Source organism: Halomonas sp. I5-271120 (assembly GCF_030553075.1).
GTDB lineage: Bacteria > Pseudomonadota > Gammaproteobacteria > Pseudomonadales > Halomonadaceae > Onishia > Onishia taeanensis_A.
Genome location: NZ_CP130701.1, coordinates 743,320 through 800,990 on the forward strand (window position 1 = coordinate 743,320; position 57,671 = coordinate 800,990).

The following is a 57,671-nucleotide window of genomic DNA, read 5'->3' on the forward strand; positions in this document are numbered from 1 at the left end:
TGATGCTCGTAGAGGTGGGTGAGCGTCTCGCGCTCTCCCTTGATCTGTTTCCATTCGCGTTGCGGATGGGCCATCAAGCCCCAGACATGCGTCAGCATCCGGATACCTCCATCTATCAGCAGGAGAGATCGTCATGAACCGACCTCAAGCACACACATGAAGCGTGCCTTATCAGCAGTATAGTCAGAAGGAAGGAGGAAGCGTCGACGACGGTTATCACCGTCGTCTCAACGCTTTGGATTGTTCGGGGAGAGCTCTGAAAGAGATCAGGGTGAGATCAGCGCAGCGAAGTCCATAAAAGCGGCGCATTAGGGAGGGCGGCATCCAATGACATCATCAGACTCAGTGCCGTGATGGTGAGAATGGAAAATCCGAACACGCTCTTGGCCCAGCGCTCCTCGTCTTGGGCACGATAGCCCTTACACGCCAGGTACAGCCAATAGACTCCCATACCCAGAGCGACGATGAAGTAGCCGGGGCCGGCATAGCCCGCAATGCTCAGCGCCAGGGTCGCCGGAATGAACGCCAGGATATAGCCGAGGATGTGATGCTTGGCACGGTGAATGCCACGCACCACCGGCAATACCGGAATCGATGCAGCGCGATAGTCTTCCAGGCGGAAGATGGCAATCGCATAGGAATGCGGCATCTGCCACAGGCAGAAGATGGTCAGCAGCGTCATGGCACCGGTATCGAAGGTGCCGCTGACGGCACAGTAGCCCACTACCGGCGGTATGGCCCCAGAGAGGCTACCGACCAGGGTGCCGTATTCGGAATGACGCTTCATCCACAGGCTGTAGACGACGACATAGATAACGAAGCCAAACGTGGCCAGCCCAACCGTCAAGGCGTTGGTGCCCAGAGCCAGCAGGGCAAAGCCTGCCAGCCCCAGCGCCGTGGCGAACCACAGCGTAGCACCCGCGGTGACGCGCCCCTGTACCAGCGGACGATTCTGGGTGCGCCGCATCACGCGATCGATATCTTGGTCGATGACGTTGTTGAAGGCACATCCAGAGGCAATCACCAGCGCCAGACCCACCACGGCAGAGAGAAACAGCGGCAGGTCGAACCCGCCCTGGGCGGCTAGAAAGTAGCCGCCCAGAACGGAGATCAAGTTACCGCCGATGATCCCCGGCTTGGTGAGTGTCAGGTAGTCCTTGAGCATGGAGGGCTGCGTTATCCGATCATCATGTTGAGGTTTAGATGATGCATGATCCACAGGGAACCTCCGATGACTAGAACCAGGATCGCCACGGCGAAGACGAACGACGTCAAGTTCCAGCCTTCGTCAGTCTTGGCGCTCATGTGCATGAACAGCACCAGCTGAACCAGCACCTGCAGCACCGCTGTCACAGTGATGACGCCGACCATCGCCAAGGGGCTGAAGTCGCCGCTCATCACTACCCCGAAGGGAATGATGGTCAGGACGATGGACAGAACCAAGCCCGTCACATAGGACTTGACGCTGCCATGACTGTTGTCGTGAGACGTGTGTGAGCCACTCATATCACAGGACTCCCATCAGATAAACGAAGGAGAATACGCAGATCCAGACAATGTCCAGGAAGTGCCAGAACAAGCTCAGGCACATGATCCGCGGACGGGTAACGTCGTTCAGCCCCTTTTTCTTGAGCTGAACCAGCATCACCAGGATCCAGATCAAGCCGAAGGTCACGTGCAGGCCGTGGGTGCCGACCAAGGTAAAGAAGGCCGACAGGAAGGCACTGCGATCCGGACCGAAACCTTCATGGATCAGGTGCTGGAATTCGTAGACCTCCATCGCCACGAACGAAGCGCCCAGGACGAAGGTGATCCACAGCCAACGGCTGACCTTGGCCGTCTGATTGGCGTTCATCGCCAGCACGGCCATGCCGTAGGTAAAGCTCGAGAACAGCAGCAGGAAGGTCTCGACCAGCACGAACGGCAGCTCAAAGATCTCGCCCGGTGTCGGCCCACCTGCCGTGCCCTTCAGGAGCACAGCGAAGGTGGCGAACAGGGACCCGAAGATCACCAGGTCGCTCATCAGGTAGACCCAGAAACCGAACAGCTTGGTGCCTGCGGTATCGTGGTGATCGTCGTGATGATCCTGGTCATGCCCGTGGGCATGACCTTGGTTGCTAAGAGTATCGGTTGCCATGATTAGCTCTGCATCTCCAGCCGAGTTGAGTGCGCGAGATCACCCTTCTGCTTCAAGCGCTGACGATGCTCGCGCTCGATGCGCTCCACTTCCGCCGCAGGGACGTAGTAGTCGACGTCATCGTTGAAGATCCGCGCCATGAAGGTCGCAAACATTCCGATGCCCCCGGCGATTGCCAGCCACCAGATATGCCACACAAGTGCAAAACCAAAGATGGTGGCGAAGAGTGCGATAACCGGACCTTCCCAGGTGTTCTTCGGCATGTGGATATCCTGGTAGGGCGGCTCGGAAATCGGCGGCACGCCACCGTTGGCCTTCTTGGCTTCCCAGAACCCATCCACACTGCTCACTTCAGGCAGGTGTGCGAAGTTGTAGAACGGCGCCGGCGAAGAGGTCGCCCACTCGAGGGTACGTGCGTCCCACGGATCGCCAGACACATCTTCGTTCTGCTTGCGATCACGGATGCTGACGTAGAACTGGATCAAGGTGCAGGCAATACCGGCCGCAATGATCAGCGCACCCACCCAGGCAACGATCATCAGCGGCTGCCACTCGGGGTTGTTATAGGACTGCATGCGGCGCACGGCACCGAAGAAGCTCAGCACATACAGGGGCATGAAGGCCACATAGAAGCCGGTGATCCAGCACCAGAAGGAACGCTTGCCCCACTTTTCGTTCAGGGTGAAGCCGAAGGCCTTCGGGAACCAGTAGGTCAGACCCGCCATCATGCCGAACACCACGCCGCCGATGATGACGTTGTGGAAGTGGGCGATGACGAACAGGCTGTTGTGCAGCACGAAGTTCGCCGCCGGCACCGACAGCATCACGCCGGTCATGCCGCCAATGGTGAAGGTAATGATGAAGCCCAGGGTCCACAGCACCGGGGACGTGATCTCCAGACGGCCGCGGTACATGGTGAACAGCCAGTTGAAGATCTTAACACCGGTGGGGATGGCGATGATCATCGTCATGATGCCAAAGAAGGCATTGACGTTGGCGCCGGCGCCCATGGTGAAGAAGTGGTGCAGCCAGACCACGAACGACAGGATGGTGATCGCCACCGTGGCCCAGACCATGGTGTTGTAGCCGAACAGGCGCTTCTTGGCGAAGGTCGCGATGACCTCTGAGAAGACACCGAATGCCGGCAGGATCAGGATGTACACCTCAGGATGGCCCCAGGCCCAGATGAGGTTGACGTACATCATCATGTTGCCACCGAGGTCGGTGGTGAAGAAGTGCATGCCCAGGTAACGATCGAGGGTCAGCAACGCGATGGTCGCGGTCAGGATCGGGAAGGAGGCGATGATCAACACGTTGGCGCACAGCGACGTCCAAGTAAAGATCGGCAGACGGAACATCGTCATGCCCTTGGTACGCATCTTGATGATCGTGACGAAGAAGTTGATCCCCGTCATGGTCGTACCTATCCCCGATATCTGTAACGCCCATATCCAGTAGTCCACGCCGACCCCGGGACTGTAGTCGAGTCCCGATAGTGGCGCGTAGGCTAACCAGCCGGTCTTGGCGAACTCACCGACGAAAAGTGACACGTTGACCAGGATCACACCCGCCGCGAACAACCAGAAGCTCAGGTTGTTGAGGAACGGGAAGGCCACGTCACGCGCACCGATCTGCAACGGCACCACCAAGTTCATCAGGCCGATGACCATGGGCATGGCAACGAAGAAGATCATGATCACGCCGTGGGCGGTGAAGATCTGGTCGTAGTGCGAAGGCGGCAAGAAGCCCTCCGCCCCGGCCGACGCCATGGCCAGCTGGGAGCGCATCATAAGGGCGTCCGCGAAGCCGCGAATCAGCATCACCAAGGCAACGATGAAGTACATGATGCCAAGCTTCTTGTGGTCAATGGAGGTGATCCATTCCTTCCACAAGTAGCCCCACTTCTTGAAGTACGTGATGGCGCCCGTCATCCCGAGCCCGCCCAACACGATGGCCGCAACGGTCACCATGATGATCGGCTGGTCGTACGGGACCGCCTCTAGACTGAGTTTTCCGAACATAATTTACTCCGCTGCCTCCGCGCTCATGGGCTCGCCATGAGACTCGTCCGATTCGCCATGACTTTCGTCGCTGTGACCATGGCCAAAGCCATCGGCATAGCTGTCGGCATATTTTGCCACACGCTCTTCGTGGTCACCGCCGGCATGGAAGCTCTTGATGATGCTCTCGTAGAGAGCCGGGGATACCTCAGAAAAGTACTGGATCTCGTTGACCTCGGTGGGCGCAGCGAGGTCGTAATACTCATCAGGGAAGGTCAGTGACTCAGACGACTCACGTACCTTGGACACCCAAGCCTCGAAGTCTTGCTGGGAGCCGACGTGAGCATCGAACGTCATATCCGAGAAGCCAGCACCACTGTAGTTTGTGGAGCGACCGGGATAGACGCCCTGCTCATCCGCAACAAGATGAACGTCATTATCCATGCCGGCCATGGCGTAGATCTGGCTGCCCAGGCGAGGAATGAAGAAAGAGTTCATCACCGAGCCAGAGGTGACGCGGAAGCGCACCGGAGTATCCTCTGGGAAGGCCAGCTCGTTGACCGTGGCAATGCCCTGTTCCGGATAAATGAACAGCCACTTCCAGTCCAGAGAGACCGCCTCGATGACAATCGGATCTTTGGCGTTGTCACCTTCGGCCTGAATGGGCTTGTGAGGATCCAGGCTGTGTGAGGTGTACCACGTCAGCACCGCCAGGAAGGCAATGATTACGCAGGGCACAAACCACACCACCGCTTCGACCTTATTGGAATGGTGCCAGTCGGGGCTGTAAGTGGCATTCCGATTGCTGCGACGGTAGCGCCAAGCGAAGGCGATAGTCATCACGATTACCGGAATGACAACGATCTGCATCAGACCGAACGCAGTCAGTATCAGGGTTCGCTGCTCTTCCCCGACCTGCCCCTTAGGATCCATCAGCGCCGAGTCGCACCCCGTCAGTAACAGGGCAAGCGACACGAGCACCAGCGGACTCAGCACACGTAAGTACTTCTTTCTTCTCATCCTACGACCTCGTCAGGGCACGAAATCAGGCTAACCTTAGTACTGGTTGAAAATTAGTACTGGTTGAAAATTAGCCGGCTAATGTATGCGCACAACAAATGCCACAACCGCCACGGCTTGAGTCCTGATCCATGACGTCAAGCCATATCCGCTGCAGCAAAGAGCTGTCACGCATCGCAACGAGACCTTATGAGCAAATGCTCAGCTTCCACAAAGGTCTGGCTACACTGACCGCGTATCGTCGGAGAAATACCCCCCACGCAACAGTGACGATTTGTCGCAGGGGTGTCGCAGATAGCGCACAGGTGAGGCGATGCGAGGCGCCAGGAAAGCCTAACACGAGGCGACGTAGGGAGGGGTGAGAAGAAAGGATCGGCGAAATGCACGCCGATTTTAATCCCACGAGTGCGACAACATGCCCTGCTGCCCCGGCTTATTCATCAGCAATATCGGCTCGTCCCGCTGTATCACTGAGCTAGCAGCTGATCATGGGAGCATGAGAAAGCGCAACCGAGCGTTGGTGCAAAAAATTGTTAGATGCGTCATACCATTTGGTATTATTTCCACTAGCAGGTTCCTGCTTCCCCGGGGCTCTAACGCTCCTGCAACACGCGTTCCCGAAACACGCACTTCCAAACACGCACTTCCAAAACAATAGACAAACCAAGGCAATTGCTATCATGTCCTCCCCCTCCCTGCGTCGAGCGTCCACTCTGCTCGGCACCAGCGCCCTTATGGCATTTTGCAGTGCACCGCTCCAGGCCGCAGACATGGACCCGATCTGGTCCTTCGCCAACGTCTCGGTGAACTACCTCGACTGGTCCGCCGGCACAGAGGAGCGCACCTCGACCAACGCCGCCAAGAGCGACTTCACCTTTCTCGAACTCGAGGGCGGCGCCGGCTTCGCCTGGGGTGAGTTCTACGGCTTCTTCGACCTAGAGAATCCGGGCAACGATCAATTCGACGAAAAGAGCGGCGGCAAGGACAACTTCCGTACCGCCGGCAAGCTCACCTCCCATATCTACCTGGGTGACTCGCCCTTCACGATCTACGCTCACCTCTATGATTTCCGCGACTATGGCTACAACGGTCGCGAACAGGACCAGGTCCTGGGTGTGGGCTATATCCAGACCTTCGACAACGGCCTGTGGTTCAAGCCCTTCCTGGGTGCGGCGCGCGTGCAGAGTGATGGCTACACCGGCATGAACGGTTACATGGCCGGCTGGGTTCTGGGCTATGGCTTCGAGGCACTCGGCCAGCAGTTCAGCGTCACCAACTGGCATGAACAGACCTTCGCGCGCGACGATGACTACCTCGCGCAGAATTATGTCGGCGACAAGGCGGAAAGCGTTGGCACCAATGGAGCGGTTTCATTATGGTGGCACCCGATTTCAAGCGTGACCACCGGCGTTCAGTACCGTTACTCGGACAATAAGCTGGGCACCCCCGAGGACTATCAGAACGCCGTCATCTACACGCTCAAGTACAACTTCCTGTAATGCCCAGGGCCCGGGTCGCCTCGCCGCCCGGGCAGCATTCGCTCCCATGAAGGACTTCCCATGACCATAATCATGAGCTTGGTGGGGATGGCGACGCTCATCCTGATCGCCCTCGTGTTTTCCTCCAACCGGCGCGCTATTCGCCTGCGCACCGTGGGTGGCGCCTTCGCTATCCAGGCCGGCATCGGCGCCTTCGTGCTGTACGTGCCTTTCGGCCAGTCAGTCCTCAAGACCATCTCGGATGCCGTCAGTCAGGTGGTGAGCTATGCCAACGACGGCATCGACTTCCTGTTCGGCGGGCTGGCCGACCCCTCCGGCGTGGGCTTCATCTTTGCCATCAAGGTCCTGCCGGTCATCATCTTTTTCTCGTCGCTGATCGCGGTGCTCTACTACCTGGGCATCATGCAGTGGGTGATCCGCCTGCTTGGCGGCGCGCTGCAGAAGGTGCTCGGCACCTCGCGCACCGAGTCGCTATCGGCCACCGCCAACATCTTCGTTGGCCAGACCGAAGCACCGCTAGTGGTGCGCCCCTTCATCAACAACATGACCTCCTCGCAGCTGTTTGCGGTGATGTGTGGTGGCCTTGCCTCGGTGGCGGGCTCGGTGCTGGCGGGCTATGCGGCGCTGGGCATTCCCATGGAATATCTGGTCGCGGCCTCTTTCATGGCGGCGCCGGGTGGCCTGCTATTCGCCAAGCTGCTGATGCCAGAGACCGAGACGCCCAAGGATGACGATGCCGACTCCATCCAGCACGTCCAGGATGACGACCAGCCAGCCAACGTGCTTGATGCGGCCGCCTCCGGCGCCAGCTCCGGTATGCGCCTGGCCGCCAACGTCGGCGCCATGCTGCTGGCCTTCATCGGCCTGATCGCACTGATCAACGGCATTCTCGGCGGCGTCGGCGGCTGGTTCGGTCTGGAGTCGCTGAGCCTTGAGCAGCTGCTAGGCTGGCTTTTCTCGCCACTGGCCTTCCTGCTCGGCACTCCCTGGGAGGAAGCCAACCTGGCAGGCTCCTTCATCGGCCAGAAGCTGGTGGTCAACGAGTTCGTCGCCTACATCAACCTGGCGCCCTACATCGAAGGCGAGCAGATGGTTGCCGCCACCGGTGCGGCCATGTCGGCGCACACCGTGGCCATCCTTTCCTTTGCCCTGTGCGGCTTCGCCAACCTGTCCTCGATCGCCATCCTGCTCGGCGGCCTGGGCAGCCTGGCACCGGGGCGTCGCCACGAGATTGCCCGCTTCGGCGTCAAGGCCGTATTGGCGGGCACCTTGTCCAACCTGATGTCGGCCACCATCGCGGGCTTCTTCATCGCACTGGCCGCCGGCTGACGCAGCGCCTTTCACCCCTCCTGCCGCCCCGAGCCCCTGGCCGGGGCGGTACTGGTTGAGCGCCCGCCAGCAGCCATGCTTTTTTGGCGATATGCTGGAAAAAGCTCGCCCTGCCGACGCGCCCTAACCTGAAGAGTACGGCCCAACGAGTACTGCCCAAACAAGTACAGCCAAATAAGTACTATGAAATTAAGTACTACCAAATAAGTACTGCCAAGAGAGCCGCTCCCATGCCCGACGCTTCCGCTACCCTCGATGCCTCGCTGCGTGCGCAGTTGATCGCCACCCGCAACCGCGCCTATGTGCCCTATTCACAGCACCCGGTGGGTGCGGCGTTGCAAACGCCCGAAGGAGAATGGTTTCTCGGTTGCAACGTCGAGATTGCCAACTACAAGGGGCTTTGCGCCGAGGCTTCGGCGATCGCCGCCATGGTCTCTTCAGGCACCCAACAGATCGCCACGCTTTACGTGATCGGCCCGGGCGAGCACTTGTGCACGCCCTGCGGCGACTGTCGCCAGCGCATTCGCGAATTTGCCTCCCCGGCCACGCGCATTCATGTGCTTAACGCCGAGGGCCAGGTACTCAAGAGCTACGATATGGAGACCCTGCTGCCTGATTCTTTCGGCCCGGAAAACATCGGCAAGTCCTCGCCGATGAGTACCTGACCCCAGACCCTAGACTGGAAAGCGCCACCCCCTCGACGTAGCATGCCGACGGGGCCGTGGGACGGATTAAAGCCCTGACGCCTGACGCCGATACTCTTTGGATACGTATTTGTCGATAGGATCTGTCACTCTTGATCGGCATACGTATTTCTTGACCGGCATAAGTAGTAACCGGCTGTCGACGCCTCACGGCTGCAGATGCCGCATCATGACAATAATTGTCCCGTGAGACACTTCGGAGCCAGAATGCCCAGCGGTCGCTTCAACCCCTTCGAGACCCTATTGCTGACCAGTCGAAGCCAGGCCGATACCGCCGGGCTGCTGCTGCTTGCTTGGGTGATGGCCTGTCGGGGGCCTCTCAATGAAGCACAGCGCCGTCACCTCACGGAATTGGCCAGCGAATGCCGCCACGGCCATGACCTGGAACCGATCTTCGCCCTGGCCGACCGTCAGGACTTCGATGCCATCCAGCTTGCCGCCGAGGTGATGCAAAAGGACCGTGGCGGCGAACAGGCCTATCCCTTTCTGCGCCAGGCGATCGCCGTGTCCGTCGTCGACGGCGAGCCCAGCATTTCCCAACATCATGTGCTGCGCTTTCTTGCCGACCTGCTGGGCGTCATCCCTTCCTTGTTCGCCACTCTCTATGCCGAACAGGCAGGGCGACCCTACGCCGTGCCCGAGGACCCCAGTCGCCGCGATTACTGGCTGGCCAAGGAACACCAGCGCCAGCAGGAAGAGGCACGACAACACGAGCAAGATGAGAGACGCCGCGAGCAGGAAGCACGAGAACGACAGGAACAGGAGCTTCGCCGGCAGCGTGAGCGACGCGAACAGGAAGCCCGCGAGCGCGAAAGACAGCGCCAGGAGAATGCTCGCCAAGAAAGGGCTCATCGGGAAAGAGCGCAGCAGGAAAGAGCGAGGCAGGACCAGGCTCGAGAGGAACGGGCTCGGCAAGAACGGCAACGCCAGGAAAAAGCTCGCCAGGAGCGTAGCAACGCGGGCCAGAACCAACGCTGGCAGCAGGCGCCACCCAACGATGCGCGCGCCCATCGCGCCCTGGCGGTGCTTGGCTTGCCTCCCGGGGCTAGCCGCGGCGAGATTCGCAAGGCCTATCGCCGCATGGCCCAGACCCACCATCCCGACCGTTTCTTCGCCGAGGGCGAGGCACGCATGGCAACGGCCTCTCAGCGTTTCCAGCGGATCAAGAACGCCTATGAATATCTAATGCGAGCTAGCTGAGCATGCGGGATCTCTATCAGCGACTGGGACTGCCCAATGATGCCAACGATAAGGACATCCAGCGGGCTATCGAGGCCTGCCATCACAACGCCCTCAAGGCCGATGCCAGAATAGTGCTGGGCGAACCCGAGCGCCGTGAAGAATACGATGCCCTGCACGGCACCCTGCGCGATATCGGCCTGCTGCGCGCAAGACTCGGTCTGACCCACGGCCCCTTCTGGCAGGACAATACCGCCAACGACTTCTCGCTGCCGCCGGATAACACCGGCGCCCGTCACGACCTGCTGATAGCACGGGTCGAGCGCGCCGTCGGCTTGCACGACGGTTGGCGGAAGTGGCGCGCCCCCTGGCTGTTGGCGATGCTGCTGATCGGGGCCACGGTGCTCGGCGCGGCAGCAGGCGCGGCGCTCTACCATTACTGGCTGGTCTGAACGCACACTACCGCCAACCGTTCACCTCGCCAGTAGCCTCTGAACTGCCCCCGCTATTTTCGCACTCCCCTCATTGAGCCGTTTTAGCCTACTCCGGGTGTCCCCTGATCACGCCTGGCCCCCGGCGGTGCGGCACGCCCAGCCTCGCCCGGCGAACGACCCAACACATCACGCCCTGAGTCTTCGCTCGCTGTCTCCGTTTCGGCTTCCGGTTCCGGCGCCTGCTCATCCAGCGCCTCGCCACCGCGACCTTCCATCTGCACGCTCAAACGCGGCATCGCAAGATCCAGGCCATCCTCTTCCAGGCGCTGCTTGAACCGCAGGTTGAAGGCGCGCGCCACGTCCCATTGCATGACCGGCGCCGTGCGCATGCGCATGCGCAGCACCGCAGCACCCTCCTCGAAGCGCTCGATGCCCTGCATCTCAAGCGCCGACCAGATGTGATGGCGCATCAGGGGGTCATGGCGCAGATCGTCGGCGACTTCCCGCACCAGCGTAATGCCATCATCGATCTTCATCTCATGGGGAATGCGCAAGCGCATCAAGGCGATACCGAATTGGCGCGACATGTTGTGGATCGATTTGATCTGGCTGAAGGTGATGGTGTGGACAATGCCATCGAGATCGCGCAGCCGCACGGTGCGCAGGGTCAGCCCCTCGACGGTGCCCAGGTGACCGCCCAGATCGACGAAGTCATCGATGGCCAACGAATCCTCAATCAGGATAAAGATACCCGTGATCAGGTCCTGCACCAGCGTCTGGGCGCCGAAGCCGATCGCCAGGCCGATCACACCGGCACCGGCCAGCAGCGGCGTGACGTTGACCCCCAGGTTGGCCAGGGCAACGATCGAAGCGATCACCACGATGGTCGCGAAGACCACGTTGCGGATCAGCGGAGTGATGGTCTGAGCCCGGGCACTGTTGACGCGCCGCCCTCGGGAGCGGGCCGAGCTCGCCAACGCCCGCTGGATAGCGGTATCGGCAAAGATCCAGGCCAGCCAGGCGATCAGCAAGGTAAAACCGATGCTGATCAACGCCTGGCCAATACGCGCGCCGGCCGCCTCCTGGCCGACACCCAGCAGCGAACCGCCCCATACGCGCATCGATAGCTCGGCAAAGGTCGCCCAGCACAGCATGTGCGCCAGGGCATACCCGAAGCGCTCAAGGCGGCGTCGATACTGGGAAACCCGCCTGCGCCCTTCGAGTGTCGCGCCGTAACGGCGCAGCAGGCCATTGATCACCAACGTCAGGATCAGCAGCGCCGCGGTGCCGATGGCCCGGGGCAAGGCACCGCCAGCATCGCCCACGGTGACCACCAGCGCCACCAGCGAGACCCCCACCAGCAGCAGGGCGGGGACATGCCACAGACCGCCGAGTACCCGCACCACGTAATTGATCGTGCTTTGCGCCTTACGCTGCGAATACGGGCGGTTGCGGATCAGGTGCTTGATCGGCTGCTTGAAGCGCAGAATGAAGATACCGCTCATCATCGCCGCCAGCAGGTTAGTGACGATCGACAGGAAACCCGCCAGATCGCTGCCCAACTGGGCGATCAGCTGCGGGGAGTCCAGTGCGTCACCCAGCGCCATCAATGCACCGATCAGGAACAGTCGCCGCAAGGCCCGAGTCCGCAGGAAGCGCACGGCGATATAACGATGCCCGCGGGTAAAGGCCGAGAACACCACCTCGCAGGCCGACGCCAGCAGCCGTCCGCACAGCGACACATAGGCGGTGACCAGCGCCAGGCTGACCGCGGCATTGGGTTCCACGAACTGTGACAGTGCCAGCATGATGGCAAAGGCCACCGCCCAGGGCAGCAGGCGGCGCAGGAAATGCACGCCAAGCAGCCATGCCTTAGGTTCGCGCGGCAGTTCCAGCGGCACGCCGACGCGGCGCACCACCAGACGGGCAAGCGCCATCAGTAGTAGCAGCAGCCCGACCCACACCGACAGCATCACTGTGGCTTCAACGGCCAGGCGCAGCAACGCCGCATTGCCGGCGTTACTGGCAAGCTCTCCAACATCCTGCCAGGCCTGAATCAGTCGCTGCTGCCACAGGTCAAGCGGCGACTGTCCATCATCGGCCTGCTCCCCCAGTTCGTTGAAGGTATCCGCTAGAGCGCCCAGCAACCCCTGAGGCCCGGCATCAGGACTGCCACCGTCGACCTGAGCGGTGCTGTCGCGCAGCGCCTTCAGCTCTTCCAACAGCGCGCCCCGCCGCTCCGCGTTGTCGAGCGTCGCGATCACAGTATCCAAGGACTCCACCACCGCCTTGGGATTCGGCTGGCTGCTGGATGAGTCACCAGCAAGTCCCGTGAGCCCCAGGCCCGGCGCCTGTGCCTGCGCCATCGATGGCAACAGCAGCATGGTCAACAGGGTCAGCAGCCCCCAGATCAACCGATGGCTGACAAGCGAAGAGCATGGAGCAGGCTCGCTCATGAAGACTCCCTACGTGACTGAAAGTGAAAAGAAAGCGAGAAAAGAAAGCAGGTCTGTCATCAATAAGACCCGTGACGCCCGGACCTCAGGGTAAAGGAATGCCCGCGCCGAGGCACCCTGTCACTGCCTACCGACAAGCACCTGCGCCCCTGGTGGGTCGCCGGCCGAGGTATGATAGTCTTGCGGTGCCAATTCAGGCTTACGGGAGTGTGGCATGGATCCGCAATCGCCCCCTGTTACCACTACCGGGGAAGGCAACCTCCGCCGTGTCGGCGTCGAGATAGAATTTGCCTGCGTCTCGCCAGCTGCGGCAGCGAGTCTGGTGGCCGAGCAGTTTGGCGGTCAGGTCATCGCACTCAGCCCACATCGCTGGCGAGTGGAAGGCACCCGTTGGGGAGAGTTCACCATCGAGCTCGATGCCAAGATGGTGCATCCGGACGACAAGGTAACCGCCGCCCAACCGAGCAGTGACGACGAATGGGCCCGCCAGCGGCATCAGTGGCATATCGAGCTTCACACGCGCTCTCGTGAGCTGCTGGGGGACGTAGTGGCCGGCCTGGTGCCCACCGAGATCGTCTGTCCACCGGTGCCCTGGAATGAACTCGGCGAGCTCGATGCGCTTTTCGGCGCATTGCGCCGCCATGGCGCCAAGGGCACCGACGATAGCCTGCTCTACGGCTTCGGGCTGCACCTCAACCCCGAGGTGCCGGGCACCGATATCGACAGCCTGCTCGCTCACCTGCGTGCCTACCTGCTACTGGCGCCCTGGCTGCGCGACCAGATCGACATCGACATCACCCGCGAAGTGCTGCCCCACGCCAACCCCTTCCCCAAGGCCTATGCCCTCAAGGTGCTCGACCCCAACTATGCGCCGGATCTCGACACCCTGATTGCTGACTACCTGCACGACAACCCGACCCGCAACCGCGAGCTCGATTTTTTGCCGCTGTTCGCCTGGCTGCGACCGGACCACCCCAATGCCCTGCTCAAGAACGAGCTGGTCAAGCCGCGGCCGACCTTCCACTACCGCCTGCCCAACGCCCACCTCTCGGCCAGGGACTGGGGCTCGGTGGTGGAGTGGAACCGCTGGCTGACGGTGGAGCGCCTCGCCGCCGACCCCGAGCGGCTCGCCGAGCGCGCTAATGACTTTCTCACCCATCATGCCCGCTCGCCCATGTCACGCTGGCTCGATAAGCTCAGGCACTGGATGAAGGACGAATGACCCGACCACTGATCGGTATCACCACCTCGGACCGCAAGAGCCGCCTCGCCTGGTTCTTCGACTGGCTGGCGGTCTGGCGCCACGGCGGTCGCCCGCTGAGGCTATCGCCGTCTCGCCCGGTGCCGGAAACACTCGACGGCCTGATCATCGGCGGCGGCGATGATATTGAAGCGCACCTGTACGGCGGCGAAGTACGGTTCGACGTCCGCGTCGACCCCGAACGTGACGCCCTGGAGCTCGACCTGCTGGAGCGCTTCATCCCCAGCCGCTGCCCGGTGCTCGGCATCTGCCGCGGCGCCCAGCTGATCAACGTCTATATGGGCGGCACACTGGACAGCGACATCTACACCACCTACGAGGGGCTCAAACGCCGGCGTACCGTGCTGCCGCGCAAGACCGTCGACATCGTCGCCGACAGCAAGCTGCATCGTATTCTCGGCGTCAGTTGGTGTCGCATCAACAGCCTCCACCACCAGGCGGTACAGGATGCCGGTCGCGGCATCGAAATCGTCGCAAGGGATAGAGACGGTCTGGTGCAGGGTATCGAATCCCGGGAGCACGATTTCCTGATGGGCGTGCAGTGGCATCCCGAATGGTTGATTTTCAATCGCCCACAGCAGCGACTGATCCGAGCACTGGTCGACGCTGCCGCCTGAACGCTCGCCGGGCAACTTCCAAGGTTGCTGACGGGGCGTTCTTTCGACCCATTCTTGCTGCACACGCTTTCCGCCAGGTCTGACAAGAAGCCCTGCAGAAACGACGACGGCCATTCCGGTGTCACCGGAATGGCCGTCGTTTGATTGAGCGCTAGCAGACGCTCATGATTCACCGGCCAAGGCTAGCGCTTGGGCGAGCCAGGCTGGTCGCTGATCTAGGCGTTAGCTTTCCAGGCGCGCATCCAGCGTGATCTCGGCATTGAACAGCTTCGAGACCGGGCACCCTTCCTTGGCCTTGTTCGCGGCATCATCGAAGGTGGCCTGATCGGCACCGGGAATCTTCGCCACGCAGCTCAAGTGTATGGCAGAGATGGTGAAACCGCTGTCGTCCTGATCGAGGCTAACGGTAGCCTCCGTCTTGATGCTTTCAGGCTCGAGGCCGGCCTCGCCCAGCATCATCGAGAACGCCATGGAGAAACAGCTGGCATGGGCGGCGCCGATCAGCTCTTCAGGGTTGGTACCGGCCTGCCCCTCGAAGCGCTGCTTGAAGCCGTAGGGATTAGAGGAGAGTGCACCGCTTTCTGTCGAAACCGTGCCCTTGCCATCTTTCAGGCTGCCTTGCCATTCTGCAGAACCTTTCTTCTTGATGCTCATACTGTCTCCTTAGTACTTATCATGAGTACGTATCGTGGGCACGGATCTTGAGTACTGACCGTGCGACTCGTGAAGGGACTGATTTACCATTTGAAGGTACTGACTGAAGCGACTACTCAAGCGACATTACTCAAGGTACTCGCTCCGCGTACTTACTCAAAGCATTCGCTTAGAGTGCTTGCTCGAGGCGCTCGATCAGGGGGCGTAATACGTCACTCCACCAGGCGCCAAGGTGAGTGCCTTTACCCCAGGGCATCCATGGCCGCCTGATAGTCAGGCTCCTCTTTCAGCTCGCCGACCAGTTGGCTATGGATCACCTGGTCCTGCTCATCGACAACCACTACCGCACGCGCGGTCAGCCCGGTCATCGGCCCGGATGACAGCGCCACGCCATAGGCTTTATGGAAGTCGGGGTGACGAAACGTCGAGAGCGTTTCGACGTTGTCCAGGCCCTCGGCGCCACAGAAACGCTTGGCAGCGAACGGCAGGTCCGCCGAGACCACCAGCACCACGGTATTATCGAGCTGGGAGGCGTACTCATTGAACTTGCGCGTCGAGGTGGCGCAGGTCGGCGTATCGACGCTCGGAATGATGTTCAGCACCTTGCGCTTGCCGGCGTAGTTGGCAAGGGTCACGTCCTCAAGGGCCTGATTAGTCAGAGTAAAAGCCGGGGCCGACTGGCCGCTCTGGGGAAGGTCACCATCGACCTCGACGGGAGTACCGGCACGGGTGATCTGCGTCATGTCACCTCCTGTGGAGTAAGGCCCTCGGGATGAAGGCCCGTAAAACGTCATCTACTATCATCAATGGCGATGATGGCGCCGCTAATCAAGTGCCGTCTCTCAGGCACCGTCTCTTAAGTACTGTCTTTCAAGTGCGTGGCTCACCCGTCTTCATCAATGTCGCCAGCTTGCTTGCCAGCGCCTCGCCCCCCAGCGCCGTCATGGCAGCGGCATTGCGCTCAGGAATGGCTTCAGGGTCGGGGTAGTGGGCCAAGGCTTCGGCGATGGCGTCTTCGCGCAGCAGATGCAGCATCGGCCAGGGCGAGCGATTGGTGTAATTGGCGGGATCGTCTTCCTCGACGCCATCGAAGCAATAGTCCGGGTGAAAACTCGCCAACTGGTAGACGCCCTCGTAGCCCTGTTCCTCGAATAGCGCCTCGGCAACGCCTAGCAGATCCAGATAGTCGTCGAAGTCGTTTACCCCATCGCTCAATACCAGCAGCGTGGTGGCAAGGGTGGCGTCCTCGTCGAGTCGCTGGCACTCAGCCAGCAGCGCACCCAGGGTCTCGTTCCAATCATGGGCCGACACCGCCACGTAGCGAATGGTATCGCGCTTCACCTCGCGGCCGGCGAAAGGGCATAGGTTGTGGCCTACTACCATGGCTTCGACCCAAGCACGGGAGGCAGCGATGGCCTGATCGGCAAGGGCACGGTTGGCAAGCGCATGCTCACCGATAACGGTAGTGGACGATAAAGAAGCAGAGGACATCGGCGGCTCGGCGGCAGGAAAATGTGAAGAACCCACATTGTAGCCGATAGCCCCTCTTCAAGCGTGACACATCATGAATGACGCCTGTCGCAATGCCGCGATACAAAGCGCCTGTTCAAGCTCAAGCCTGACCGTTGCCCGCCCTGCGGCCACGCCGCGACGCCAGGCGATCCGCCAGCCGCGTTGGTTCGGGAAGCTTGGTGCGCCCCAAGCAAGCCACCGTCCACTCGACGGCAGATGCCAGCGACAGCCGATGCCCCGGCGACACGTACACCGGTTTGACACCCAAGCGCGAGCGCAGCACCGCGCCGATGACCTCATCGTCATCGAGCAGCGGCGTCCAGTCACCGCGCGTGTCGGGCACCTCGCCATGGCGGCCACAGAGTCGCTTCTTGGCGATACCCAGGGTGGGCAGGTCGAGCCATAGGCCCAGATGGGCGGCGATACCGAGCCGCCGCGGGTGAGCAATCCCCTGGCCGTCTACCATCACCAGATCGGGACGCCTTAAAAGCTGGGAGAAAGCAGCCAACGCCGCCGGCAATTCACGAAAGGCCAGCAGCCCCGGCACATAGGGAAAGCGCGTGGGCTCGCGATGCACGACCTCTTCGAGCACCGCAAGCCCCGGCCAGGCCAACACGACGACGGCGGCGCGAGTGATCGCACCGCCGTCCTCGAAACCGATGTCCACACCGGCAATACGCTCTACCTCTGGCCGATGGCCCTCTCGGGGTAACCGGTCCGCTGTTTCAAGTTGAGACGCCAGGCGCTTCTGCAGCGCGATGGCCTCACGAGGTTCCAGCGCCCAATCGTGGAGGTCCGCCGTCAGAGGCCAGCGCCGTGTAGAAACATCATCTGAATTAATCGCAGAAACCCCAGCCCTCGAGCAGCATGCGCAGCTTCTCGACCCGCGCACGGTTTTTGCCGAGGTCGGTCACACCAAGACGCGAGGCACTCCGCACATGGCAGACGCCCTCTTCATCCGACCAGAAGAATTCCAAATCGTCGATGAACCCCAGCGGTGAATGGCATTCGGCATGCAGATAAGTGTCGGTAACCGTGATGACCTCGGCCTGTTCACAGCCGGCAAGAGCCGTCTGCAGGCGCTTCATCAACTGTGCCGTCGTACGGTCACCCGGCTCCAATGGCGCGATGTAGTGGGCATCATCTTCAGCCTGGCTTGAAACGCTGCTGTGGCGCTCATCACAGTTGGCGAGACGACCCTCATGGATACCCAAGTTGGCGGGCCGCTTGCTGGTTAGCGGATTGGTCATCATAGGCTGCATCCTTCGGTTCTGTTCGCGTGTTATGCGGTTGTTATTCGCTTGTGGCTAATGCCCAGCGGATTAGGCCAGTGCGGATTAATCCCGTTCTTGCATGAGACGCCATGTGGGTGAAACGGCATGGCCCTGTAGTGTCAGCGTCCGAAAACCATGCCACGGCCCCTAAGAACCATGATCTGTGGCTTGATAGCTGCCATGCACAGGCTTCGCTAGCAAAATATGCATTCTTAGCAACTAGCCTTTAGTCAAGTTCACATTCCCGGCCTTTGCAAGTCGCCACAGAGGCCCATTGCCCCAGGCGATGAACGCTTAATCCACGTACACCAATCTGCGATGGCCCCTGCAGCGGGTTGCTCATTGGCAGTATGATGGTGACCTGCTATTCATGGACGCGGAGCCCGCCTTGAAGCTGATTCACACCTCGGACTGGCACCTCGGCCAGACCTTTCACGGCCAGGAGCGCCACGTTGAGCACCGGGCTTTTCTCACCTGGCTGCTCGATACCCTGGACGCCCGCCAGGCCGACGCCCTGCTGGTCGCCGGCGACCTGTTCGATGTGGTCAATCCCTCGCTGAAAGCTCAGGAGCTGCTTTACGACTTCATCGTCGAGGCACATCGGCGTCTGCCGTCGCTGGACATCGTGCTGATCGCCGGCAACCACGACAGCGGTAATCGAGTCGAGCTGCCCGCCCCGCTGATGCGCCGCCTCAACACCCATGCCCTGGGCCGCGTTCACTGGCGAGACGACGGCCAGCTCGACGCCGAGCGTCTGCTAGTGCCCCTCACCGATGCCGCCGGCGAGACCCGCGCTTGGTGCCTGGCGCTGCCCTTCCTGCGCCCTGCCGAGGTCACCGGTCGCACGGGCCTGACGGCGAACGACGGCGAGCGAAAGGGCTCCAATGGCCGCGATGATGCTGCTCTCAATAGCGGTGGCCGTAATGACGGTGTTCGTAATGACTACGTGGCCGGTATAAGCGCCGTCCATGAACAGCTGATCGCTGCTGCACGTGACAAGCGCCAGCCGGATCAGGCATTGGTCGCCATGAGCCATGCCCACCTGCGTGGCGCCGCCGTGTCCGAGGGCAGCGAGCGGCCGATCGTGATCGGTGGCGAAGAATCGCTTTCAGCGAGCCTCTTTCCCGACGATATCGCCTACGTGGCACTGGGCCATCTACATCGGCCCCAGCAGGTCGGCGAAGCGCGCATCCGCTACAGCGGCAGCCCCATCCCGCTCGACTTCAGCGAAGTCGACTACCCCCACCAGGTGGTCGAAGTGGTGCTCGAAGGCGAGACCCTCGCCGCTACCGAAACGCTGCTGATTCCCCGTAGCGTTGAGCTCAAGCGCCTGGGCCCCGCCGATCTCGACAGCGTGCTCACCGAGCTCGATGCCCTCGATGACGACCCCGATCTCGCCACTGAGCGCTGGCCGTGGCTCGAGCTGCGCATCGATCTCGATGGTCCGCAGCCTGACCTGCGCGGCCGGGTCGATGCCGCCCTCGAAGGCCGAGCGCTGCGGCTGCTGCGCATCCACACCCGCTACCCCAAGGCAGGCGGCGAGGCGCCTGGCTCGCGCCGCGTCACGCTGGATAGCCTGGGGCCCCAGGCGCTGTTCGCCCGCGCCTGGGAAGAGGAGTACGGCGAACCCGCCGATGACCAGGTAAAACGCGACTTCGCGCTACTGATGCAGGACGTGATGGACGCGGAGGCTGACGTATGAAGATTCTCGCCATCCGCCTCGAAAATCTCACCTCGCTGGCTGGCAGTCAGGAACTCGACTTCACCGCCGCGCCCCTCAGAGACGCCGGCCTGTTCGCCATCACCGGCTCCACCGGCGCGGGCAAGAGCACCCTGCTCGACGCCCTGTGTCTGGCCCTTTATGGCAACACCCCGCGGCTGCGCGGCGCCCGCCAGGATCAGGCCCGGGTGCCGGACAGCGGCGACACCGATGTGACCAGCTTCGACCCTCGCACCCTGCTGCGGCGCGGCACCAGCCAGGGCCATGCCGAGGTCGACTTTCTGGGCCGCGATGGTCGACGCTACCGCGCCCGCTGGGCGGTCCGCCGTGCTCGCGGCAAGCCCAATGGCCGCCTTCAGGGCGCGGAGCAATCGCTCACTGACCTCGACGACGACCGCCTGCTGACCGCTCAGAAAAATGAATTCAAGGACCTGCTGCCGGAACGCCTGGGGCTCAATTTCGACCAGTTCACTCGCGCCGTCATGCTCGCCCAAAGCGAGTTCGCCGCCTTCCTCAAGGCCGACGACAATGCCAGAAGCGAGCTACTCGAAAAGCTCACCGATACCGCCGAGTACTCACAGCTTTCCATCGCCGCCTTCCAGCGCGCCAAGGCCGCTAATCAGGCCGTTGCCGAACTCAATACCCACCTCGCCGACGACCTGCCCGCCGAGCCCGAGGCCCGCGCCGAGCTGGAACGCAGTGTTGATGCCGCCGAGCGCGAACTGGATGCCAGACTGCAAGAAGCCAAACGCCTGGAGGCCCGCCAGCAATGGCATAGTGCCGATGAACGGCTGAACGCGGCCTACCAGGAAGGTCGCCAGCAGCAGCAAGAGGCCGAAAGCCGCTGGCAGGCGCTCGACCCCGCTCGTGCCGACCAGGAGTGGCGACGCCTGATCGCCCCGAAGCGCCATCGCCTCGCCCGCCAGGCCGAGCTGCCCAGCGAGATCAACAGGCTCGAAAAGGCCCTTGCCAACACCCGGAAAGCACGGGAAGACGCCCAGGCGGCGCAACAAAGCGCTGCTCAGGAACACGCCAAGGCCCAGCAAGCACTGACGGCGGCCAGCCAGGCACGAAAGGACGCCGAGCCGGCACTGCGCCAGGCCCGGGAACAGGCACAGCGGCGCGACAGCCTGGCTCAGCGGCTGGCGGATATTGAGACGAGCCACGAGCAGTACCAGCGTCAGGCCAACCAGATCGATGAGGCCCAGCGAAAGGCCGAGGCCCAGCAGCAGGAACACCGGCGCCGCCGCGACGAATGGCAGGCAAAGCTTCGAGAGCTGATGGGTGAGCACAGCCAGTTAAGCGACGCCCGCCAGGCGGCCCAGCAGGCCCACGATCGGGCCTCAAAGCGCCAGCTTTCATTGAGCACCTTGCACAGCCGCTGGCAGGAACACCTGCAGGCCGTTGATACCCAGCAATCGCTGGTAAAGCGCTTGGAGAGTGACGAGGCGCGCAAGGCCCAGCTCATGGAAAAGGGCAAGGCCGCTCGGCAACGGCTCGATGAACGACACCAGCATTACACAAGCGTGCAGGCCTTTATCGAACGCAGCCGCGCCGTGCGCAGCGAGAGCGTGATCAAGCTGCGCGAGCAGCTTCAGGAGGATGAACCCTGCCCGGTATGCGGCGGCCAGGATCATCCCTGGCGTCACCAGCCGCCGGAAACCCCCGAAGCCGCGCAGCTTGCCGCCCAGCAGGCCGACGAGGACCGCCAGCTCAGTGAGGCACAGAGCGACTGGGAACAAGCCCAGCAGGCCCGCGATGAATTGCTGGGCCAGTATCGTGCCCTGGAAAGCTCGCTCGAGCAGCAGCGCCGCGACCTTCAGGCCGCCGAGCAGCGCCTGACCAGTGCACAAAAGGCCCTAGCCGAACAGCCGCTAAGCGCCGAACTCGACGCCATTGATGCCGCCGAGCGCGAGGCCTGGCTAAGCCAGCAGCGCCAGCAAAACGACAGCGACCGCCAACACCATGAGCAGGCACTCGAGGCACTGACGCGCGCCGAAACCGAACTGGCACCGCTGCAGGAAGCCTTACGACAGGACGAGCTAACCCTGACGCAGTTGGACACCCAGCGGAAAAGCGTCGAAACAGAGCTTCAGGCACTCTCCGAGCGACTGCCGCCCCTCAAACAAGAGCGCGACGAGGTTGCCCGCGAACTCAACCAACGGCTCGGCGAACATGACAGCGCCGATGCCTGGCAGCAGCAGCTCGATAACCGCCAAGCCAACGCCCAGCAGGCACTGAATAGCGCCCTGGCAGCCCTGCATGAGGCAGAGCGCCGCCAGGGAGAGCTCACTCAGCAAGAGCGCCACGAAGCCGCCCAGCTAAAACGCCTTGAAGAGGAACGCGCCCCCCTGGAGCGAGAGCTTCAAGAATGGCGCCAGGCAAATCCGGCACTGGATGATGACACCCTCGCCCGCCTGCTGGCGCAGCCCGAGGACGAAGCCCACCGCCAGGAGCGGGACATCCGCGAGGCAGAGCAAGCCCTTCAGCGCAGCGATGCCAGCCTGAACGAGCGCCGCCAGGCGCTGCTTGCGCACCGCCGCGGGCAAGCGCTGGTCGACGAAACAGGCGCCGAAGACAATGACTCTGTGAGCGATGACCGTCTAAGCGATGGGCTTTTGAATAATGCCCTGCTGAGTGACGACACGGAGACGGAAATTCAGCAGCGTAAGGCAAAGCTTGCGGATGAGCTCACCGAGCTAGCGCCCAAGCGAGAGTCCGCGCAGCAGCACCGGGATGACGCCGTTCATGCCCTGCGCGACGACGACCGCCGCCGCGCCCGCCAGCAGGCCGCTCAGGCCGAACTCGATGCCGCCCGGGCCGAGCAGCAACGCTGGGGCCGCATCAGCGCCCTGATCGGCTCCGCCGACGGCAAGGCCTTCCGGCGCATTGCCCAGGCCTACAATCTCGAACTGCTGCTCGACCACGCCAATGCCCACCTCCACAACCTCGCGCCCCGCTATCGGCTGCGCCGGGGTGGCAGCCCGCTCGGGCTGCTGGTCGAGGATCACGACATGGCCGACGAACAGCGCTCGGTGCATTCACTCTCCGGCGGCGAGACCTTCCTGGTGTCGCTGGCCCTGGCCCTCGGACTCGCCTCGATGGCCTCCGGCGAACTCGCCATCGAATCGCTGTTCATCGACGAAGGTTTCGGTAGCCTCGACCCTCAGTCCCTGGCGCTGGCCATGGAAGCGCTGGATGGCCTACAGGCGCAGGGGCGTCGAGTCGGCGTGATCTCGCATATTCAGGAAATGCACGAACGCATCCCGGTACAGATCCAGGTCAATCCGCTGGGCAACGGCGCCAGCAGACTGACGCTGGTGGGAGACTGAGCAAACCCAAGAGTGAGCTATCACATACGGGTTACGCTCCCATATTGCCACGAGAGCGCGGAACACAAGCGTGCGCATGGCGAGCCGACCAACAACGTTGACAGGCACCGCAAGCCAGCCGCCACAAACAAAAAAGCTATCAGGAGCAACGGATGTCACAGGCCCCAGACACGACGACAAAGAGCATACTGATCACCGGGTGCTCGAGCGGCATCGGCCACGCCGCGGCGCATGCCCTGACGGCCCGCAGCTGGCGGGTGTTCGCCACGGCGCGGGCCGAAGCGGATGTCGAGCGGCTCAAGGAGGAAGGCCTGGAAACCCTGCCGCTGGACCTTGCCAGCAGCGCCTCGATCGAGGCCGCGGTGGAGGCGATAAAAGAGCGCACCGGCGGGCAACTGACGGCCTTATTCAATAACGGCGCCTACGGCCAGCCCGGCGCGGTGGAGGATCTGTCCCGTGACGTTCTGCGGGCCCAACTGGAAACCAACCTGCTGGGCACCCATGAACTCACCACCCTGGTGCTGCCGATGATGCGCGCCCAGGGGCACGGCCGCATCGTGCAGAACAGCTCGGTACTCGGCATTGCCGCGCTGCCCTATCGTGGCGCCTACGTGTGTTCCAAGTTCGCCCTCGAAGGCCTCACCGACACCCTGCGCATGGAGCTCAAGGGCAGCGGCATTCATGTCAGCCTGATCGAGCCCGGCCCCATCACCAGCCGGTTTCGCGAGAATGCGCATCGCGCCTTCCAGGCACATATCGATACCGCCCACAGCGCCCATGCCAACACTTACCAGAAGGTCGAGGCACGGCTAGCCGGCAGCGACAGTGGCGGCGCCTTCACCCTCGGCCCCGAGGCCGTGGTGAAAAAGCTGATCCACGCGCTAGAAAGCCCACGTCCGCGACCCCGATATGCGGTAACGGTGCCCACTCATCTGTTCGCAGCGCTCAAGCGGATACTGAGCACCCGCGGCATGGACCGGGTGCTACTGCGTTCCACTAAGGACGAGCGGGAGTGAGCCGATACGCGTCGGCACCCCGCTCGGGTCGTGCATCGCCGCTTACCCGGAGAAGGCCTCGTTCAGCCACTTGATGAAGTTGCGCTTGGGCTTGAATTCGCTACGCAGCTGCGCCAGCGCCGCCTCGAACGCATCGCGCTGAGGCGCAGTTTCGAGCCGGCCCTGCAGCTCCCGCAACAGGGCGATGCCATCCCGGTAGCCCTGGTTGTTGGTCTGTTGCACCTCATGACGCACCAGGCGCAGGTAGAGCGGCAGGCTCTCGTCGGGCGCCTTCAGCGCCTGGGCCAGCTGATGCAGCAGCGTGGGCGACACCGCCCGCTCGGCGCACAAGGCCTGGGCCTCGTCCCAGCGCCCCTCGAACAGATAGATCTCCAGCAGGCTGTCGACCATCCGCGGGCCCCAGCCAAAGGGTAACTGAGGCGTCTTGTCCAGCCCGTCCACCAGCCAGTCGTGGGCACGCCGACGATAATCGACGGCCAGGTTATGCTCGGTAGCCAGGTTCACCAGCTGGCGATAATCCCCCAGCTTCCGGGTGCTCTGGTAGATCTCCCATTGCAGCGCTGCGGCGGCCTCTTCCTCACCACGCTGCAGGTACAAGCGCACCTCGAGCCGCTGGCGTTCCACCTGCTGATGCGGAAACTCGCGGGATGCCGCCTGCTTCGCTCGCGCCAGCCACGTCTCCAGCTCATCCCAGGCCTCATGGGCGATACACCGCTGGGCAGCGTCCAGGCAATCCCGCTCATCGCTGGCCGTCTTCTGGTAGAGCGCCAGCATGGCGGGCAGGTCGCCGGCGGCCTCGGCGCGCTTGAGCAGGGGATCACGCAGACGAATATAGCGATACTTCGTCATCCAGCCAGCCTTTGTCGGCAGGGCCGGCAGGTCATCCCAGGCGCGCTGCAGGCAGGCATGATAGGCCGCCATGCCCGCGTCACCCAGCGCCTCGGCATAGGCATCGGGTATCGACGGATAGCTATCCTCGCTGCCGCCGAACGCCTTGTCATAGAGATAGGTCGCCAGCTTAGCGGGGGACCAATCGAGGCGCCTGACGGTCCTGACATGCGTGTCTTGCAGGGTCTGCTCGCAGTGAAAGCGAAAGCCGCCAGAGTCATCGATGGTCTCCAGCGCCCTAGCCATGCGCGACAGCGCATGGTCCACCAGCGCCAGACACTTGTCCGCCGGCAGCTGCGGGGCCTGCTCGGCAAGCTGCTCGACGATGACCTCGGCCCTGGCGAAGTAGGCGCTGACCTGGCCGTAACGGTACAGGTCACGGTTGAGGGGGAAGGCCGCCGTGATGCGCTTCTTCAGCGCCTTGTGATCCAGCACTCCGAGCACCGCATCGGCCCGCAACGACCACTGTTGGCGCAGCATCGGGTCCTGTGCGATCAGCGACTGCAGCGCCTCGATCAACGACGGCTTGTCCATCTGCTGCAGGTAGGCCTGTATCCGGTCCGTAGCATCGCCTTCCGTCAGGCGAGCCTCCTCGGCCTGATTCGTCCGGTACGCCAGGGCTACCGCCACGCAGTGCTTGCAGAAATCGATGCCCTCGGAGGCCGGGCAGTCGCAGCCGCCTTCCAGGCTGCGCTTGCTCAGTTTCAGGATCACGCGGTAGCGCTCGGTGCCCTCCACGTCGGCGTTGATGGTGGTGCCGCTCTGGTTCCAGCCCACCACCATGCCCTCACGGAAATACTCCACGCCGCGACCGAAGGCCGCCTCGCCGGCCAGCTTGCGCAGCTGCCGGTCGGACAGAAGTTCCCGTTCATCCTGCTGTGGCATCAGGCGTCTCCTCTTGCGAGTATGGCGGTGCTGCACCGTATTGTTGCCCGCTTCAGTTGTTCATTACTCGGCCTTGATGCGCCCCAGCAGCGCCTCGGCGGAATGTTCACCGCTGATCAACTCGGGACTAGCGGCGCGCCAGTCGGCGGTCAACTCACCACGGAAGGCCTTGGCGAGGATCGACTGAGTCAGCTTGTTGACGCGGGCCAGGGCATTCTTCATCTGATGTTCGCCTGATCGGCAAAAGCGAAAAGCTCGTCGACGCGGCCATCGGCTAACCCGCAATACGACTAACCCTCTATACGACTAACCCTCTATACGACTAACTCTTAATACTATGCAGGCTCATAAAGCCTCGCCTGAAACCCGATGAAGGCCTCGCGAATATTCTCGACGCTGCCGAGTTCGGCGATAGCATCCGTCGGGGTCTGGTATTTGAGTTCGATCAGTTGAGGCAGCTTGTCTTGGGCAAGCTCACCAACGCCGTCCTGAATATAGTGGTCTATGACGAAGTTCAGAAACTCGCGCTGGCGGTAGTCGTAGTCGGAGAAGAGCCTTTCGCGGTGGGTAGCCACCCGCTGCTCGCGGCTGAGCGGCGGCAGTGCGAAGGCGATGTAGGCCAGCACGTCGAAAAGATCGCTGTTTTCGGCGTTTACCAGGCGGCCAATATCCTTGAGCTGCTCGGCGCCGTAGCCCTTTTCGGCCAAGCTATCTAGTAGGCCCTGGCGGGTATCCGGTCGGCTCCAGAGTTCGCGTAGGGTCTCCTCATCATGGAAGAGTGCCGGCAGGTCACCGTAGAGCTGACGGATGAAGTCGGCAGCGGACATCGGCTTGCCGTCCGGGCTCCAGAAGGTGGTCGCGCTCATGTGCTGCAGCTGACGCACCTTGCCCGGCGCGAGTTCGATCACCAGCACCTGTTGCCCTCCTCCCTCGCACTGGCAGGGCATCTCGCCGCACACCGCGCAAGGCTCCGGCGACTCCTTTTCGCAGGTGCAGGGGCGTTTGCCGCATTGTTCGCAAGGCTCGGGCGGGGTCACCTCGCACACACAGGGGATCTCACCGCAACGGGAACACGGCTCGGGAGCGACGGGCTCGCCGTCCCACTCCGGGTCGCTGAAGTGCTCGTAGGCACGCACGAAATCGAGAATGGTGAAGTAGTCCTTGCCATCGAACAGTCGCGTGCCGCGGCCGATGATCTGCTTGAACTCGATCATCGAGTTCACCGGGCGCATCAGCACGATGTTGCGGATGTTGCGGGCGTCTACGCCGGTGGAAAGTTTCTGCGAGGTGGTCAGGATGGTGGGAATGGTCTTCTCGTTGTCCTGGAAGCGGCGCAGGAACCGCTCGCCCTCGGCGCCGTCATCGGCCGTCACCCGCACGCAGTAGTTGGGATCGGGGCTCGTCTTCATCTGGTTGATCAGATCGCGCACCGCCAGGGCGTGCTCCTGGTTGGCGCAGAACACCAGCGTCTTCTCGCGCGGGTCGATCATCTCCATGAACACCTGCACCCGGTACTGCTCTCGTTCCCTGATCTTGATGAGACGGTTGAAGTCGGCTTCGGTATAGCGCCGGCCCTGCTCGACTTCTCCCTGAACCACCGCGTCGTCGGGCGTATAGACATAGTCGTCCAGGGTGGTGGCGATCTGGCGTACCTTGAACGGCGTCAGGAAGCCGTCGTTGATGCCCTCCTTCAGCGAGTAGACGTAGGCCGGCTCGCCGAAGTAGGCGTAGGTGTCGGTATTGGTGGTGCGCTTGGGCGTGGCGGTCAGGCCCAGCTGCACCGCCGGGGCAAAGTACTCGAGGATGGCCCGCCAGCTGCTCTCGTCGTTGGCACCGCCGCGGTGGCATTCATCGATGATGATCAGATCGAAGAAGTCCGGCGGGTAGTCACCGAAGCTGGGGGCTGGGTTACCTACCGCGTCGCAACCGCTCATGAAGGTCTGGAAGATGGTGAAGAAGAGGTTACCGTTCTTGGGCACCCTGCCCTGCTTGCGGATCGCATCGGGCGCGATGCGCACCAGGGCGTCCTCAGGAAAGGCGGAGAAGCTGTTGTAGGCCTGGTCGGCGAGGATATTGCGGTCGGCGAGGAATAAAATGCGCGGCCGACGGCGAGTACCGTCGTCGCCCTGCCAGGCCGCCAGGTTCCAGCGGCTGTGGAACAGCTTCCAGGCGAGCTGGAAGGCAATGGCCGTCTTGCCGGTGCCGGTGGCCAGGGTCAGCAACACGCGGCGACGGCCGGCGGCGATGGCCTCCAGCGCCTGGTTGATGGCGTTATGCTGGTAGTAACGCGCCTGCCACTGGCTGCCGTTGTCGTGGAAGGCCACCTCGCCGAAGCGTTCGCGCCAGGGATTGGGCTCGGGGAAAGTCTCGGCCCACAGCGCCTCCGGCGTGGGATAGCCGGCTACCGGGCCTTCCTCGCCGGTGTGCAGGTCGACACGGTAGAGGCCCACCCCGTTGGTGGCATAGGCGAAGCGTGTTTGCAGCCGCTCGGCGTAGCGCTTGGCCTGAGCCAGGCCCTCGGTGACGGGAAGATCACGCTTCTTGGCCTCGATCACCGCCAGCTTCTGGCCCTGGTAGAAGAGCACGTAATCGGCGATGTCGCCGCGGGTGCGCTGCCCGCCGCCCTGCAGTCGCCCCAGGGTGATCACCTCACGCCGTACCCGGCTGCCTGCTACCCTGCCCCAGCCGGCTTCCTTGAGGGCGGGGTCGATCAGCTCGGCGCGGGTATCGGCTTCATTCATCGGTCAATCCTTGTCCGGTCGGTGCACGATCGGGAGCCTTCCAGCTCCGTAACCCTTCACAACATATGGGTTTCTGGCGGGCGAAGCCAGCTTTGGCCTTTCCCAACGAGCCATCCCTTCAGTCTTCTACAGGGCTGGCCAGCATGTTCATGACCAGCCGGACCATGGTCGCCTTGTTGGCCGGGTCGGACTCGGCGATCAACAGCGTCAGGGCGGCGAGGCCCACGTCGTTGACCACTACCTCGCCGTGAGCATCGAGCAGGCGATCATTACGGTAGAGGAAGTCCACGAACAGATAGGCCGCACTGCGCTTGTTGCCGTCGGCGAAGGGGTGGTTCTTGACCACGAAGTAAAGGAGGTGCGCCGCCTTGGCCTCCACAGAGGGGTAGGCCGGCTCGCCGAAGACCGTCTGGTCGAGGTTGCCGAGCAGCGCCTCGAGGCCGTCGCCGCGCTCCCGGGCGAACAGGTCGGTGGCCTCACCCTTAGCGATCAGCTCGGCCTTGAGCGTGGTGACCGCCGAGCGGGCTTCCTCAATCGTCGGCAGTCGGCCGCCAGCCTGAGCATGGGGCTCGGTCAGTAGGCCCTCGTCATAGCGTTGCAGCAGCAGGAAGGTCTGGGCATAGCGGGTGACGATATCGACGAGGCCACGGCCGCTTGCCGCATCCAGCGCCGGGCTGCCGGCCGTCTTGCGCACCAGCGCCATGGCGGCCTCCAGCTCGCGGGCGTTCTCCTCGAAGCGCTGGCGGTTCAGCGTCCAGCCCTGTGTCAGGTGCTCGCGCAGGGTGCGCGTCGCCCATATCCGGAAGCGGGTCGCCCGTGTGGAGCTGACCCGGTATCCGACCGAGATCACCGCATCCAGGCTGTAGTGTTTGCGCTTGCGTTTAACCTCTCGCTGCCCCTCCTGCCGAACTTGTAAGAAATCCTTACAGGTTGCCTCCTCCACCAGTTCGCCATCCGCGTAAACGTTCTTCAGGTGCATGGTGATGTTCTGAGGCTTGACGTCGAACAGTTCGGCCATCTGTGCCTGCGTGAGCCAGACCGTCTCATGCTCGGCATCCAGCCGCACCTCGACCGCCTGGTCGGCCCCCTGGTAGATGACGATGGGGGCCTGGCTCTCGGTACTCATGCCGTCGCCTCCTCCACCGACGCTTCGGCCACATTGGCCGTCAGCTCGCCGGAGAAGGCCTTCTGCAGCAGGGACTGCTTGAGCTCGGCCAGGGCGGTGAGTTTTTGCTGGTAGATGACCTCAAGTCGTTGGGTTTCAGAAGAAAACTCTTCGAAAATTTCAACCAGGCTTTGCTGTTCGTCAATAGAGAGTGCCGGCATGGGGTAAGATTTAAGCTTCGTAGCATTGATATTGGCTTGATTTACGCTACTGCTCATTACTGAACGCCCATAGTTCATTGCAAGCGAGCTATTCAAGAAGTAACAGAGAAAATCAGGGTCTAACAACGCCTTATTCCTGTGAATTCGAATCAAGTAGCCGGCAAATATTGCCTCTTTTTCTCCTTTATAAATTGCAGTCTTTCCGACCAACTCTGGACTATTTGTCCGATTGAAAAGCACATCATTGCAATCAAGTTTATACTTTTCAATCTCGCTAGGGTTACTAGAGTATTTGAGGTCAGACCAGGAAAATCTTCCCCTTGCGATATTTCCCATGCGTAGCACGGGAACCAATCCATCGCCTGCAGATTTCGAGGAAGATCCGTACTCCATCCTCTCAGATAGTTCGCCCAATGTAGTCCACTCACGACTATTATCTTTCAAAGAAGAAACCACGAACTCATCGAACAACTCGCGGGCGTTAGCGAGGTTTTTTTCGGTATTAGCAACGACCGTATCGATCCCGGTGAAGGCTTCATTGAGGATGGCGACGATGCGTTCTTGTTCGGGGAGAGGCGGAATTGGGATCGGAATCTCACGCAGCCTTCCCTGATTTAGTTTTGGTACCGTTAATCCGGAAATGAAAGGAGCTAAATCCGTCGTGTTAAGATAATAAATAACCCATGAATCAAGCATCACATTTCGATTGGGACGGATCACGTGAGCGTGATTATTCACCCAGCACTTTCCTTCTACGGCATAGGCCGTATTATCGCCTGCGCCCCACTTTGCGCCATCTTCTCCAATAAGCACTAATAGCTCATCGAAGATATATCCATCTACATAATCCAGAACTCCTGTAGCACCGTAGTACGGGTAAGGGCCCGCGACTCTGTTTCTCTTGGTGATTGGCTTACGCCTGCTATCCAGAATTTCGCAGACTTCACCCAGGCTTTTCCTTGTCCACTCCTCATTCATAACATCCCCCGAATCCCTTCCAGGATCTCCTCGGCCTCGCGGTCTAGCGTCTCGATCTCGTTGATGATCACCTCGGGGTCGCGCAGCGGGGCTTCTTCTGCCTTGTTGGGGTTCTTCACCGACAGATCGAAGGTCTCGCGGTCCAGATCATCGACGCTGACCTTCCAGGAGTTGTCGGAGTCGGCGAAGCTGGCCTGCAGGTCGACGAACTCGGCGAGATCATCGTCGTTGAGCGGATTGGTCTTGCCCAGGCTGGGCCGGGGTCGAGCTGGTAGTACCAGATATCGCGGGTCGGGGCGCCCTTCTCGAAGAACAGCACCACCGTCTTCACGCCGGCGCCGAGGAAGGTGCCGCCGGGGCAGTCGAGCACGGTGTGCAGGTTGCAGCTCTCCAAGAGCTCCTGGCGCAGCGCCTTCGAGGCGTTGTCGGCATTCGAGAGGAAGGTGTTCTTGATCACCACCGCGGCGCGGCCGCCGGCCTTCAAGCGCTTGATGAAGTGCTGCAGGAAGAGGAAGGCCGTCTCGCCGGTCTTGATCGGGAAGTTCTGCTGGACCTCCTTGCGCTCCTTGCCGCCGAAGGGCGGGTTGGCGAGGATCACGTCGAAACGGTCCTTCTCCTGCAGGTCGGCGAGGTTCTCGGTCAGGGTGTTGGTGTGCACCAGGTTGGGCGCCTCGATGCCATGCAGGATCATGTTCATGATGCCGATTACATAGGGCAGGCTCTTCTTCTCCTTGCCGGAGAAGGTGCGGTTCTGCAGGGTGTCGAGCTGCTCGGTGGTGAGCCTTCGCGGCTCGTCGCTGCCGAAGCCGTAGCGCAGGTATTCGTGGGCCTCGCAGAGAAAGCCCGCCGACCCGGCCGCGCCGTCGTAGAGGCGCTCGCCGATCCTGGGATCGATCACCCGGATCATGGCGCGGATCAGCGGGCGCGGGGTGTAGTACTCGCCGCCGTTGCGCCCGGCGTTGCCCATGTTCTTGATCTTGGCTTCATAGAGGTGCGAGAGCTCGTGCTTCTCGGCCTGGGAGCGGAACTGAAGGCTGTCCACCAGCTCCAGGGCATCGCGCAGGCTGTAGCCACTCTGGAACTTGTTGCGCACCTCGCCGAAGATCTCGCCGATCTTGTACTCGATGGTATCGGGGCCGCTGGCGCGCTCGCGAAAGCCCTGCAGGTAGGGGAAGAGCTCGCGATTGACGAAGTCGAGCAGGTCATCGCCGGTCAGGGCTCTGTCATGGTCCAGGGTGCCATCGCGCTTGCGGGGCGCCGCCCAGGTCGACCATTGATAGGCTGTGTCGATGATGAAGTCGAAGGGCTTGCCGGAAAGAGTGGCGTTGACGGCCCGGCGCTGCTCGAGGTCGTCCAGGTACTTGAGGAACAGCAACCAGGAGGTCTGTTCGGTGTAGTCCAGCTCGGTGGCGCAGCCGGCTTCTTTCCACAGCACATCGTCGATGTTCTTGAAGGTCTGCTCGAACATGGGGTTCGCAGGTCCTTATCAAAGGGTGTCATGCAGACGGCCGCCGGACGTAGTGTCGGCAGCCGCAGGAGAATCTTGGCGGCAATGCTACGCTGCAGCGTCTCAGGGCGCCAATCGCCGAGGGCGGCTCATCCGTGCCCCGCTAGGCACCTTATTTTATTTTCCATCCGAACTTAAAATAAGCGGCGGTGGAGTTTTAGTTTCGACGGCTCACGTCGGTAGGCGTCACGGTCCATGCGATTTCCCAATCACGCCGCCACACCAAAGAGCGCCCCTACCCCGGCGGTTAACCCCATCGCCAAGGCGCCCCAAAAGGCGACGCGCACCACCGAAGTAACGATCGGGGCACCACCCGCCCGAGCAGCCAACAGACCCAATAGCGCCAGGAAAACCAGCGAGCTGCCGGACAGCCCCCACATGAGCGTGGCAGCCGGCAGTAACGCGACCATCAATAGCGGCATTGCCGCACCCACCGCAAAGGTGGCCGCCGACGCGAAAGCGGCTTGCACTGGCTTGGCGGCCAAGGTGTCCGATATGCCGAGCTCATCTCGCGCATGGGCGCCAAGCGAGTCGTGTTCCATCAGTTGCGTTGCGACCTGGCCGGCCAGTTGCTCATCGAGACCACGTTCGACATAGATGGCTTTCAGTTCCGCGTGCTCTTGCCTGGGGTTGTCGGCGAGCTCTTGTTTCTCCCGCGCCAGGTCCGCGCTTTCGGTATCGGATTGAGAGCTGACCGACACGTACTCGCCGGCCGCCATCGACATGGCACCGGCGACAAGGCCGGCCACACCCGCCACCAGAATCGTCTGCGTCGTCGCCCCCGATGCCGCCACGCCCAACACCAGGCTCGCCGTGGAGACAATGCCGTCATTCGCGCCGAGCACAGCCGCGCGAAGCCAACCAATGCGGTGCGTTCTATGTCGTTCGGTGTGCTGCATGCAGCCTTCCTCGTGGAGTGTCGTTTTCCAGCTAAACATATCAGGCAGCGCTAGGTGCCGTATAGCAATTGTGACACAGCCGAAGACTATCCATTGCTGGCCATGGCGTCTCGATTGTCGGCACAAAAAAAACGGCCGCCAGAAACATCTGACGGCCGCTTTCCGACGAGGTTAACGACTTAGCGAATCACGAAGACCGAGCAATCGGCATGTCGCACCACCCGTTCGGCTGTGGAACCAATGAAGTAGTCGGTGAGCCCAGGACGGCTGGCCATCATCAGAATGGCGTCGGCACTGATCTCCGAGGCGTACTCGAGAATCTGATCATGAGCGCTGCCTTCTCGGGTAACGACATTCATGGCGACGTTCTCCAGCTGCAGCGACTCGGACAGGCTCTGCAGCTGGGCCTCGGCCTCCCGTTGATGCTCAGCGTATTGGTCTTCCCCCAACTGAGTCATCAGCGCTTCCTTGTGGACCGTGATCGGGTCCACATAAAGCAAGGTGATGCTGCCCGCACCATCGATCAACAAACGGGCGGACTCCTTTAGCCTAGCGAGCTGCTCTTGATGAACGAGATCGACGGGAATCAAGATGTGATTGAACATAGTGTCACCTCAACCCATGACTTTATTAGGTAGCCATAGCACGATTTCCGGGAAGACCATGCACAGGATCAGTACCACTAAGTTCACGGCCACAAAGGGCGTGACTGACCGGTAGATCTCTCCCATCCCGACATCAGGTGGCGCAATGCCTTTCAGGTAGAACAAGGCGAACCCATAGGGCGGCGTCTGCACAGCGATCAATATATTGAGAATCATCAGTACACCGAACCAGATGGGGTCATAGCCCATGGATACGGCGATGGGCGTAAACAGCGGCGCACACATCAGCACGATGATGAACTCGTCAATAATGAAGCCCAGCAGCAGCATGATCACCTGAAACAGGATAATGATCATGATAGGCGGCAGGTCCAGGCTTGCAGCGAGATCGGCCACCATGCTCTGCACCCCCATCAGCAGATGGAAATTGCTGAACACCGAGGCGCCGAAGATGATCCACATGGCCACGCTGACCAGGGTGGCGGTCTGGAGACCGGCAGACTGAAACATGGCCGGCCGGAAGCGCTTGTAGAGAATCGCCAGCAGAATGGCACCGAAGACGCCGATAGCCCCCGACTCGGTCGGCGTGGCAATGCCGGAGATGATGCTGCCCAGCACGACGAAGATCAGCAACAGCGCGGAAAGGCCATCGCGAAGAATGACGAATGTCTGCCGAGGTGTGCGATCCGGTGCGTCGTCATGCTCATCGTCCTTGGGCGCGCGGGACGGGTTAAGCCAGCAGCTGACAACCACATAGGTAATCAGAAGCACGATCGTCAACAAGGCCGGCATCATGGCGCCCAGGAACATGCGCCCGACCGAGTTCTGAGTCGCCGCGGCAAACATGATCATGGGGATGCTGGGGGGAATCAGGATACCCAGACCGCCACCCGCCATGATGACGCCCAGCGCCAGGCGCCGGTTATACCCGCGGTCCAGCATGGGGCGCAGCGCAATGCTGCCGGAGGTCATGATGCCGGCACCGATGATGCCGACCATGGCACCGATCATCGAGCACACCCCGATAACGCTGATGGCCAGGGAACCGCGTACCTTGCCGATCAACAGCTGGCTGGCGTTGAACATGGCATCGCCGATCCCAGACTTGGTCAGCAGCTGCCCCATGTAGATATAGAGCGGGATGGCCAGGAGGATAAAGCTGAAGAAGGTCGATTCCAGGGTGGTGGGAATCACGTTGAAGATGCCCTCGCCCCAGGTCATGTAACCAATGGCCATGGCGATACCGCCCAGCGCAAGGCCCACGGCGGCCCCCAGCGCGAAGAAGATCAGGATGCACAGCAACAGCACCCCAGTCAGCAGTTCAATGTCCATGATGGACCCCCTCTTTTTGTTTTAGCAGCGGGGTACCCGTCGCCAGGTAAAAAATGTCGTTCAGCGCGTCTCGCACAAATTGCGCAATGAATAGCGCACAGGCGATGACCATCATTACCCAGAAGTGATACATGGGCGGTGCCCACTCGCTCTGGCGGCGATAGTCGAACTCGATGGCCTCGAAAAACTTACCCATGCTCACTTTGATGATGATGGCCAGGAAGAAGATGGCCAGGGCGTAACCAAGGAGGTTGAAGACGCTCTTGGCCTTGGGCGAGACCTTCAGATAGAGGATGTCGACATTGATGTGTGCTCGTTTCTGCTGGGCATAAGCACCGCCCAGCGCCGTGATGTAGCCAAACAGAAACAGTGACAGGTCGTAGGCCCAGATCGTGGGACTACCGAGCACATAACGGGCGAACACTTCGAAGACGACGATACCGGCCAGTACCGGCATTAGGTAGGAAGCTGCTTTGCCGGTCAGCATGACGATAAGATCAATACCGTGGCAGAGCCCCCTCAGCAGGGTGAGGAACATAAGGGATCTCCTGAAATCATGTAAAAGGCGGAAAGCACCATGTGCTTTCCGCCTTCTCTTGACTTACTCACCGCTGAGAATCAGCAAGCCAAGATATATGCCAATCTCGATGAGGTGCTGCAGTGCCTCTCGATTGGCTACAAGACCGATACTGACAATTGAAAACATGGGAGCGTCTTAACGTTCTGCCCGTTTTCAAGAGCGATGATACGGCGGGCGATGTGCCTGCCATATCATCAATAACCGGTCTCATTCAGGATTTCGATCAACCGCTCGCTGTACTTGTCCTGCTGAGCGTACTCTTCACGCAGCGTCGCAGCGGCTTCGGCCCAAGCCTCCTTGTCAGCTTCGCTCGGCTCCGGGCTCCACTTCAGCCCATTGGCTTCCATTTCTGCCACCGCCTCGCTTTCCCACTGCTTGGACATGGTCAACTGCTCTTCAGCATGGATCTCGGTGGCCTTGCGCACGGCGTCCTTGAGATCATCGGGCAGCTTGTTCCACGCACTGCGGTTGACGACGATCGGCAGCACCTGAGCGCCGGCCAGCGGCAAGGGGTACATGTATTTGGCGACTTCAACATGGTTACCGTCGCGGTGGTCGATCATGTTGCTACCGATAGAACCGTCGATGACGCCAGTGGCCAGGCTGGTGTAAATCTCGCTCCAGGCCAGCGAAACCGGCGAGGCCCCCAGGTTACGCAGGAACTTGCCGTAAGCGCCGGGGGCGCGGATCTTGAGACCCTCGAAATCTTCCACCGACTCGATCGGTTCCTTGGTCAGGATGTAGACCGGCGGCTGGATGTACGGCTCGAGCCATACCAGTCCCTGGGAGCCATACGCCTCTTCCAGGACGTCTCCCCATCCCTTTTCGTGAAAAAGGCTGTAGAGCTCATCGGTATCGGCGGTGCCACCAGGCAGGCCGATCTCGACGACACCCGCCGGCAGCTCACCCGCGTGCATCGACTGGAACGGAGCGCCCATGGTGATCAGGCCAGATTTGACGGCACCCAGCAGCCCGCTGGTTCCAACCCCTTCGCCTGAATAGAGGACCTGGACCTTGATGCGGCCATCAGAGAGCTCCTCGATGTTCTTGCCCAGATTTTCGTACAGCTCGCCAAAGGCGGTGCCTCGGCTATAAAGGTTGCTGAAACGCCAGTTGTAATCCGCTGCCGCCACGTCAGTGGCCACGACGCTGAGTGCCAGTCCCAACCCCAGCGCCGATGTGGAAAGGTTTTTCTTCAGACTGCTGAATTTATTCAACATATTATTATCCTTCTAAGAACAAATGGAGTAGGGCCCAAGCCGATGATAGTAGGATAAGCAAGCAATAGATCGCAAATCCTTCGTTCAACGCTCAGCGTTCAAAATTAAGAACACTCCAATTGTGCGACCACCTCATCAGTATGCAGCCCCATGATAGACTTTGGTCCGCCCCTTTCTCAGGAGTCAGATCATGACCGCCACCGCCCTGCTCGAGACGCTGGTGGGCTTTGCCACCGTCTCACGCGATTCCAACCTTGAGCTGATTCGCTTCATCGAATCCTATCTCGACGAGTACGGCGTGCCCTACCAGCGGATTGAAAACGACGATGGCAGCAAGGCCAACCTGCTGGCACGCATCGGCCCGGCGGTCGAGGGCGGGGTGGTGCTATCCGGGCACACCGATGTGGTACCGGTCGATGGTCAGCCCTGGACGAGTGATCCGTTCACGCTGCGCGACGGCGACGATGGTCGCCTCTATGGCCGCGGCACCTGTGACATGAAGGGCTTTATTGCCTGCGCGTTGGCCCAGGTGCCGCACTGGGTCGAGCAGACCCTCGAACGGCCGATCTATCTCGCGTTGTCTTACGATGAAGAAATCGGCTGCCTGGGCGCGCCGCGGCTGATCGAACGGCTGATGGCCGACGAGCCTCGCCCGGCGGCAGTGATCGTCGGTGAGCCGACGCTGATGGCGCCGGTAGTGGCCCACAAGGGCATCACCAATCTGCGCACCACTGTCACCGGCCAGGCGGCCCACTCGAGCCAGGTGTATCAGGGCGTCTCGGCGATCCACGTCGCCGCGCGGCTGGTCACCCGCATCGAGGACATCATGGAGGAGCTCAAGGCCGAGGGGCGCATCGATGAGGCCTTCAACGTGGCGCATTCGAGCCTGCATGTGGGCCGTATCCAGGGCGGCACGGCGATCAACATCAAGGCCCGCGACTGTCACTTCGACTGGGAGATTCGCCATCTGCCAAGTGACAGCTTCGAGGCGCTCTATGCGCGCTTCGATGCCTACGCCCGGGAACTCGAGGCTGAGATGCAGGTTCGCTCGCCGGGTACCGGCATCGTCACCGAGCACATTACTCAGACCGTGCCGGCGCTTGCCGATCGCGACAATGCCGAGGCGGTGGCGCTGTGCAAGACACTGCTGGGTGACAAGCCTAATGAAGCGGTCGCCTACACCACCGAGGCCGGCCAGTTCCAGGGGGTGGGACTGCCCACGGTGATCTGCGGGCCGGGCAGCATCGGCCAGGCCCACCAGCCCGATGAGTATGTCGAACGTGATCAGCTCGCGGCCTGCGACCAGTTCATGCAGGCGCTGGGCACGGCAATGCACCAGGACTGAGCTTCCATTGGACGAGCCTTCTGTATGAGCGAGACCACTGTATGAAAAGTCACACGCCACGACTGCTGCTGATCAAGACCGGGGACAGCTTCCCCGACGTTGTCGCCAAGCATGGCGACTTCGAGGCGCTGTTCCAGGCCCGCCTGCCCGACCATGAGCTGACCGTTTGGGATGCGAGAGAGGATGCGCAAAGAGATACGCTGCCGCCTGAGCATGCAGAGTTCGATGGGGTGCTAATTACCGGATCACACGCCATGGTCAGCGACGGCGAGCCCTGGAGCGAGGCGCTGAAGCCCTGGCTGCACGAGGCCTGCGAACGCGACCTGCCAATACTTGGGGTCTGCTACGGGCATCAGTTGCTGGCCGAGGCGCTGGGCGGTAAAAGCGGCTATCACCCGGACGGCCGAGAGGTCGGCACCTTCGAGGTCGCACTCACCGAGGCCGGTCAGGCGGATGCCCTGCTCGGCGCCCTGCCCAACAGGTTCCCGGCTCACCTGACGCATGCCCAATCGGTGCTCACGCCACCAGCAGGTGCGGTGGTGCTGGCGTGCAATGCCCACGATCCCTATCAGGCGCTGCGCCTGGGGCCGCGCCAGTGGAGCGTGCAGTTCCACCCGGAATTCACCTCACCGGTGATGCGTGACTACCTCGAGCACCAGCGCGAGGGGCTGGGTGAAGCCGGCCAGAACGTCGAGGCCCTGTGCGAGGGCATCCACGCGACACCCGAGGCCAACGACCTGCTCGAGCACTTCATCGCCCTGCTAGAGAAATCTCCAGCGGATAGTCGCTAGTTTTTAGTCAGCTTGCTCATATGTTCAACATATGACAACTTGAGCCTACATTTTGCCGGACAGAGCCTACGTGAAGGAAAAGCAGCAAAAGCCCAACCAACGCCCTAGCGTCGCCGAATTTCTGGCCGAGGAGATTTTCTCCGGCCGCTATCAGCCCGGCGACTACGTGCCCAAGGAAGTCGACCTCTGCGAACAGTTCGCCATCAACCGCTCGGCGGTGCGCAGCGACCTAAGGCAACTCGTGGATGTCGGCATCATCGAGCGCATTTCTGGGCATGGCTCCAGGGTTCGCGAGTATTCCGAGTGGAATATTCTCGACCCCACCGTCACCGGATGGATGACGCGCTATGCCGCGCCAAACCCCAAGATCCAGCGCGAGATCCTGTCATTTCGACTGGATGTCGAGCCCTATGTCGCCATGATGGCCGCCCAACGCGCCACGGCGCGCGACCTGGTCGCGATTGAGGAAGCTTTTGAAGGCATGGGCCAGAACATGCACAGCGATGCTGGCCCGGAAACGAAGCGCCTGCACAGCGATTACGATGTGGCCTTTCATGTCGCGATCTACAAGGCCACCCACAATATTGTATGGGCGCAGCTTTCCCATATCCTGCGCCCATCCATCTATCTGCTGATCAAGATGTCCAACGTCAGCGCCACAGACCCCGAGGCGAGCCTGGAGCGCCATCGTAAGATGATGGAGGCCATTCGTACCCGCCGCCCTCACGAGGCCTTCCGCGCCGCTCAATCCGTGCTTGCCGGCACCGCCGATGCGCTCGGCCTCAAGCCCGGCGAATCGGTATTGGGAAGCAGCATGAACCTGACGCCGGACACCTGAACGATAGACACGGCTCAACCGCCTGACGGGCGGCGGCTGTAACATCAGGGTGTCATCGGCATCGCTAAGGCCGCCACTCGATAAACAACCGCTATCCGATAAACAGCCGCTATTCGATAAACGCTTCAACCGCGCGCCGGTGACCCAGCATCATGGCGTCGGCCACATGGCGCAGCGGTGCAATATCGATATCGCTTTCGCCGGTCTTCAGCAGTTCACGAAAATGCGCGTAGACGCCCTGGTACTCGTGTTCGGGCTCGTCGATTACCACCTCGCCATCGATGATCAGGCGCGAACCGCCGCTTTCAAGCTTGAGAACCCCGGCATCGGTGTCGATGCGCATGTCCCAGCGCGGCGGGTCCTGATGACGGAAGTCGAAGTCGGCGTCTACAGCAACGCCGGCCGCGGTGCGAAAGCCGAGCTTGGCGGCAATCGGCGTCTGGCAGTTTTCAGGCACCTCGAGATCTGCGTGCTTGAGAAAGAACGGCACCGACATCAACTGTGTGGCGATGGATAGCGCATTGATGCCAGGATCGAAGACGCCCATACCGCCCGCCTGCCAGATCCAATCCTGGCCTGGGTGCCAGACTCGCACATCCTCATGCCAGTCGATCGTCACCCCGGTCACAGTTCTTGAGGTGAGCCAATCCTGGGCGTGGCTGATGCCTGGTGCAAAACGCGAGTGCCAGGCGGCAAACAGCACGGCGTCATGCTCCTTGGCCAGCGCCTTGAGATCCTCCGTCTCGGCAAGCGTCGCTCCCGGCGGCTTCTCCAGCATCACCGCCTTGCCACGCTCCAGGGCCAGCCGCGCCAGTTCGTGGCGCAGGTGGGTCGGTGTGCAGATCGCGATGGCATCGAGAGCCGGCTCGGCGTCGAGCATGGTGGCAAGGTCTTTGTAGCTCGCGATGCCTTCCAGCTCGGAGAAGGGATCAGCCACAGCGACAAGCTCTATCCCCGGAGTGGACTGGATAGCCGCCAGATGCTGATCGCGCACGATCTTGCCGACCCCGACCAGACCCAGGCGAAATTCGGACATGACACCCTCCTGCAAGCAATGAAAACCGGCCCGCAGTGTAGCGCCACGACACCCTCTACCGCCACGACACCCTGAGCCACCTTGCGACCTCATCACCTAATGGCCCCGGCAGGCTCTCCGGTAAACGGCCGCCCCGGGGTGAGGCGGCCGTTTGCTGCTATGGCGTCAGTGGTTGTCCCGCGGGGGGCTGCGACGGGCGACGTCCTGATACTCAGTCGCACCTCGTAGAATCATGCCACGGTCCAGCGGCTCGACCATCGAGCGCTGAATTTCCTGCCAGGGCGTCTGATGCGCCGGATAGGGGTAACCACCGGCGGACTCGAGTCGCTCGCGGCGCAAAGCCAGTTCGTCTTCATCGACCAGCAGACGCACCTCGCAGCGGCCGAGATCCACTCGCAGCCGATCGCCGCTCTCGAGCAGCGCCAGCGGCCCGCCGGTGGCGGCTTCCGGCGAGGCGTTGAGGATCGACGGCGAGCCGGAAGTGCCCGATTGGCGACCGTCGCCCAGGCAGGGCAGCGAGTCGATGCCGGCGCGGATCAGCGCCTCCGGCGGTTGCATATTGACCACCTCGGCGCCGCCCGGATGGCCAACGGGCCCGGCGCCGCGCATCACCAGGATGGTGCGCTCATCGATACCGAGCGCAGGATCGTCGATGCGCGCGTGATAGTCCTCGGAGCCGTCGAACACCGCCACCTTGCCTTCGAAGGCATTGGGGTCCTCGGGATCGCTGAGGAAGCGCTGGCGGAAGTCCGTCGCGATCACGCTGGTCTTCATCAGCGCCGAGTCGAACAGGTTGCCCTTGAGGTTGAGGAAGCCCGCGTGCTCGACCAGCGGGTTAGCGTAGCGGCGGATCACTTCCTCGTCGACAGTCTCACGACCGGCCAGGTTATCGGCCAGGGTGCGGCCGTTGGCGGTCGGCACCTCGCCATGGAGCCGCCCGGCCTCGAGCAGCTCGTGCATCACCGCCGGCACGCCGCCGGCGCGGTGGAACTCCTCGCCGAGATAGGCGCCGGCCGGCATCACGTTGGCCAGCAGCGGCACCTCGTGGCCGAGCCGCTGCCAGTCGTCGTTGTCGAATTCGACGCCAGCGTGGCGGGCGATGGCGTTGATATGGACCGGGGCATTGGACGAGCCGCCCAGCGCCGAGCAGGTGACCACGGCGTTCTCGAACGCCTCGCGGGTCATGATGTCGCTCGGCCGCAGGTCGTCCCAGACCATGTCGACGATGCGCTCGCCGGTCTTATAGGCCACCGCCCCGCGCTCCTTGTAAGGACCTGGGATCATCGCCGACCCCGGCAGGCTCATGCCCAGCGCCTCGGCTAGCGAATTCATGGTCGAGGCCGTGCCCATGGTGTTGCAATGGCCCACCGAGGGCGCGGAATCGGCGATCCGCGACAGGAACTCGGGGTAGTCGATATCGCCGGCGGCCAGGCGCTTGCGCATCTCCCACACCACGGTGCCGGAGCCGACACGCTCGGCGCCGCGCCAGCCGTTGAGCATCGGCCCGCCGGACAGCACGATGGCCGGAATGTTGACCGTGGCGGCGGCCATCAGACTGGCCGGAGTGGTCTTGTCACAGCCGGTGGTCAGCACCACGCCGTCCAGCGGATAGCCGTGCAGCACCTCGACCAGGCCCAGGTAGGCCAGGTTGCGATCCAGTGCCGCAGTGGGGCGGCGCACGTTCTCGTGGATCGGATGCAGCGGGAACTCGAAGGGCACCCCGCCCGCGGCGCGGATGCCGTCCTTGACCCGCTTCACCAGCTCGATGTGGTGGCGATTGCAGGGCGTGAGGTCCGAGCCCGACTGGCAGATGCCGATGATCGGCTTACCCGAGGTCAGTTCTTCGAGCGTGATGCCGTAATTGAGATAGCGTTCGATGCACAGCGCCGTGGTACCGGGATGATCGGGGTTATCGAACCACCAGCGCGAGCGCAGCTGATCCGAGGTCAGACGGGGCGAGGACATGGTCAAACTCCTAGTCCCTGCGACGCCTGTCTCGGGCGTCGCAGGCATGGGATCGGATGGCGGCAAGACGGGAGGGGAACGCGGCGATTGGCCGGTGTCCGTATTCAGTGCGAGTGCCGGGGCACCTCGGCGCCGCGACAGCCAACCAGGAAGTCGAAATCGCAGCCTTCGTCGGCTTGCAGTACATGCTCGATATAGAGCTGGCGGTAACCGCCGCTGCTGGCAATGCGTGTCGACGCCGCGCGGGGATCGCTTTCGGCCAGCCGTGAGGCGAGTTCGTCTTCGCTGATGTCCAGATGCAGGCGGCCGTCATAGGCATCGAGTTCGATCCAGTCGCCGTTTTGCACGGCGGCAAGCGGCCCACCGGCGGCGGCTTCCGGCGCCACATGCAGCACCACGGTGCCATAGGCGGTGCCGCTCATGCGGGCATCGGAGATGCGCACCATGTCGGTTACCCCCTGCTCCAGCAGCTTCGACGGCAGCCCCATGTTCCCCACCTCGGCCATGCCGTGATAACCGCGTGGACCGCAATGCTTCATCACCAGCACGCTGTCTGCCGACACCTCGAGATCCGGGTCGTTGATGCGTGCCTTGTAGTCGTCGAAATCCTCGAAGACCACGGCCTGGCCGCGGTGGCGCATCAATTCCGGGCTCGCCGCCGAGGGCTTGAGCACCGCCCCTCCCGGGGCGAGGTTGCCGCGCAGCACGCACATGCCGCCGTCGTCTACCAACGGGTTGTCCAACGGGCGAATCACCTGATCATTGTAAAGCGGGGCATCTTTGACGTTGTCCCACAGCGTCTGGCCGTTGACGGTCAGGGCACCCTTGTGGGGCAGCCGGTCGGCCTCGCCGAGGCGGCGCAGCACCGCCGGCAGGCCGCCCGCATAGTAGAACTCTTCCATCAGGAAGCGCCCGGACGGCTGCAGATCGACGATCGTGGGCGTCCCGCGGCCAATGCGGTTCCAGTCATCCAAGGCCAGATCGACGCCCATACGTCCGGCGATCGCCTTCAGGTGGATGACCGCATTGGTGGAGCCACCGATGGCGGCATTGGTGCGAATGGCGTTCTCGAAGGCGCCCTTGGTGAGAACCTTGGAGAGTTTGAGATCCTCGTGGACCATCTCGACGATGCGATTGCCCGACAGGTGGGCCAGTACATAGCGACGCGAATCGACCGCAGGAATGGCCGCGTTGTGCGGCAGCGAGGCGCCCAGCGATTCGGCCATGCAGGCCATGGTCGAGGCCGTTCCCATGGTGTTGCAGGTACCCGCAGAGCGCGACATGCCAGCCTCGGCGGCCATGAAGTCGTGAATCGAGATCTTGCCGGCCTTGACCTCCTCCGAGAGTTTCCAGACCACAGTGCCCGAGCCAATGTCCTTGCCTTCATGCTTGCCGTTGAGCATCGGCCCGCCGGTGACCACCAGCGTCGGCAGGTCACAGCTCGCCGCCCCCATCAGCAGTGCCGGGGTGGTCTTGTCACAGCCCACCAGCAGCACCACCGCATCCATCGGATTGCCGCGGATTGCCTCTTCGACATCCATGCTGGCGAGGTTGCGGGTGAACATCGCAGTGGGACGCAGGTTGGATTCGCCGTTGGAGAACACCGGGAACTCTACCGGGTAACCACCGGCCTCGAGAATGCCCTGCTTGACGTGTTCGGCAAGCTTGCGGAAGTGCGCGTTGCAGGGCGTGAGCTCCGACCAGGTATTGCAGATACCGATGATCGGCTTGCCTTCGAACTCATGATCGGGAATGCCCTGATTCTTCATCCAGCTGCGGTACATGAAACCGTTCTTGTCGGCGGTACCAAACCAGGCAGCACTGCGCAGCGGGCGTTTATTCTGAGACATGGAGGTCACTCCTTATCGAAGGATCGCGGCCTGCGGCTCGATCCTGTATGCGGCGAAGATTGAGCTAGACGTTACCGATAACCGCCATGGTAGTCGATACATACAAAAGTATATGTTGAACAAATACGCTATATGTTCAACATTAAGCCTCCCAGATGGGGATGCTGCCCTGTCAGCTCACGCCACAACAAGAATCTTCCCTCTATGGAGAGTTTCATGCTCAAGCTTAAACACGTCATAGTCCTCACCGGCTCGGCCCTCCTGGTCGGGCTTGGCACCGCCCAGGCCGCCGAATACGACTGGAAGTTCCAAGCGTCGGAGACCTCAGGCGAGCCCAGCTTCAAGATCAAGCAAGCCTGGGCCGACAAGGTCGAAACCATGACCGATGGTCAGGTGCACATCGAAATCATGCCGATCAACTCCATCGTAGGCCCCACCGAGACCCTGCAGGCCGTGTCCTCGGGCATCCTTCAGGGCCACATGACCGATCCCAGCTACTTTTCCGGCCAGGATCCGGCCTTCGGCATGATGGGCAACCTGGTAGGGGCATGGAGCAACCCTTACGACTTCCTTGAATACATGAAGCAAGGCGGTGGCGAAGCGCTCTACAACGAACTGGCCGAACCCTATGGCACGCACTTGATCAGTGCGGCGACCTTCCCGCTGGAGTCAATTCCCTCCTCGGTGCCTATCGAGTCCATCGATGACTTTCAGGGCCTCAAGATCCGCGCTCCGCAGGGCATGGTCTACAACATCTTCGAGCGTATCGGCGCTGCACCGGTTAACTTGCCGGGTTCTGAGGTCTACACGGCCCTCGAGAAGGGCGTGATCGATGCCGCCGACTCTACGGTGCTCTCCAACAACGATGCCCAGGGCATCCACGCCTTCGCGCCCTACCCGCTGTACCCGGGCTTCCACTCCATGCCGATGATCGCCGTATCGATCAACAAGGATATCTGGGACGGGCTGCCCGAGAACCTGCAGGTCACCCTGGAAACGGCCTTCGACGACATGGCCTATGACCTGATTGCCCAGCTCAAGGAACAGGATCTGCAGACGCTGCAAGAGCTCAACGACAACCCGGACGTGCATCCGATCGACCTGTCTCAGGAAGAGCGCAAGAAGTTCCGCCAGGCCGCCGAGCAGGAATGGCAGGTGTGGGCAGGCAAGAACGCGATGACCCAGAAATACTATGACTCTGTCACCGCCTTCCTACGCGCTCGCAACCAGCTGTAAACCGACCGTTCACATCTTCAGGGGGCCGATCTCGATCGGCCCCGTTTCTCCACTTCCTGAGCATCGTGACGCCAAGCGGCGTCACGTGGAGGAACCATGTCTTCCAAGTTTTCCCAACCCGGCGACGATGACGTCGCCGCCGCCAAGGCGGATGAGACGGCAGCGGACGACAAGTCGCGCAACGCCTTCGATCGAGGCGTCGTCTGGTGTGCCCGCGGCGCCGCCTGGCTGGTATTCATCGCCATGGTGATCAGTGTCTTCGAAGTCCTGATGCGCTACGGCTTCAACTCGCCGACCTCCTGGGTCCATGAGAGCGTAGTCATGCTGGTCGCCGTCAGCTTCGCCATCGGCGGCCCCGCGGCCATGGCCGGCAACCACCACATCCGCGTGCGGGTGCTCTACGACAATGCCGGGCCGCGGCTCAAGCTATGGCTCGACCGCTTCAATGATCTGGTCACCCTGGGCTTCTGTCTGGGCATGAGCTACGCCGCCTTCGTGATGTTCTGGGACGCCTCTCACAACCCGCTCGGCGAATGGTCGCTGGAGCGCTCGGGCACCTCCTGGAACCCTCCGTTCCCGGCCCTGGTCAAGGGCATCATCATGGCCTCGCTGGTGCTGATGAGCGTGCAGGCGCTCATTCATAGCGTTCAGTCATTGCGCGCCAGACAGGCTCCGCCGACACCTCCCACCTCCACCGAGGGCAGCGTGTAATGGATATCGCCGACGGAACACTGTTGCTGGTAGGGGCCATCTTCGCCCTGCTGGTGACCGGACTGCCGCTTGCCTTCATCACCGGCCTGGTGGCGCTGGTTTTCACCTTCGGCTGGTTCGGACCTGAGGCCCTGCCACTGGTCACCAGCCGCGTCTTCGGCTTCGTCACCGAGTATTCGCTGGTAGCGGTGCCAATGTTCGTGTTGATGGCCTCGCTACTGGACCGATCAGGGATAGCCAAGGATCTCTTCAACGCCATGCGCGTGTTCGCCGGGCGCCTGCCTGGCGGCGTGGCCATCCAGACCATCGTGGTGGCCTTCTTCCTGGCCGCACTGTCAGGGATCATCGGCGGCGAGATCGTGCTGCTGGGCATTCTGGCGCTACCGCAGATGCTGCGCCTGGGGTATGACAAGCATCTATCGATCGGTGTGGTCTGTGCCGGTGGCTCGCTGGGCACCATGATGCCGCCGTCGATCGTACTGATCATCTATGGCCTGATCGCCAGCCAGTCGATTGCCGATCTGTTCACTGCGGCCATCACCCCGGCCTTGCTGCTGATGGGCTCCTACATCGCTTATGTGCTGATCCGCTGTCTGAAGAATCCCCGGCTCGGCCCACCGATGACCGATGCCGATCGCGAGGAAAGTTTCGCCACCAAGGGTCAGGCGCTCAAGGCCATCATCGTCCCCGGCCTGATCGCCTTCATGGTGCTGGGCTCGATCTACGGCGGCGTGGCCTCGGTCACCGAAGCCGCAGCGATGGGTGTCTTCGGTGTGCTGTTGGCCGTGGTCGCCCGCGGCGAATTCTCCTTGAAGACCCTGCACGGCAGCCTCGGCCAGACCATGACCACCTGCGGCATGATCATCTGGATCGGGATTGGCGCCGCGGCGCTGGTCGGGGTCTACAACCTGATGGGCGGCAACCGATTCATCTCGCAAGTGATTCTCGGCCTCGACGTCGAACCGGTGGTGATCATCCTCGTCATGATGGCAATCCTGTTGGTACTCGGCATGTTCCTCGACTGGATTGGCGTGGCGATGCTGACCCTGCCGATCTTCGTGCCGATCGTTGAGCAGCTGGGCTACAGCCCGGTCTGGTTCGGCATCCTGTTCGCGGTCAACATGCAGGTCTCCTTTCTGTCACCGCCGTTCGGCCCGGCCGCCTTCTACCTCAAGGGCGTCGCTCCCCCCAGCATCAGCCTGAAAGATATCTTCGTGGCACTGCTGCCGTTCATTGCCATCCAGCTGTGCGTGCTGTTCGCCCTGCTGTTCTATCCCAACCTGGCCATGTGGCTGGTGGGCTGATCCAACGGTTAGCTCACCTGGCGGCAAGGGAATGTCGCCGGTGCCTTGTAAAAGCCGACGCCACCTTGGCTCCGCTAAGCAAGGCTATAGAATCAACATATAACCATTAATGTTGTACATACACCGAGATGCGGCGCTATGATGAGGTCACTTCGATGCTCGACCGGCGCCTGACTCTCCTTTTCTCATCTGGATGTCGAGGAATCACGCAATGCGAATCATCCAATGTTTGCACCAGAACCGGCCCTTAGCGGCGCTGGTAGAAAACGAGCAAACGGTCCGCCTGACCGACGCCGATACCTACACCCTGGCACGGCGCGCCATCGCTGATGGCCGCGGTCTCGCTGAGGTGATCGAGGCGTCACTGACCGAGACGTGCCTCGACTATCAGCAGTTGATCGAGGAGGCGCGCCTGCTGCCGCCGCTGACCCACGCCGACCCCGCGCATTGCCTGGTCACCGGCACCGGCCTGACCCATCTGGGCAGCGCCGATACCCGTTCGGCGATGCACGCCCAGTCCTCGAGTCAGCCCCAGGCCGACGAATCCGAGCTGACCGACTCGATGCGCATGTTCAAGCTCGGCGTGGAGGGCGGCAAGCCCGCCGCCGGCGAAACCGGCGCCCAGCCCGAATGGTTCTACAAGGGCGACGGCGACTGCGTCGTGGCTCCCGAGGCGCCGATGCCGGTACCGGCCTTCGCCGAGGACGCCGGCGAGGAGCCGGAGCTCGCTGGGCTCTACGTGATCGGCGACGACGGCCAGCCCTGGCGCATCGGCTACGCCATCGGCAATGAGTTCTCCGACCACGTCACCGAACGCTTCAACTACCTGTGGCTGGCCCACTCCAAGCTGCGCCACTGCAGCTTCGGCCCGGAGCTCTTGATCGGCGAGCTACCCGAGCACCTCGAGGGCGTCAGCCGCATCGTGCGTGACGGCGAGACCTTGTGGGAGAAGCCGTTCCTCACTGGCGAAGCCAATATGGCGCACAGCTTGGCCAATCTCGAGCATCACCACTTCAAGTACCAAGGCTTCCGGCGCCCCGGTGACGTCCACGTGCACTTCTTCGGCACCGCGACGCTGAGCTTCGCCGATGGCATCAAGACCCGCGACGGCGATCGCTTCGAGATCGCCCTGCCGGCCTTCGGCCGCACGCTGCGCAATCCGCTGGCGTTCGTTACCGAAGACACCGAATTTTCGATCCATTCCCTGTAACCCCAGGAGGCTCTATGACTCTGGAAGGAACGCAACTGATCGGCCAGCGTGCCGTGACCGCCAATGGCCAGGCCATTCACGCCATCAATCCCGCCACCGGCGAGACCCTGTCGCCGGGCTATCCCGCCGGCAGCAAGGCCGAGGTCGAGCAAGCCTGTGAGCTGGCCTGGGAAGCCTTCGAGACCTACCGCGAGACCGGCCTGGAGGCGCGGGCGCGCTTCCTCGAGACCATCGCTGACGAGATCGAGGCCATCGGCGATGAGCTGATCGAGCGTGGCGTGGCCGAATCCGGCCTGCCACAGGCCCGCCTGCAGGGCGAACGCGGCCGCACCTGTGGCCAGCTGCGTCTGTTCGCCTCGGTAGTCCGCGCCGGCGAGTGGCTGGACGTGCGCATCGACCCGGCATTGCCCGAACGCGAACCGATGCCGCGGGTCGACCTGCGCCAGCGCCATATTGCCCTGGGCCCGGTCGCCGTCTTCGGCGCCTCCAACTTCCCGCTGGCCTTCTCGGTGGCCGGCGGCGATACCGCCTCGGCACTGGCGGCGGGCTGCCCGGTGGTGGTCAAGGCTCACTCGGCCCACCCCGGCACCTCTGAGCTGGTCGGTCGTGCCATACAGCGGGCGGTGACCAAGTGCGAGCTGCCCGAAGGGGTCTTCTCGCTGATCTACGGCTCCGGCAATGACATCGGTCAGGCGCTGGTTCGCGATGCCCGCATCAAGGCGGTCGGCTTCACGGGCTCACGCAATGGCGGTACGGCGCTGGCCAAGGCCGCCCAGGAGCGCCCGGAGCCGATCCCGGTCTACGCCGAGATGAGCTCGATCAACCCGGTCTTCCTGCTGCCGGAGGCCCTCAAGGCACGCGGCAAGGAACTGGGTGAGGCCTTTATCGGTTCGCTCAACATGGGGGCCGGCCAGTTCTGCACCAACCCCGGCCTGGTGATCGCCGTGAAGGGTGAGTCACTGGATGCCTTCGTGGCATCCGCCGGCGAAGCGGTGAAGGGCGCTGCCGCTCAGACCATGCTGACCCCGGGTATCCATGAGGCCTACACCCAGGGCGTGGATGGCCTGGTGGCCAGCAGCCATGCCCGCGAAGTGGCGCGTGGCCCGGCCGGCGACGGCCCCAACGCCTGTCAGGTCGGGCTGTTCGTGGCCAAGGCGGCCGACTTCCTGAAGGACGAAGCCCTGCAGGCCGAGGTCTTCGGGGCCACCTCACTGGTGGTGGAATGTGCCGACCAGGCCGAGGTGAAGCGCGTAGCCGAACATCTGGAAGGCCAGCTCACCGCCACCCTGCAGATGGATGACGGCGATTTGGACGCGGCCCGCGCGCTGCTGCCGGTGCTCGAGCGTCGTGCCGGCCGGGTGATGGCCAACGGCTGGCCGACCGGCGTCGAGGTCTGCCATGCGATGGTCCACGGTGGGCCTTATCCGGCCACCTCGGACTCGCGCACCACCTCGGTGGGCAGTGCGGCGATCCATCGCTTCCTGCGCCCGGTCTGCTACCAGAACCTGCCCCAGGGGCTGCTGCCCGAAGCGCTACGTGACGGCAACCCGGCGGGCGTCAGCCGCCTGGTCGACGGCAAGCGCGAGGCCTGAGGGCCTCGCCTGGCTGAGAAGCTGGTCACCAGAAGATTCAGGTGAAAGCAAAACGGGACGGCATCCGCCGTCCCGTTGTCATTTGCGGGCGTTCACATCGTCAGGCACAGCAGGGGCTTCGGCCAGGCTACCGACCAGATCGCGCAGATGGTCGATGAGCTCCTGTGCGGCTGGCGACAACGGCTCACCGCGTCGACTGATGATGCCGTAGTAGTCGAGAGGTTTACCAATCACCCGGTCGAGTATCACGTACTGGCCGCTTTCAAGCGGGCGTCGCAGTACCGAACGTGGCAATACCGCTAGCATGTCGGACGTCTGTAGCAGTTGCAGGGTCGCCTGGATCGAGGTGGTCTCGACGACATCGTTTGGCGAGACCACCCCCTCCTCGGCCAGCGCCGCCTCGAACACGCCGCGCATCGGACTAGTCAAAGGATGCAGGATCCATGGCCAGCGGCTGAGTGTGGCCAGATCAGGCGCCTCAGCACCTAGCACCAATGGATGATCGTGTCGCACCACCACCCGCAGAGGCTCATCGAGCAGTGGCTCGAAATCGAATAGGTTGTGCTGACTGACATGCGTCAGCCGGCCGATCACCAGATCAAGCCGCTTATACTCGAGTTCCGCCAACAGCCGGTCACTGGTCTGCTCTTGCAAACTAATCGACAACCGCGGCCGCTGGCGTTTGAGCCGGGCAATCGCCGCCGGCAGAATCTCGGGGGCCGCCGCTGAGATCGCGCCGATCAACAGCTGTCCATAGCCCCCCTCGCGCAGGTCGTTGATGTCACTGACAAGACGATCAGCATCGTTGACCAGTCGCCAGGCATGGCGAATCACCTGCTCACCCAGTTCGGTAGGCTGCATGGCCCGCGGCAGCCGCTCGAAGATGGCGAAACCGAAGTATGCCTCGAGGTCGCGCAGCATCTTGCTCGCCGCCGGCTGGCTCAAGTGCATCGCCCGCGCCGCCGCATGCATATTGCGACTCTGAGCAAGCGTTGTCAGCAATATCAAATGCTTGAAGCGCAGCCAGCCACAGAGACTGACGGATGACAGTCTTTCCATGGTAATGATGACTCCTATTAGTGCCCGCCCCCTAGAGTGACCGCAGCACCGTGATAACTAGATTGAATCACAATGCCACAAACTACGATTGGATTGTGATTAGAAGCAGGTCATAAGCTGGAGAAACTCCTAGTCCCAGCCCGGCCAGCAGATCCCGCCGGTCCTGACAGACAAAACAAAGTGCCCAGCCGGGCGGAGACACTTTAATGACCTCGTTGATCAACTATCTGACCCGCGTCCAATTCGGATGCGGAGCAATCAAGCATCTGGCCGCCGAACTGGAAACTCTCGGCATTAGCACTCCGCTTATCGTCACCGATCGTGGGCTCAGCGAGAGCGGCTTGATCGACACGATTCTAGAAGGCAGCGCGCTAAAAAGTCCGCCGCCGATCTTCGACGCCACCCCGGCCAATCCCACCGAAGTCGCTGTGGAAGATGCCCTGGCGGTATGCCAGAGGCATGGCTGCGACGGTATCGTCGCCATCGGCGGCGGCTCGAGCCTCGACCTAGCCAAGGGGCTCGCGCTGCTGGCGACCCATGCTCCACCGCTGCGTCAGTATGCAGTCATCGAGAATGGTGCAGAGCGAATCACGTCTGACGTGTTGGCAATAGTGGCGGTGCCGACCACGGCAGGGACTGGAAGTGAGGTAGGCCGCGGCGCCCTGATCACCCTGCGCGACCAACGCAAATTAGGCTTCCTCTCTCCTCATCTGATTCCAGCACTGGCCATCTGTGACCCGGAACTCACCCGCTCGCTGCCGCCCTATCTCACCGCAGCCACCGGCATGGATGCCATTGCCCACTGCGTCGAGACCTATCTGAGTCCTCGCCATAATCCACCGGCCGAGGCGATCGCCCTCGACGGTCTGGGCCGCGCCGCGCTTCACCTGCGCACTGCGGTGGCCAACGGTAACGACATGGAGGCTCGAAGCGAGATGATGATGGCGGCACTGGAAGGCGCCATGGCCTTTCAGAAGGGGCTGGGAGCTGTGCACTCACTCTCCCATGCGCTAGGCGGCCTGCAGGAGTTAAAGCTTCACCACGGCACGCTCAACGCTCTGCTGCTGCCGACGGTAATACGCTTCAACGCGCCAGCCTGTGAAGTCAAATATCGACGCCTGCGGGAGGTATTGGGGCTGTCTGCCGACGCCGATCTCGCCGCGTTCTTCGAGACCCTTACCAAGGACCTGGGCCTACCGACCACCCTGCAAGAGCTAGGTGTGACGCCGGAACTCTTCGAACAGACGGCTCAGTGGGCGCTCGAGGACCATTCAACGGCGACCAACCCTCGGACAGCCAGCCGCGAGGATTTCCGGCACATGCTCGAAGCAGCCAGCGCATGACACTCTTCCCCTGACCTGCCACCCACCATCGCAAGGCAGACCCTGACCGTCGACCGCATCGGCGCGTCAGGTTCTGCTGTGCCTAGAAAAAACAAAAACCCTTTTTAAACATGAATTTAAAAATCATTTTATCGACCAAAGTCGACTAATATGGTTATTGCGCACAATGTTCATTAACACTAACTTGAGTACGCAGACCCGCTAATCATCACGCAAGGACGAGACGCACATGAACAAGACAAACAAGCGACACCTGCTGACCGGCACCGCAGCCATGCTGGTACTGGCAATGTCCGGCCCTGTACTAGCCGATTACCCAGAGAAGCCGATCACCATCATCGTGCCTTGGGCCGCAGGCGGTGGCACCGATGCCACTGCACGTACCATTGCCAAGGCGCTCGAGGAGCAACTGGGCAAGACCGTCAACGTCGTCAACCGCACCGGCGGCAGCGGTGTCGTCGGCCATACCGCCATTGCCATGGCCAAGCCGGATGGTTACACGCTGGGCCTGATCACCGGCGAGATCAATATGATGCATTGGCAGGGCCTGACCCAACTGACCTATGAGGACTACACTCCGATCGCCCAGATCAACTACGACTACGCAGGCGTACAGGTCGCTAGCGATGCACCCTATGACACCGTCGATGAGCTAGTGACAATGATCGCCGAGCAGCCCAAGGGTACCTACAAAGCCTCCGGCACCGGCCAGGGCGGTGTCTGGCATCTCGCCTTCGCCGGCTTCTTGATGGATCAAGGCATGGCGCCCGATCAGGTGACCTGGATTCCCAGCCAAGGGGCCGCACCGGCAATGACCGAGCTCGCCGCCGGCGGGATCGACATCGTGCCGAGCTCGGTTCCCGAGGCACGCTCGATGGTTGAGGCGGGCAAGGCCCAGAGCCTAGCCATCATGGCCCCGCATCGCATCGACAGCTTCCCCGATGTCCCGACTCTGGGCGAAACGCTCGATACCGACTATCAGATCGGTGAATGGCGCGGCATCGCCGGCCCAGAGGGCATGGATCCCGAGGTCGTCGCTATTCTCGAGGAAGCCCTCGACGCCGCCTACCACAGCGATACCTACCAGAACTTCATGGCCAAGCAGGGCTTCGGCACCGAATGGCGCAACGCCAATGACTTCGGTGACTTCATGGCCGACATGGATGCCAAGTTCGGCCAAATCGTCGACCAGGTTGGCCTGGCCAAGTAACCCACTCGAGCCAAGGTGCCGTGATGAAAGATGTCATCCTCGGGCTGGGCTTCATGGTGCTGGGCGGCGGCGTATACGCCGTCGCCCAGCAGTATCCCACCCTACCTAGTCTGCAATACGGGCCGTCCCTTTTTCCCTCCCTCATCGGAGGAGGGTTCTTCCTGGGCGGCCTGGTACTGGCCGCGAGTCGTCTCAGGACGCTGCTAAGCCTTGCTGGCAACGGCGCCACACGACGTGAGCCAATCGACCTGCGCGGCCTGATGACCGCTCTGGTGCCCTGCTTGCTGGTGGTCTTCTATGTACTGTGCAGCGACACCCTCGGCGCTGCGCTGACGATGACGTTGATAATGACGGCACTGATGCGGCTTCGCGGCGTGTCCTGGCTGCTCGCAATTGGTGTCTCGGTGGTCGCCGCATTTGCGATCACCTTGATCTTTTCACGCTATCTGCTCATTCCCCTCCCCGAGGGGCAACTGGGTCTCTGGGGGTAAACCATGGATGCCTTCCTGCAAGGATTAGACTTGGTCTTCAATTGGCAGACATTGCTGGTCATCGCCGCCTCAGCGATATTCGGCGTCTTCGTCGGGGCAGTTCCGGGCCTCACGGCGACCATGGCCGTGGCACTGCTGGTACCTATCACCTTCTACATGGACTCGACGCCGGCGATTGCCGCCATCGTCACCACCTCGGCAATGGCGATCTTCGCCGGCGACATTCCCGGCACCTATCTCAACATTCCCGGCACCCCTGCCTCTGCAGCTTATGTAGGCGAGTCCCACCTACTGGCTCGACAAGGCCGCGCTCGCGAGACACTGGGGACCAACCTTATCTGCTCGATATTCGGAGGCCTCTTTGGCACCTTGGTGCTGGTTTTCGTGTCACCAACGCTGGCCGAATTGGCGCTCAATTTCAGCTCCTACGAGTACTTCTGGCTGGCCCTGCTAGGGCTGAGCAGCTCAATCTTCATTTCTATCGGCTCCAAGACCAAGGCGTTCCTATCGCTGATGATCGGCCTACTGCTGTCGACAGTGGGGCTGGATATGATGAGCGGCACTCCGCGCTTCACCTTCGGCGTTCCCGACCTGCTGGCCGGAATAAACTTCATTCCGGTGATGATCGGCATGTTCGCCCTCAATGAAATCATGGGGTTCTACGGCTCACGCCAAGAAGGACGCCAGGTCCCTGCCATAGCCAAGGACAGCGTATTTCGCGAGGCACCACGGCACCTGCGCCGCTACTGGCGGAATCTGCTGCGTGGCAGCACCGTCGGAACCCTGATCGGCGCTCTGCCAGGCGCAGGGGCCGATATCGCCGCCTGGATATCCTATGCCTTGGGCAAGAGCCGATCACGCAATCGGGCAGCCTACGGCACAGGCAACATCGAAGGCATCATCGATGCCAGCTCAGCCAACAACTCTGGGATCAGCGGCGCCTGGGTCCCGGCGCTGGTGTTTGGCATTCCCGGTGACTCGATCACCGCCATCGTCATCGGCGTGCTCTATATGAAGGGCATGAACCCGGGACCGACCATCTTCATGGAGGGAGGTGGTCTGGTCTATGCACTATTCATTGTCTTCTTTGTCGCCAACCTGGCCATGCTGCCGATCGGCTATCTGGCGATCCGCTGCTCGAAGGTGTTCATCTTGACACCGCGCAAGGTGCTGATGCCGATCATCCTCTGCTTCTGCATGGTCGGGGCATTCGCGATCAATAATGCCATCACCGATATCTGGATCATGCTGCTGGTCGGCATGCTGGCCTTCGTTCTCGCTCGCTGCGACTTCCCGATGGCACCAGCGATTCTCGGCCTGGTACTCGGCAGCACGCTGGAGAACAGCTTCATGAGCTCGATGCTCAAGTCCGGCGGCGACCTGCTGAGTTTCTTCTCGCGTCCGATCAGCGCCTCGCTAGGCGCGCTGGTGATCCTCATCTGGCTGACCCCACTGCTGGCCCGGGCCTACCGCCAGTGGCGCCCTCTATCTCAAGACACTTCCGCGAGGTCCTCATGAAACGTTATTCCTCTTCCCACCTCACGACCTTGCTGAGCACCCTCTTCGAAGAGGCTGGGGCCAGCCAAGACGTTGCCGAGGCCACCGCATCGATCCTAGTGGAGGGTGACCTGCTCGGCCACCACACCCATGGCACCAAGCTAGCCGCCGGCTATCTTGATGACCTGCGTGCCGGCCACGCCAGCGGCGATCCCACGCGCCTGGTCATCGAGCAGAACAGCCCGGTTGCCGCCCTCTACGATGGCCACTACCTGCTTGGCCCCTATCTGGTACAGACTGCACTGGAGCAGTGCCGCCAGTCCGCCAAGGAGTTTGGCATCGGCATGGTCAGTCTAAAACACTCTCACCATATCGCCTGTCTTGCCGCCTATCTGCTGCCACTGGTCGAGCAGGGACTGATGCCTATCATCATGAGCTCGGACCCATCAGTGGCCTCGGTCGCCCCCTTTGGCGGTACCGCTCCGGTCATCACGCCCAACCCAATCGCTGTCGGCATACCCGGTCGCGAACAGCCGATGCTGATCGACGTCAGCATGTCGACGGTGACCAACGGCACGGTCAATCAGGCGCGCGCGGCCGGCGAGCACCTGGAGCACCCGGTGATTCTCGACAGCCAAGGTGTGGCGAGTGATGATCCTGAGAGCTTCTTCGGTGACCCAGGCGGCAGCATCCTGCCGCTCGGGGGGCTGGACTTTGGCCACAAGGGTTTCGCCCTGGGGCTGATGGTCGAGGCACTGACCGCAGCGCTCAGTGGTTACGGTCGCAAGGATGCCCCTCAGGGCTGGGGTGCAGCGGTGATGGTGATGGTCATCGATCCAGCCCGCTTCGGCGGCCAAGCAGCGTTCCTGGATGAAACCGATCACTTGGTGAGGCGTTGCCTTGACGCCTCGCCCGGCGAAGCCGGAAAGAGCGTACGTCTGCCAGGACAGGCCGGCCTGCGTAAACGTGAAGAGTATCGCCGCGAGGGCATTCCGCTGCCAGCAGACGTGGTCAGCGCGCTGCACCGGGCAATTGCCGGCTCGCCAAGGGCCGACGAGCTCTCGCTATCCTGAACGCCATGTCGGATG

Annotated in this window: 51 protein-coding genes (1 of these 51 running past the window's edge); 23 read left to right on the plus strand and 28 right to left on the minus strand. The window is 62.0% G+C overall.

Annotation, left to right across the window (positions count from 1 at the left end):
• The 6 genes from Q2K57_RS03270 to cyoA all read right to left on the minus strand — a co-directional run.
• A protein-coding gene (locus Q2K57_RS03270) for a Yip1 family protein (protein ID WP_304526124.1) crosses the window boundary here: on the minus strand, positions 1-98 show its beginning. The gene continues 514 nt to the left of window position 1, outside the view; only the first 98 of its 612 coding nucleotides appear in the window; it begins with the start codon at positions 96-98; its stop codon lies beyond the left edge, outside the window.
• Positions 99-277: 179 nt separating this feature from the next.
• The gene (gene cyoE / locus Q2K57_RS03275; RefSeq protein WP_112054119.1) at positions 278-1,165 is read right to left on the minus strand and encodes a heme o synthase; all 888 of its coding nucleotides are present in this window, start codon (positions 1,163-1,165) and stop codon (positions 278-280) included.
• A gap of 11 nt (positions 1,166-1,176) precedes the next feature.
• Positions 1,177-1,506 carry a cytochrome o ubiquinol oxidase subunit IV gene (cyoD, locus tag Q2K57_RS03280; RefSeq protein WP_304526125.1) on the minus strand — a complete coding sequence of 110 codons (330 nt, stop codon included), beginning with the start codon at positions 1,504-1,506 and terminating at the stop codon, positions 1,177-1,179.
• 1 nt (position 1,507) lies between these two features.
• On the minus strand, positions 1,508-2,137 hold the full coding sequence (cyoC, locus tag Q2K57_RS03285; RefSeq protein WP_304526126.1) for a cytochrome o ubiquinol oxidase subunit III: 630 nt from the start codon (positions 2,135-2,137) through the stop codon (positions 1,508-1,510).
• A 2-nt stretch (positions 2,138-2,139) separates the two neighbouring features.
• Complete coding sequence (gene cyoB / locus Q2K57_RS03290; protein ID WP_304526127.1) at positions 2,140-4,158, minus strand: cytochrome o ubiquinol oxidase subunit I; 2,019 nt, start codon at positions 4,156-4,158, stop codon at positions 2,140-2,142.
• Between the two features lie 3 nt (positions 4,159-4,161).
• A complete protein-coding gene (gene cyoA, locus Q2K57_RS03295; protein WP_304526128.1) occupies positions 4,162-5,157 on the minus strand; it encodes a ubiquinol oxidase subunit II in 996 nt (331 codons plus the stop codon).
• Between the two features lie 734 nt (positions 5,158-5,891).
• Between cyoA and Q2K57_RS03300 the strand changes: the two genes are divergently transcribed.
• The 5 genes from Q2K57_RS03300 (at position 5,892) to Q2K57_RS03320 (ending at position 10,320) form a co-directional block, all read left to right on the plus strand.
• Positions 5,892-6,656, plus strand: a complete 765-nt coding sequence (locus Q2K57_RS03300) for an outer membrane protein OmpK (protein WP_304526648.1) — start codon at positions 5,892-5,894, stop codon at positions 6,654-6,656.
• A 60-nt stretch (positions 6,657-6,716) separates the two neighbouring features.
• Complete coding sequence (locus Q2K57_RS03305; RefSeq protein WP_304526129.1) at positions 6,717-7,985, plus strand: NupC/NupG family nucleoside CNT transporter; 1,269 nt, start codon at positions 6,717-6,719, stop codon at positions 7,983-7,985.
• Positions 7,986-8,215: 230 nt separating this feature from the next.
• Complete coding sequence (gene cdd / locus Q2K57_RS03310; RefSeq protein ID WP_112054112.1) at positions 8,216-8,650, plus strand: cytidine deaminase; 435 nt, start codon at positions 8,216-8,218, stop codon at positions 8,648-8,650.
• Positions 8,651-8,896: 246 nt separating this feature from the next.
• Complete coding sequence (locus Q2K57_RS03315; RefSeq protein ID WP_181463036.1) at positions 8,897-9,889, plus strand: DnaJ domain-containing protein; 993 nt, start codon at positions 8,897-8,899, stop codon at positions 9,887-9,889.
• A gap of 2 nt (positions 9,890-9,891) precedes the next feature.
• Positions 9,892-10,320, plus strand: coding sequence for a hypothetical protein (locus Q2K57_RS03320; protein WP_181463035.1), 429 nt, complete (start codon positions 9,892-9,894; stop codon positions 10,318-10,320).
• A gap of 83 nt (positions 10,321-10,403) precedes the next feature.
• Here Q2K57_RS03320 and Q2K57_RS03325 read toward each other — a convergent pair whose 3' ends face one another.
• Positions 10,404-12,758 (minus strand): mechanosensitive ion channel family protein, encoded by a 2,355-nt coding sequence (locus Q2K57_RS03325; protein WP_112054110.1) that lies wholly within the window; start codon positions 12,756-12,758, stop codon positions 10,404-10,406.
• Between the two features lie 214 nt (positions 12,759-12,972).
• Between Q2K57_RS03325 and Q2K57_RS03330 the strand changes: the two genes are divergently transcribed.
• Both Q2K57_RS03330 and Q2K57_RS03335 read left to right on the plus strand, forming a co-directional pair.
• Positions 12,973-13,980, plus strand: coding sequence for an amidoligase family protein (locus Q2K57_RS03330; RefSeq protein WP_112054109.1), 1,008 nt, complete (start codon positions 12,973-12,975; stop codon positions 13,978-13,980).
• Complete coding sequence (locus Q2K57_RS03335; protein WP_112054108.1) at positions 13,977-14,636, plus strand: gamma-glutamyl-gamma-aminobutyrate hydrolase family protein; 660 nt, start codon at positions 13,977-13,979, stop codon at positions 14,634-14,636. Before Q2K57_RS03330 ends, Q2K57_RS03335 begins: the two co-directional genes overlap by 4 nt.
• 222 nt (positions 14,637-14,858) lie before the next feature.
• Here the strand turns inward: Q2K57_RS03335 and Q2K57_RS03340 are convergent, their stop codons facing one another.
• From Q2K57_RS03340 to Q2K57_RS03360, 5 genes are all read right to left on the minus strand, one after another.
• Positions 14,859-15,290 carry an OsmC family protein gene (locus tag Q2K57_RS03340; protein WP_112054107.1) on the minus strand — a complete coding sequence of 144 codons (432 nt, stop codon included), beginning with the start codon at positions 15,288-15,290 and terminating at the stop codon, positions 14,859-14,861.
• A 242-nt stretch (positions 15,291-15,532) separates the two neighbouring features.
• On the minus strand, positions 15,533-16,033 hold the full coding sequence (tpx, locus tag Q2K57_RS03345; RefSeq protein WP_112054106.1) for a thiol peroxidase: 501 nt from the start codon (positions 16,031-16,033) through the stop codon (positions 15,533-15,535).
• A gap of 127 nt (positions 16,034-16,160) precedes the next feature.
• A complete protein-coding gene (locus tag Q2K57_RS03350; RefSeq protein ID WP_112054105.1) occupies positions 16,161-16,781 on the minus strand; it encodes a DUF1415 domain-containing protein in 621 nt (206 codons plus the stop codon).
• A 121-nt stretch (positions 16,782-16,902) separates the two neighbouring features.
• Positions 16,903-17,607, minus strand: a complete 705-nt coding sequence (nfi, locus tag Q2K57_RS03355; RefSeq protein WP_112054350.1) for a deoxyribonuclease V — start codon at positions 17,605-17,607, stop codon at positions 16,903-16,905.
• A 31-nt stretch (positions 17,608-17,638) separates the two neighbouring features.
• The gene (locus Q2K57_RS03360) at positions 17,639-18,055 is read right to left on the minus strand and encodes a DUF1499 domain-containing protein (protein WP_220086243.1); all 417 of its coding nucleotides are present in this window, start codon (positions 18,053-18,055) and stop codon (positions 17,639-17,641) included.
• 409 nt (positions 18,056-18,464) lie between these two features.
• Between Q2K57_RS03360 and Q2K57_RS03365 the strand changes: the two genes are divergently transcribed.
• The 3 genes from Q2K57_RS03365 to Q2K57_RS03375 all read left to right on the plus strand — a co-directional run bounded on the left by Q2K57_RS03365 (position 18,465) and on the right by Q2K57_RS03375 (position 24,144).
• On the plus strand, positions 18,465-19,778 hold the full coding sequence (locus Q2K57_RS03365) for an exonuclease SbcCD subunit D C-terminal domain-containing protein (RefSeq protein WP_112054346.1): 1,314 nt from the start codon (positions 18,465-18,467) through the stop codon (positions 19,776-19,778).
• On the plus strand, positions 19,775-23,128 hold the full coding sequence (locus tag Q2K57_RS03370) for an AAA family ATPase (RefSeq protein ID WP_112054104.1): 3,354 nt from the start codon (positions 19,775-19,777) through the stop codon (positions 23,126-23,128). Before Q2K57_RS03365 ends, Q2K57_RS03370 begins: the two co-directional genes overlap by 4 nt.
• Positions 23,129-23,280: 152 nt before the next feature.
• Positions 23,281-24,144: an SDR family oxidoreductase gene (locus Q2K57_RS03375; RefSeq protein WP_112054103.1), complete on the plus strand. Its 864-nt coding sequence runs from the start codon at positions 23,281-23,283 to the stop codon at positions 24,142-24,144.
• Between the two features lie 42 nt (positions 24,145-24,186).
• On the opposite strand, the gene Q2K57_RS03380 is transcribed toward Q2K57_RS03375, so the two are convergent.
• The 12 genes from Q2K57_RS03380 to Q2K57_RS03435 all read right to left on the minus strand — a co-directional run bounded on the left by Q2K57_RS03380 (position 24,187) and on the right by Q2K57_RS03435 (position 37,105).
• Positions 24,187-25,917, minus strand: coding sequence for an SWIM zinc finger domain-containing protein (locus tag Q2K57_RS03380; protein WP_112054102.1), 1,731 nt, complete (start codon positions 25,915-25,917; stop codon positions 24,187-24,189).
• Positions 25,918-25,980: 63 nt separating this feature from the next.
• Positions 25,981-26,139: a hypothetical protein gene (locus Q2K57_RS03385; RefSeq protein ID WP_181463034.1), complete on the minus strand. Its 159-nt coding sequence runs from the start codon at positions 26,137-26,139 to the stop codon at positions 25,981-25,983.
• Between the two features lie 113 nt (positions 26,140-26,252).
• Positions 26,253-28,658 carry an EcoAI/FtnUII family type I restriction enzme subunit R gene (gene hsdR, locus Q2K57_RS03390; protein ID WP_112054101.1) on the minus strand — a complete coding sequence of 802 codons (2,406 nt, stop codon included), beginning with the start codon at positions 28,656-28,658 and terminating at the stop codon, positions 26,253-26,255.
• Between the two features lie 118 nt (positions 28,659-28,776).
• Positions 28,777-29,784 (minus strand): RhuM family protein, encoded by a 1,008-nt coding sequence (rhuM, locus tag Q2K57_RS03395; protein WP_112054100.1) that lies wholly within the window; start codon positions 29,782-29,784, stop codon positions 28,777-28,779.
• Complete coding sequence (locus Q2K57_RS03400; protein ID WP_112054099.1) at positions 29,781-30,962, minus strand: restriction endonuclease subunit S; 1,182 nt, start codon at positions 30,960-30,962, stop codon at positions 29,781-29,783. Before Q2K57_RS03400 ends, rhuM begins: the two co-directional genes overlap by 4 nt.
• Positions 30,959-31,081, minus strand: coding sequence for a hypothetical protein (locus Q2K57_RS03405; RefSeq protein ID WP_304526130.1), 123 nt, complete (start codon positions 31,079-31,081; stop codon positions 30,959-30,961). The genes Q2K57_RS03400 and Q2K57_RS03405 overlap by 4 nt, the downstream gene beginning before the upstream one ends.
• Positions 31,078-32,430, minus strand: a complete 1,353-nt coding sequence (locus Q2K57_RS03410) for an N-6 DNA methylase (RefSeq protein ID WP_304526131.1) — start codon at positions 32,428-32,430, stop codon at positions 31,078-31,080. Before Q2K57_RS03410 ends, Q2K57_RS03405 begins: the two co-directional genes overlap by 4 nt.
• Before the next feature lie 248 nt (positions 32,431-32,678).
• A complete protein-coding gene (locus Q2K57_RS03415) occupies positions 32,679-33,368 on the minus strand; it encodes a VIT family protein (RefSeq protein ID WP_112054097.1) in 690 nt (229 codons plus the stop codon).
• Positions 33,369-33,547: 179 nt separating this feature from the next.
• On the minus strand, positions 33,548-33,973 hold the full coding sequence (locus Q2K57_RS03420; protein ID WP_112054096.1) for a universal stress protein: 426 nt from the start codon (positions 33,971-33,973) through the stop codon (positions 33,548-33,550).
• Between the two features lie 9 nt (positions 33,974-33,982).
• Positions 33,983-35,305: a TRAP transporter large permease subunit gene (locus Q2K57_RS03425; protein ID WP_112054095.1), complete on the minus strand. Its 1,323-nt coding sequence runs from the start codon at positions 35,303-35,305 to the stop codon at positions 33,983-33,985.
• Positions 35,295-35,843 (minus strand): TRAP transporter small permease subunit, encoded by a 549-nt coding sequence (locus tag Q2K57_RS03430; protein WP_112054094.1) that lies wholly within the window; start codon positions 35,841-35,843, stop codon positions 35,295-35,297. Before Q2K57_RS03430 ends, Q2K57_RS03425 begins: the two co-directional genes overlap by 11 nt.
• A gap of 236 nt (positions 35,844-36,079) precedes the next feature.
• On the minus strand, positions 36,080-37,105 hold the full coding sequence (locus Q2K57_RS03435; protein WP_112054093.1) for a TRAP transporter substrate-binding protein: 1,026 nt from the start codon (positions 37,103-37,105) through the stop codon (positions 36,080-36,082).
• A gap of 190 nt (positions 37,106-37,295) precedes the next feature.
• Between Q2K57_RS03435 and argE the strand changes: the two genes are divergently transcribed.
• The 3 genes from argE to Q2K57_RS03450 all read left to right on the plus strand — a co-directional run bounded on the left by argE (position 37,296) and on the right by Q2K57_RS03450 (position 40,079).
• Entirely contained in the window at positions 37,296-38,450 is a 1,155-nt protein-coding gene (gene argE / locus Q2K57_RS03440) for an acetylornithine deacetylase (protein WP_112054092.1), read from the plus strand.
• Between the two features lie 41 nt (positions 38,451-38,491).
• The gene (locus Q2K57_RS03445) at positions 38,492-39,241 is read left to right on the plus strand and encodes a glutamine amidotransferase (protein ID WP_112054091.1); all 750 of its coding nucleotides are present in this window, start codon (positions 38,492-38,494) and stop codon (positions 39,239-39,241) included.
• A 70-nt stretch (positions 39,242-39,311) separates the two neighbouring features.
• Positions 39,312-40,079 (plus strand): FadR/GntR family transcriptional regulator, encoded by a 768-nt coding sequence (locus tag Q2K57_RS03450; RefSeq protein ID WP_112054090.1) that lies wholly within the window; start codon positions 39,312-39,314, stop codon positions 40,077-40,079.
• Positions 40,080-40,188: 109 nt separating this feature from the next.
• On the opposite strand, the gene Q2K57_RS03455 is transcribed toward Q2K57_RS03450, so the two are convergent.
• From Q2K57_RS03455 to Q2K57_RS03465, 3 genes are all read right to left on the minus strand, one after another.
• Positions 40,189-41,115 (minus strand): Gfo/Idh/MocA family protein, encoded by a 927-nt coding sequence (locus Q2K57_RS03455; protein ID WP_112054089.1) that lies wholly within the window; start codon positions 41,113-41,115, stop codon positions 40,189-40,191.
• A 165-nt stretch (positions 41,116-41,280) separates the two neighbouring features.
• A complete protein-coding gene (locus Q2K57_RS03460; protein WP_112054088.1) occupies positions 41,281-43,080 on the minus strand; it encodes an IlvD/Edd family dehydratase in 1,800 nt (599 codons plus the stop codon).
• 104 nt (positions 43,081-43,184) lie between these two features.
• The gene (locus Q2K57_RS03465; RefSeq protein WP_112054087.1) at positions 43,185-44,930 is read right to left on the minus strand and encodes an IlvD/Edd family dehydratase; all 1,746 of its coding nucleotides are present in this window, start codon (positions 44,928-44,930) and stop codon (positions 43,185-43,187) included.
• Between the two features lie 216 nt (positions 44,931-45,146).
• Here Q2K57_RS03465 and Q2K57_RS03470 point away from each other — a divergent pair, with 216 nt between their 5' ends.
• The 5 genes from Q2K57_RS03470 (at position 45,147) to Q2K57_RS03490 (ending at position 50,983) form a co-directional block, all read left to right on the plus strand.
• A complete protein-coding gene (locus Q2K57_RS03470) occupies positions 45,147-46,166 on the plus strand; it encodes a TRAP transporter substrate-binding protein (protein ID WP_112054086.1) in 1,020 nt (339 codons plus the stop codon).
• Positions 46,167-46,262: 96 nt separating this feature from the next.
• Positions 46,263-46,877 carry a TRAP transporter small permease subunit gene (locus Q2K57_RS03475; RefSeq protein WP_112054085.1) on the plus strand — a complete coding sequence of 205 codons (615 nt, stop codon included), beginning with the start codon at positions 46,263-46,265 and terminating at the stop codon, positions 46,875-46,877.
• Entirely contained in the window at positions 46,877-48,181 is a 1,305-nt protein-coding gene (locus tag Q2K57_RS03480; RefSeq protein WP_112054084.1) for a TRAP transporter large permease subunit, read from the plus strand. Before Q2K57_RS03475 ends, Q2K57_RS03480 begins: the two co-directional genes overlap by 1 nt.
• A 211-nt stretch (positions 48,182-48,392) precedes the next feature.
• The gene (gene araD1, locus Q2K57_RS03485) at positions 48,393-49,391 is read left to right on the plus strand and encodes an AraD1 family protein (protein ID WP_112054083.1); all 999 of its coding nucleotides are present in this window, start codon (positions 48,393-48,395) and stop codon (positions 49,389-49,391) included.
• Positions 49,392-49,405: 14 nt separating this feature from the next.
• The gene (locus Q2K57_RS03490) at positions 49,406-50,983 is read left to right on the plus strand and encodes an aldehyde dehydrogenase (NADP(+)) (RefSeq protein WP_112054082.1); all 1,578 of its coding nucleotides are present in this window, start codon (positions 49,406-49,408) and stop codon (positions 50,981-50,983) included.
• Positions 50,984-51,061: 78 nt separating this feature from the next.
• Here the strand turns inward: Q2K57_RS03490 and Q2K57_RS03495 are convergent, their stop codons facing one another.
• The gene (locus Q2K57_RS03495; protein ID WP_112054081.1) at positions 51,062-52,042 is read right to left on the minus strand and encodes a LysR family transcriptional regulator; all 981 of its coding nucleotides are present in this window, start codon (positions 52,040-52,042) and stop codon (positions 51,062-51,064) included.
• 206 nt (positions 52,043-52,248) lie between these two features.
• Between Q2K57_RS03495 and Q2K57_RS03500 the strand changes: the two genes are divergently transcribed.
• From Q2K57_RS03500 to Q2K57_RS03520, 5 genes are all read left to right on the plus strand, one after another.
• Positions 52,249-53,385, plus strand: a complete 1,137-nt coding sequence (locus Q2K57_RS03500; protein WP_112054080.1) for an iron-containing alcohol dehydrogenase — start codon at positions 52,249-52,251, stop codon at positions 53,383-53,385.
• A gap of 229 nt (positions 53,386-53,614) precedes the next feature.
• Positions 53,615-54,595 (plus strand): tripartite tricarboxylate transporter substrate binding protein, encoded by a 981-nt coding sequence (locus Q2K57_RS03505; RefSeq protein WP_112054079.1) that lies wholly within the window; start codon positions 53,615-53,617, stop codon positions 54,593-54,595.
• Between the two features lie 23 nt (positions 54,596-54,618).
• Positions 54,619-55,086, plus strand: coding sequence for a tripartite tricarboxylate transporter TctB family protein (locus Q2K57_RS03510; protein ID WP_112054078.1), 468 nt, complete (start codon positions 54,619-54,621; stop codon positions 55,084-55,086).
• Between the two features lie 3 nt (positions 55,087-55,089).
• Entirely contained in the window at positions 55,090-56,604 is a 1,515-nt protein-coding gene (locus tag Q2K57_RS03515; RefSeq protein WP_112054077.1) for a tripartite tricarboxylate transporter permease, read from the plus strand.
• Positions 56,601-57,656 carry an Ldh family oxidoreductase gene (locus Q2K57_RS03520; RefSeq protein WP_112054076.1) on the plus strand — a complete coding sequence of 352 codons (1,056 nt, stop codon included), beginning with the start codon at positions 56,601-56,603 and terminating at the stop codon, positions 57,654-57,656. Before Q2K57_RS03515 ends, Q2K57_RS03520 begins: the two co-directional genes overlap by 4 nt.
• The last annotated feature ends 15 nt before the right edge of the window (positions 57,657-57,671 follow it).

Bases quoted from the DNA above. Each gene is read 5' to 3' on its own strand.
- hsdR (WP_112054101.1), bottom strand. From the start codon at position 28,658: ATGAATGAAGCCGATACCCGCGCCGAGCTGATCGACCCCGCCCTCAAG.
- Q2K57_RS03360 (WP_220086243.1), bottom strand. From the start codon at position 18,055: ATGATGACCAATCCGCTAACCAGCAAGCGGCCCGCCAACTTGGGTATC.
- argE (WP_112054092.1), top strand. From the start codon at position 37,296: ATGACCGCCACCGCCCTGCTCGAGACGCTGGTGGGCTTTGCCACCGTC.
- Q2K57_RS03340 (WP_112054107.1), bottom strand. From the start codon at position 15,290: ATGAGCATCAAGAAGAAAGGTTCTGCAGAATGGCAAGGCAGCCTGAAA.
- Q2K57_RS03330 (WP_112054109.1), top strand. From the start codon at position 12,973: ATGGATCCGCAATCGCCCCCTGTTACCACTACCGGGGAAGGCAACCTC.
- Q2K57_RS03380 (WP_112054102.1), bottom strand. From the start codon at position 25,917: ATGCCACAGCAGGATGAACGGGAACTTCTGTCCGACCGGCAGCTGCGC.
- Q2K57_RS03505 (WP_112054079.1), top strand. From the start codon at position 53,615: ATGAACAAGACAAACAAGCGACACCTGCTGACCGGCACCGCAGCCATG.
- Q2K57_RS03400 (WP_112054099.1), bottom strand. From the start codon at position 30,962: ATGAATGAGGAGTGGACAAGGAAAAGCCTGGGTGAAGTCTGCGAAATT.
- Q2K57_RS03315 (WP_181463036.1), top strand. From the start codon at position 8,897: ATGCCCAGCGGTCGCTTCAACCCCTTCGAGACCCTATTGCTGACCAGT.
- Q2K57_RS03495 (WP_112054081.1), bottom strand. From the start codon at position 52,042: ATGGAAAGACTGTCATCCGTCAGTCTCTGTGGCTGGCTGCGCTTCAAG.
- Q2K57_RS03475 (WP_112054085.1), top strand. From the start codon at position 46,263: ATGTCTTCCAAGTTTTCCCAACCCGGCGACGATGACGTCGCCGCCGCC.
- Q2K57_RS03335 (WP_112054108.1), top strand. From the start codon at position 13,977: ATGACCCGACCACTGATCGGTATCACCACCTCGGACCGCAAGAGCCGC.
- rhuM (WP_112054100.1), bottom strand. From the start codon at position 29,784: ATGAGTACCGAGAGCCAGGCCCCCATCGTCATCTACCAGGGGGCCGAC.
- araD1 (WP_112054083.1), top strand. From the start codon at position 48,393: ATGCGAATCATCCAATGTTTGCACCAGAACCGGCCCTTAGCGGCGCTG.
- Q2K57_RS03465 (WP_112054087.1), bottom strand. From the start codon at position 44,930: ATGTCTCAGAATAAACGCCCGCTGCGCAGTGCTGCCTGGTTTGGTACC.
- Q2K57_RS03470 (WP_112054086.1), top strand. From the start codon at position 45,147: ATGCTCAAGCTTAAACACGTCATAGTCCTCACCGGCTCGGCCCTCCTG.
- Q2K57_RS03480 (WP_112054084.1), top strand. From the start codon at position 46,877: ATGGATATCGCCGACGGAACACTGTTGCTGGTAGGGGCCATCTTCGCC.
- Q2K57_RS03325 (WP_112054110.1), bottom strand. From the start codon at position 12,758: ATGAGCGAGCCTGCTCCATGCTCTTCGCTTGTCAGCCATCGGTTGATC.
- Q2K57_RS03410 (WP_304526131.1), bottom strand. From the start codon at position 32,430: ATGTTCGAGCAGACCTTCAAGAACATCGACGATGTGCTGTGGAAAGAA.
- Q2K57_RS03510 (WP_112054078.1), top strand. From the start codon at position 54,619: ATGAAAGATGTCATCCTCGGGCTGGGCTTCATGGTGCTGGGCGGCGGC.
- Q2K57_RS03320 (WP_181463035.1), top strand. From the start codon at position 9,892: ATGCGGGATCTCTATCAGCGACTGGGACTGCCCAATGATGCCAACGAT.
- Q2K57_RS03385 (WP_181463034.1), bottom strand. From the start codon at position 26,139: ATGAAGAATGCCCTGGCCCGCGTCAACAAGCTGACTCAGTCGATCCTC.
- cyoB (WP_304526127.1), bottom strand. From the start codon at position 4,158: ATGTTCGGAAAACTCAGTCTAGAGGCGGTCCCGTACGACCAGCCGATC.
- cyoE (WP_112054119.1), bottom strand. From the start codon at position 1,165: ATGCTCAAGGACTACCTGACACTCACCAAGCCGGGGATCATCGGCGGT.
- Q2K57_RS03305 (WP_304526129.1), top strand. From the start codon at position 6,717: ATGACCATAATCATGAGCTTGGTGGGGATGGCGACGCTCATCCTGATC.
- Q2K57_RS03435 (WP_112054093.1), bottom strand. From the start codon at position 37,105: ATGTTGAATAAATTCAGCAGTCTGAAGAAAAACCTTTCCACATCGGCG.
- Q2K57_RS03460 (WP_112054088.1), bottom strand. From the start codon at position 43,080: ATGTCCTCGCCCCGTCTGACCTCGGATCAGCTGCGCTCGCGCTGGTGG.
- Q2K57_RS03515 (WP_112054077.1), top strand. From the start codon at position 55,090: ATGGATGCCTTCCTGCAAGGATTAGACTTGGTCTTCAATTGGCAGACA.
- Q2K57_RS03350 (WP_112054105.1), bottom strand. From the start codon at position 16,781: ATGTCCTCTGCTTCTTTATCGTCCACTACCGTTATCGGTGAGCATGCG.
- cyoA (WP_304526128.1), bottom strand. From the start codon at position 5,157: ATGAGAAGAAAGAAGTACTTACGTGTGCTGAGTCCGCTGGTGCTCGTG.
- Q2K57_RS03425 (WP_112054095.1), bottom strand. From the start codon at position 35,305: ATGGACATTGAACTGCTGACTGGGGTGCTGTTGCTGTGCATCCTGATC.
- cyoC (WP_304526126.1), bottom strand. From the start codon at position 2,137: ATGGCAACCGATACTCTTAGCAACCAAGGTCATGCCCACGGGCATGAC.
- Q2K57_RS03375 (WP_112054103.1), top strand. From the start codon at position 23,281: ATGTCACAGGCCCCAGACACGACGACAAAGAGCATACTGATCACCGGG.
- cdd (WP_112054112.1), top strand. From the start codon at position 8,216: ATGCCCGACGCTTCCGCTACCCTCGATGCCTCGCTGCGTGCGCAGTTG.
- Q2K57_RS03430 (WP_112054094.1), bottom strand. From the start codon at position 35,843: ATGTTCCTCACCCTGCTGAGGGGGCTCTGCCACGGTATTGATCTTATC.
- Q2K57_RS03415 (WP_112054097.1), bottom strand. From the start codon at position 33,368: ATGCAGCACACCGAACGACATAGAACGCACCGCATTGGTTGGCTTCGC.
- Q2K57_RS03500 (WP_112054080.1), top strand. From the start codon at position 52,249: ATGACCTCGTTGATCAACTATCTGACCCGCGTCCAATTCGGATGCGGA.
- Q2K57_RS03520 (WP_112054076.1), top strand. From the start codon at position 56,601: ATGAAACGTTATTCCTCTTCCCACCTCACGACCTTGCTGAGCACCCTC.
- tpx (WP_112054106.1), bottom strand. From the start codon at position 16,033: ATGACGCAGATCACCCGTGCCGGTACTCCCGTCGAGGTCGATGGTGAC.
- cyoD (WP_304526125.1), bottom strand. From the start codon at position 1,506: ATGAGTGGCTCACACACGTCTCACGACAACAGTCATGGCAGCGTCAAG.
- Q2K57_RS03370 (WP_112054104.1), top strand. From the start codon at position 19,775: ATGAAGATTCTCGCCATCCGCCTCGAAAATCTCACCTCGCTGGCTGGC.
- Q2K57_RS03420 (WP_112054096.1), bottom strand. From the start codon at position 33,973: ATGTTCAATCACATCTTGATTCCCGTCGATCTCGTTCATCAAGAGCAG.
- Q2K57_RS03445 (WP_112054091.1), top strand. From the start codon at position 38,492: ATGAAAAGTCACACGCCACGACTGCTGCTGATCAAGACCGGGGACAGC.
- Q2K57_RS03490 (WP_112054082.1), top strand. From the start codon at position 49,406: ATGACTCTGGAAGGAACGCAACTGATCGGCCAGCGTGCCGTGACCGCC.
- Q2K57_RS03300 (WP_304526648.1), top strand. From the start codon at position 5,892: ATGGCATTTTGCAGTGCACCGCTCCAGGCCGCAGACATGGACCCGATC.
- Q2K57_RS03455 (WP_112054089.1), bottom strand. From the start codon at position 41,115: ATGTCCGAATTTCGCCTGGGTCTGGTCGGGGTCGGCAAGATCGTGCGC.